The 49,386-nt window shown below is 62.6% G+C and carries 42 protein-coding genes and 2 riboswitches (1 of these 44 cut by a window edge); of the genes, 23 read left to right on the forward strand and 19 right to left on the reverse strand.

All coding sequences use genetic code 11. The features are described from left to right. The 8 genes from VGE08_RS18540 to VGE08_RS18575 all read left to right on the forward strand — a co-directional run. Nucleotides 1-501 carry the final stretch of a hydantoinase B/oxoprolinase family protein gene (locus tag VGE08_RS18540; protein WP_331069395.1) on the forward strand. Its footprint begins 3,132 nt before the window's first position, so the window shows 501 of its 3,633 coding nt (coding positions 3,133-3,633); the start codon falls outside the window, past its left edge; its stop codon occupies nucleotides 499-501. After that, nucleotides 494-1,768: an MFS transporter gene (locus VGE08_RS18545; protein ID WP_331069396.1), complete on the forward strand. Its 1,275-nt coding sequence runs from the start codon at nucleotides 494-496 to the stop codon at nucleotides 1,766-1,768. The genes VGE08_RS18540 and VGE08_RS18545 overlap by 8 nt, the downstream gene beginning before the upstream one ends. A 159-nt stretch (nucleotides 1,769-1,927) precedes the next feature. Further along, nucleotides 1,928-4,819, forward strand: coding sequence for a TonB-dependent receptor (locus VGE08_RS18550; RefSeq protein WP_331069397.1), 2,892 nt, complete (start codon nucleotides 1,928-1,930; stop codon nucleotides 4,817-4,819). A gap of 33 nt (nucleotides 4,820-4,852) precedes the next feature. Then, entirely contained in the window at nucleotides 4,853-6,385 is a 1,533-nt protein-coding gene (locus VGE08_RS18555; protein WP_331069398.1) for a glucoamylase family protein, read from the forward strand. A 7-nt stretch (nucleotides 6,386-6,392) separates the two neighbouring features. Beyond that, nucleotides 6,393-7,700 carry a sugar ABC transporter substrate-binding protein gene (locus tag VGE08_RS18560; RefSeq protein ID WP_331069399.1) on the forward strand — a complete coding sequence of 436 codons (1,308 nt, stop codon included), beginning with the start codon at nucleotides 6,393-6,395 and terminating at the stop codon, nucleotides 7,698-7,700. Nucleotides 7,701-7,708: 8 nt separating this feature from the next. Then, nucleotides 7,709-8,587, forward strand: a complete 879-nt coding sequence (locus tag VGE08_RS18565) for a sugar ABC transporter permease (protein ID WP_349258739.1) — start codon at nucleotides 7,709-7,711, stop codon at nucleotides 8,585-8,587. Further along, complete coding sequence (locus VGE08_RS18570; protein WP_331069401.1) at nucleotides 8,584-9,405, forward strand: carbohydrate ABC transporter permease; 822 nt, start codon at nucleotides 8,584-8,586, stop codon at nucleotides 9,403-9,405. Before VGE08_RS18565 ends, VGE08_RS18570 begins: the two co-directional genes overlap by 4 nt. Beyond that, a complete protein-coding gene (locus tag VGE08_RS18575; protein ID WP_331069402.1) occupies nucleotides 9,402-12,575 on the forward strand; it encodes a discoidin domain-containing protein in 3,174 nt (1,057 codons plus the stop codon). Before VGE08_RS18570 ends, VGE08_RS18575 begins: the two co-directional genes overlap by 4 nt. Before the next feature lie 5 nt (nucleotides 12,576-12,580). Here VGE08_RS18575 and VGE08_RS18580 read toward each other — a convergent pair whose 3' ends face one another. Further along, nucleotides 12,581-13,945 carry a GH1 family beta-glucosidase gene (locus VGE08_RS18580; protein ID WP_331069403.1) on the reverse strand — a complete coding sequence of 455 codons (1,365 nt, stop codon included), beginning with the start codon at nucleotides 13,943-13,945 and terminating at the stop codon, nucleotides 12,581-12,583. A 99-nt stretch (nucleotides 13,946-14,044) separates the two neighbouring features. On the opposite strand from VGE08_RS18580, the gene VGE08_RS18585 reads away from it, so the two are divergent. Continuing rightward, nucleotides 14,045-15,139: a sn-glycerol-3-phosphate ABC transporter ATP-binding protein UgpC gene (locus VGE08_RS18585; protein ID WP_331069404.1), complete on the forward strand. Its 1,095-nt coding sequence runs from the start codon at nucleotides 14,045-14,047 to the stop codon at nucleotides 15,137-15,139. 204 nt (nucleotides 15,140-15,343) lie between these two features. Here VGE08_RS18585 and glyA read toward each other — a convergent pair whose 3' ends face one another. Then, nucleotides 15,344-16,606, reverse strand: coding sequence for a serine hydroxymethyltransferase (gene glyA / locus VGE08_RS18590; protein ID WP_331069405.1), 1,263 nt, complete (start codon nucleotides 16,604-16,606; stop codon nucleotides 15,344-15,346). 24 nt (nucleotides 16,607-16,630) lie between these two features. Next, a riboswitch (ZMP/ZTP riboswitch) is annotated at nucleotides 16,631-16,723 on the reverse strand. A gap of 136 nt (nucleotides 16,724-16,859) precedes the next feature. On the opposite strand from glyA, the gene VGE08_RS18595 reads away from it, so the two are divergent. The 4 genes from VGE08_RS18595 (at nucleotide 16,860) to VGE08_RS18610 (ending at nucleotide 21,702) form a co-directional block, all read left to right on the forward strand. Beyond that, on the forward strand, nucleotides 16,860-17,729 hold the full coding sequence (locus tag VGE08_RS18595) for a MaoC/PaaZ C-terminal domain-containing protein (RefSeq protein WP_331069406.1): 870 nt from the start codon (nucleotides 16,860-16,862) through the stop codon (nucleotides 17,727-17,729). 30 nt (nucleotides 17,730-17,759) lie between these two features. After that, nucleotides 17,760-18,563 carry an SAM-dependent chlorinase/fluorinase gene (locus VGE08_RS18600; protein WP_331069407.1) on the forward strand — a complete coding sequence of 268 codons (804 nt, stop codon included), beginning with the start codon at nucleotides 17,760-17,762 and terminating at the stop codon, nucleotides 18,561-18,563. Nucleotides 18,564-18,715: 152 nt separating this feature from the next. Beyond that, nucleotides 18,716-18,934, forward strand: coding sequence for a hypothetical protein (locus VGE08_RS18605; protein WP_331069408.1), 219 nt, complete (start codon nucleotides 18,716-18,718; stop codon nucleotides 18,932-18,934). Nucleotides 18,935-19,089: 155 nt separating this feature from the next. Next, on the forward strand, nucleotides 19,090-21,702 hold the full coding sequence (locus tag VGE08_RS18610; RefSeq protein ID WP_331069409.1) for a bifunctional aspartate kinase/diaminopimelate decarboxylase: 2,613 nt from the start codon (nucleotides 19,090-19,092) through the stop codon (nucleotides 21,700-21,702). 98 nt (nucleotides 21,703-21,800) lie between these two features. On the opposite strand, the gene VGE08_RS18615 is transcribed toward VGE08_RS18610, so the two are convergent. Further along, nucleotides 21,801-22,340 (reverse strand): hypothetical protein, encoded by a 540-nt coding sequence (locus tag VGE08_RS18615; RefSeq protein ID WP_331069410.1) that lies wholly within the window; start codon nucleotides 22,338-22,340, stop codon nucleotides 21,801-21,803. Nucleotides 22,341-22,642: 302 nt separating this feature from the next. Here VGE08_RS18615 and VGE08_RS26590 point away from each other — a divergent pair, with 302 nt between their 5' ends. The 3 genes from VGE08_RS26590 (at nucleotide 22,643) to VGE08_RS18630 (ending at nucleotide 25,827) form a co-directional block, all read left to right on the forward strand. Beyond that, the gene (locus VGE08_RS26590) at nucleotides 22,643-22,975 is read left to right on the forward strand and encodes a CopL family metal-binding regulatory protein (RefSeq protein ID WP_414717511.1); all 333 of its coding nucleotides are present in this window, start codon (nucleotides 22,643-22,645) and stop codon (nucleotides 22,973-22,975) included. Between the two features lie 78 nt (nucleotides 22,976-23,053). Then, nucleotides 23,054-24,973 carry a copper resistance system multicopper oxidase gene (locus VGE08_RS18625; protein WP_331069412.1) on the forward strand — a complete coding sequence of 640 codons (1,920 nt, stop codon included), beginning with the start codon at nucleotides 23,054-23,056 and terminating at the stop codon, nucleotides 24,971-24,973. Then, nucleotides 24,970-25,827: a copper resistance protein B gene (locus tag VGE08_RS18630; RefSeq protein WP_331069413.1), complete on the forward strand. Its 858-nt coding sequence runs from the start codon at nucleotides 24,970-24,972 to the stop codon at nucleotides 25,825-25,827. The genes VGE08_RS18625 and VGE08_RS18630 overlap by 4 nt, the downstream gene beginning before the upstream one ends. A 99-nt stretch (nucleotides 25,828-25,926) precedes the next feature. On the opposite strand, the gene hisIE is transcribed toward VGE08_RS18630, so the two are convergent. The 9 genes from hisIE to VGE08_RS18675 form a co-directional block, all read right to left on the reverse strand. After that, nucleotides 25,927-26,556 (reverse strand): bifunctional phosphoribosyl-AMP cyclohydrolase/phosphoribosyl-ATP diphosphatase HisIE, encoded by a 630-nt coding sequence (gene hisIE / locus VGE08_RS18635; protein WP_331069414.1) that lies wholly within the window; start codon nucleotides 26,554-26,556, stop codon nucleotides 25,927-25,929. Then, the gene (gene hisF / locus VGE08_RS18640; RefSeq protein ID WP_349258741.1) at nucleotides 26,553-27,320 is read right to left on the reverse strand and encodes an imidazole glycerol phosphate synthase subunit HisF; all 768 of its coding nucleotides are present in this window, start codon (nucleotides 27,318-27,320) and stop codon (nucleotides 26,553-26,555) included. Before hisF ends, hisIE begins: the two co-directional genes overlap by 4 nt. After that, the gene (gene hisA, locus VGE08_RS18645) at nucleotides 27,284-28,042 is read right to left on the reverse strand and encodes a 1-(5-phosphoribosyl)-5-[(5-phosphoribosylamino)methylideneamino]imidazole-4-carboxamide isomerase (RefSeq protein WP_331069416.1); all 759 of its coding nucleotides are present in this window, start codon (nucleotides 28,040-28,042) and stop codon (nucleotides 27,284-27,286) included. The genes hisF and hisA overlap by 37 nt, the downstream gene beginning before the upstream one ends. A gap of 17 nt (nucleotides 28,043-28,059) precedes the next feature. Then, nucleotides 28,060-28,665 (reverse strand): imidazole glycerol phosphate synthase subunit HisH, encoded by a 606-nt coding sequence (gene hisH, locus VGE08_RS18650; RefSeq protein ID WP_331069417.1) that lies wholly within the window; start codon nucleotides 28,663-28,665, stop codon nucleotides 28,060-28,062. Then, nucleotides 28,665-29,741 (reverse strand): bifunctional histidinol-phosphatase/imidazoleglycerol-phosphate dehydratase HisB, encoded by a 1,077-nt coding sequence (gene hisB / locus VGE08_RS18655; RefSeq protein ID WP_331069418.1) that lies wholly within the window; start codon nucleotides 29,739-29,741, stop codon nucleotides 28,665-28,667. The genes hisH and hisB overlap by 1 nt, the downstream gene beginning before the upstream one ends. Beyond that, a complete protein-coding gene (gene hisC / locus VGE08_RS18660) occupies nucleotides 29,738-30,814 on the reverse strand; it encodes a histidinol-phosphate transaminase (RefSeq protein WP_331069419.1) in 1,077 nt (358 codons plus the stop codon). Before hisC ends, hisB begins: the two co-directional genes overlap by 4 nt. Further along, nucleotides 30,811-32,112: a histidinol dehydrogenase gene (gene hisD, locus VGE08_RS18665; RefSeq protein WP_349258742.1), complete on the reverse strand. Its 1,302-nt coding sequence runs from the start codon at nucleotides 32,110-32,112 to the stop codon at nucleotides 30,811-30,813. The genes hisC and hisD overlap by 4 nt, the downstream gene beginning before the upstream one ends. 101 nt (nucleotides 32,113-32,213) lie before the next feature. After that, the gene (gene hisG / locus VGE08_RS18670) at nucleotides 32,214-33,113 is read right to left on the reverse strand and encodes an ATP phosphoribosyltransferase (protein WP_349258743.1); all 900 of its coding nucleotides are present in this window, start codon (nucleotides 33,111-33,113) and stop codon (nucleotides 32,214-32,216) included. Continuing rightward, nucleotides 33,113-33,460 (reverse strand): YerC/YecD family TrpR-related protein, encoded by a 348-nt coding sequence (locus VGE08_RS18675; protein ID WP_331069422.1) that lies wholly within the window; start codon nucleotides 33,458-33,460, stop codon nucleotides 33,113-33,115. Before VGE08_RS18675 ends, hisG begins: the two co-directional genes overlap by 1 nt. 207 nt (nucleotides 33,461-33,667) lie before the next feature. Next, nucleotides 33,668-33,780: riboswitch (SAM riboswitch) on the forward strand. 145 nt (nucleotides 33,781-33,925) lie between these two features. On the opposite strand from VGE08_RS18675, the gene metX reads away from it, so the two are divergent. From metX to VGE08_RS18690, 3 genes are all read left to right on the forward strand, one after another. Further along, on the forward strand, nucleotides 33,926-34,942 hold the full coding sequence (gene metX / locus VGE08_RS18680) for a homoserine O-succinyltransferase MetX (RefSeq protein WP_331069423.1): 1,017 nt from the start codon (nucleotides 33,926-33,928) through the stop codon (nucleotides 34,940-34,942). Further along, nucleotides 34,939-36,105 carry a cystathionine gamma-synthase gene (gene metB / locus VGE08_RS18685; RefSeq protein ID WP_331069424.1) on the forward strand — a complete coding sequence of 389 codons (1,167 nt, stop codon included), beginning with the start codon at nucleotides 34,939-34,941 and terminating at the stop codon, nucleotides 36,103-36,105. The genes metX and metB overlap by 4 nt, the downstream gene beginning before the upstream one ends. A 142-nt stretch (nucleotides 36,106-36,247) precedes the next feature. After that, on the forward strand, nucleotides 36,248-37,216 hold the full coding sequence (locus tag VGE08_RS18690) for an NAD(P)H-dependent flavin oxidoreductase (protein ID WP_331069425.1): 969 nt from the start codon (nucleotides 36,248-36,250) through the stop codon (nucleotides 37,214-37,216). 9 nt (nucleotides 37,217-37,225) lie between these two features. On the opposite strand, the gene VGE08_RS18695 is transcribed toward VGE08_RS18690, so the two are convergent. The 5 genes from VGE08_RS18695 to ilvC form a co-directional block, all read right to left on the reverse strand. Then, a complete protein-coding gene (locus VGE08_RS18695; RefSeq protein WP_331069426.1) occupies nucleotides 37,226-37,408 on the reverse strand; it encodes a hypothetical protein in 183 nt (60 codons plus the stop codon). A 666-nt stretch (nucleotides 37,409-38,074) separates the two neighbouring features. Beyond that, the gene (leuB, locus tag VGE08_RS18700) at nucleotides 38,075-39,136 is read right to left on the reverse strand and encodes a 3-isopropylmalate dehydrogenase (RefSeq protein ID WP_331069427.1); all 1,062 of its coding nucleotides are present in this window, start codon (nucleotides 39,134-39,136) and stop codon (nucleotides 38,075-38,077) included. A gap of 21 nt (nucleotides 39,137-39,157) precedes the next feature. Further along, nucleotides 39,158-39,736 (reverse strand): 3-isopropylmalate dehydratase small subunit, encoded by a 579-nt coding sequence (gene leuD, locus VGE08_RS18705; protein WP_331069428.1) that lies wholly within the window; start codon nucleotides 39,734-39,736, stop codon nucleotides 39,158-39,160. A 9-nt stretch (nucleotides 39,737-39,745) separates the two neighbouring features. Then, entirely contained in the window at nucleotides 39,746-41,152 is a 1,407-nt protein-coding gene (leuC, locus tag VGE08_RS18710) for a 3-isopropylmalate dehydratase large subunit (protein WP_331069429.1), read from the reverse strand. A gap of 222 nt (nucleotides 41,153-41,374) precedes the next feature. Further along, a complete protein-coding gene (gene ilvC, locus VGE08_RS18715) occupies nucleotides 41,375-42,370 on the reverse strand; it encodes a ketol-acid reductoisomerase (RefSeq protein ID WP_349258737.1) in 996 nt (331 codons plus the stop codon). A gap of 419 nt (nucleotides 42,371-42,789) precedes the next feature. Here ilvC and VGE08_RS18720 point away from each other — a divergent pair, with 419 nt between their 5' ends. Both VGE08_RS18720 and VGE08_RS18725 read left to right on the forward strand, forming a co-directional pair. Beyond that, nucleotides 42,790-44,163, forward strand: a complete 1,374-nt coding sequence (locus VGE08_RS18720) for a leucyl aminopeptidase family protein (RefSeq protein WP_331069430.1) — start codon at nucleotides 42,790-42,792, stop codon at nucleotides 44,161-44,163. Nucleotides 44,164-44,166: 3 nt separating this feature from the next. Then, nucleotides 44,167-45,075 (forward strand): DMT family transporter, encoded by a 909-nt coding sequence (locus VGE08_RS18725; RefSeq protein WP_331069431.1) that lies wholly within the window; start codon nucleotides 44,167-44,169, stop codon nucleotides 45,073-45,075. Nucleotides 45,076-45,081: 6 nt separating this feature from the next. Here the strand turns inward: VGE08_RS18725 and VGE08_RS18730 are convergent, their stop codons facing one another. Together VGE08_RS18730 and VGE08_RS18735 are read right to left on the reverse strand one after the other, a co-directional pair. Beyond that, on the reverse strand, nucleotides 45,082-45,663 hold the full coding sequence (locus VGE08_RS18730) for a pseudouridine synthase (RefSeq protein ID WP_331069432.1): 582 nt from the start codon (nucleotides 45,661-45,663) through the stop codon (nucleotides 45,082-45,084). Then, entirely contained in the window at nucleotides 45,664-46,578 is a 915-nt protein-coding gene (locus VGE08_RS18735; RefSeq protein ID WP_331069433.1) for a LysR substrate-binding domain-containing protein, read from the reverse strand. Nucleotides 46,579-46,678: 100 nt separating this feature from the next. Here VGE08_RS18735 and aceB point away from each other — a divergent pair, with 100 nt between their 5' ends. Next, the gene (gene aceB / locus VGE08_RS18740; RefSeq protein WP_331069434.1) at nucleotides 46,679-48,283 is read left to right on the forward strand and encodes a malate synthase A; all 1,605 of its coding nucleotides are present in this window, start codon (nucleotides 46,679-46,681) and stop codon (nucleotides 48,281-48,283) included. Nucleotides 48,284-48,327: 44 nt separating this feature from the next. Continuing rightward, nucleotides 48,328-49,386: isocitrate lyase (aceA, locus tag VGE08_RS18745; protein WP_331069435.1), on the forward strand; the 1,059-nt coding region annotated here is incomplete at its 3' end.

Raw genomic sequence — 49,386 nt, forward strand, 5'->3', positions numbered from 1 at the left:
TGCCTGTACGGCGCGCTCGGCGTGCTGGCCGCGAGCCAGGGCACGATGAACAACTTCACGTTTGGCGATGGCGAGCATCAATACTACGAAACCATCGCTGGCGGCTCGGGTGCAGGTCCGGACTTCGACGGCACCGACGCCGTGCAAACGCACATGACCAACTCGCGTCTCACCGACCCTGAAGTGCTGGAATGGCGCTTTCCCGTGAGACTGGACGCGTTCAGCATCCGGCGTGGCTCGGGCGGCGAGGGCCGTCACAAAGGTGGCAACGGTGTCGAACGCCGCGTGCGTTTTCTCAAACCGATGACTGCCGTGCTGCTTGCAAACCATCGCGAGATCGCTCCCTTCGGTGTCGCAGGTGGCGGCAACGCGGCCGTTGGCAAGAACTGGATCGAGCGGGCCGACGGCACGATCGAACGTTTCGGCGCGACTCACACCGCGCAGCTTTCCAAGGACGACGTATTCGTGATCCAGACTCCGGGAGGCGGCGGCTTTGGCTGAGCGGCCCGCGACGGGCAGACTCGCCACTGCGAGCATCGTCGGTACGACGCTCGAGTACTACGATTTCGCGGTCTACAACATGCTGGCCGCGCTGGTGTTCAACCGGCTGTTCTTTCCATCCTTCGACCCATTGTCGGGCACGCTGCTGGCGTTCTCGACGTTCGCAGTCGGTTATCTGTCCAGGCCGGTGGGCGGAATCATCTTCGGTCACCTCGGCGACCGTTACGGCCGGCGCTTCGTGTTGGTGGCAACGTTGCTGCTGATGGGCGTGACGACAGCGCTGATGGGCATGCTGCCCACGTATGCGAGCGTCGGTGTCGCGAGTCCCGTCATGTTGGTGTTGCTGCGATTCGTGCAGGGCGCGGCATTGGGTGGCGAGTGGGCGGGTGCGGTGCTGTTGAGTGTGGAGCATGGTGATCCGCAGCGCCGTGGACGCAATGCTTCATGGGCGCAGATGGGACCCTCGCTCGGCACGTTGCTGGCCACGGGGTCCATCGCACTGATCACGTTGCTGATGTCACCCGAAGAGTTCATGCAGTGGGGCTGGCGTGTGCCGTTCTTCGCGAGCGTGGCGCTGGTGATCTTCGGATTGTGGATTCGAGCAGGTGTCGATGAGACGCCGCTGTTCAGGCAGATCGAGCAGCAACATTCCAAGGCACAGGCGCCGCTCGAGGAAGTGCTGCGCACGCATTGGCGCAGCCTGCTGGTTGGCGGCGGCGTGCGCATCGGCCCGGACGTGTTGTACTCGTTGGCCGTCGCGTTCTCGTTGAGCTACATGACCACAGTGCTGGGTCTGTCACGCACGTTGGCGCTGACGGCGCTCTCCATTGGCGGTGCGGTGAATGCATTCACCATCCCGCTGTTCGGCGGACTGTCCGATCGGCTGGGGCGACGCGTCGTGTATGGCGCCGGTGCATTGTTCAGTTTGATCTGGATGTTTGCTTTCTTCCCGTTGCTGGAAACGAAACAACCTGGGTTGATCGTGCTGGCCGTGGTGGTCGCGTTGACAGTGCACGCCATGATGTATGGACCGCAGGCTGCATTCATTGCTGAACAGTTTCCCACGCGAGTGCGCTACGCCGGCGCCTCGCTTGCCTATACTTTGGCGGGTATCGTCGGCGGTGGCATCGCGCCGATGGTGTCAACTGCATTGTTGCAACGATACGGGACGACCCTTGCGGTTTCCTGTTACGCAGCGATCGCTGCGCTCGTTACGTGCGGAGTGTTGCTCAGCGTTCGCGAACGATCGCGTGAAAAGCTGAATTGAATTGCTTGCACGCTGCGGATTCGACGCACTCATTTCCATCGCCAGCGTTATCACGGCGCTTGCCGTTGCACTCCGACAACAGGTCGGAACTCTTTTGGTGCACGCTTCGTTTCAGGGCATTCCGGGCAAAAGGACGGGACAGCCATGAAGACGTTGCCCATGAAACGGGTTCGATGGGGGACGCTGCAGGCCCTGGGGTTGTCGGTCATCGCGGTGAGCTCGACGTTCACACCCAGCGTCGTCACGGCGCAAGTGACGAGCGCGGTGGTGCGCGGTCGAGTGTTGGCCAATGGTCAACCGGTACCGCCGGGCGTGCAGGTGACGGCCACCAGACAGGCCAACGGCTTCACCAAGCAAGCGACCACTCAAGAGGGCGGCACCTATGCATTGATCGGCCTGATACCGGGCACGTATCAGTTGCGAATTCACGGCGAGGGTTTTCAGGAAACTGCCAGAGCGGTGCGCGTGCAGATCGGTCAAACCATCGATCTCGATCTGAATGCAGTGCCCGAAGCTCGAGCGGTGGCCGTCACTGATGGAGTCGTAGTCACTGCCGAGCGCCTGGTCGACATGCGAACCTCGGAAGTGGCGACCAACATCAGCGTCGAGCAGATCGAATCCCTACCGCAGGGCAATCGCAACTTCCTCAACTTCGCGGCGCTCGCTCCGGGCGTGCGCATCAACGACCGCGACACGGAGAAGACATTCCAGGCCGGTGCGCTCAGCGCCAACGCCGTGAACGTGTACATCGACGGCGTGAGCTACAAGAACCAGGTGATCAATGGCGGCGTGGTCGGTCAGGACTCCAGCCGCGGCAATCCGTTCCCGCAAAACGCCGTGCAGGAGTTTCGTGTCATCACGCAAAACTTCAAGGCCGAGTACGAGCAGGCATCGAGCGCCATCATCACGGCGCGCACCAAATCGGGCACGAACGAATTTCAGGCCGACGCCTTCATCTACTGGCAGGACAAGGGCCTGGTCGCGCGCGATGACTTCGCGCGGCCGGGTGAGCCAAAGGCGGCGTACGAGCGCAAGCAGTACGGCCTGTCGTTCGGCGGCCCCATCATCCAGGACAAATTGCATTTCTTCGTCGCGTATGAAGGCAACGATCAGGATCGCGCCGAGCGCGTGACGTTGGGCAATCCGTCGGCCGAGCCCCAGTTCGGCCAGTATCAAGGTTCGTTCGTGCAGCCATTCCGCGAGGACCTGGTGTTCGCCAAGCTGGATTTCCAGCCGACCTACAACCAGACCATGGATCTTTCCTTCAGCCTGCGCGATGAGTCGGACATCAAGGACTTCAGCGGCCAGAACAGCTATGAAGCCGCCAATGACATCCAGAACGAGGTGCGCACCATCAAGTTCGGCCACACCTACGATCGGGCGAGCTTCACCAACGAGCTCACGCTGCTGTACATGAAGTACGAGTGGCATCCGACGCCGATCAACTACGATCTGATCGGCCGCGAGTATGTCGGCATCATCCGCATCGGCGGCGGCGCGACCAAGCAGAACATCGGCCAGGAGGTGCTGACGCTCAAGGATGACCTGTCCTTCACCGAGTTCGACTGGTTCGGCGGTCACTCGGTCAAGACCGGCATTCGCATCAGCCAGGTCGACTACGAAGTGCAGAAGTTCCAGAACGCGAATCCGCTGTTCCGTTATCGCCCCGAGGAAGGCTATGCATTCCCGGCCGAAGCGCTGTATGGCGTCGGCAATCCCGATCTGTCGGGCGAGACGACCCAGTATGGTTTCTATATCCAGGACGATTGGGCGGTCACATCCAAGCTGACGCTGAACCTGGGCGTGCGCTGGGACTACGACACCGACCTGCTTGGCAAGGACCATGTGACCCCACCGCAGATTCGTGCGGCCGCCTCACAGTATGTGCCGGACCGCTACTTTACCGACGGCAACGATCGGGACAGCCCGACCGATCTGATCCAGCCGCGCGTCGGCTTCTCGTTCGACCTGTTCGACGACAATCGCACGGTGATCTTCGGCGGCGTGGGGCGCTACTTCGACCGCGTGCTGTACAACGAAATCCTCGACGAGCGCTTCCGTTTGCAGTGGGGCGTGCGGCGCTTTCAGTTCTCGCAGGACGGTCTGCCGCGTGACGGGCAGCCCACCATCGTATGGAGCGATGCTTATCTCAGCGCCGCGGCCCTGGATCAGTTGATTGCCTCGGGCATCGCGCCGAATCCGGAGATCTTCCTGATCGACAGCGAGACACGCATTCCGGAAACCATCCAGGCCAGCCTCGGCGTGCGGCAGCGCTTCGGCGACGATTGGCTGGCGTCTTTGACGTTCGCGCGCAATCGCAGCCGTCACGGCTTCACGTACATCTTCGGCAATCGCAACCCCGATGGCTTGATCGGACCGTTACCGGACACCGGCTGCTGCGCGCCGGTCAGCGGTGGCTTCGGCAACATCCTCGTCTCGAGCGATGCCAAACAGACCTGGTACAACGGCGTCTACGTGACGCTCGAAAAGGCTTACGCCGAAGGCTCCGAATGGGGCATGACCTTCGCATATACCTACAGCGAAGCGGAGGAAACCGGCGGCGATCTCTTCAGCCTGGACTATCCGCTGGTGTCGGACTATCCACGCCATCCCACCAGCGCCGACGAACGGCACCGCATCGTGATGACCGGCATCGTCGGGTTGCCCTGGGACCTGAAGCTGTCCACCACATTGACGCTGGGCTCGGGCACGGGCTACACGATCATCGATCAATCGCAGGGTACCGGTCCCGGACAGATCCAATACCGGTACTATACGGGCCGGCCGGAGAAGCACTCGTTCATCATTCCCGACGCGTTTGCCTATCGCAGCCTGGATTTGCGGCTGGAGAAGAGCTTCCTGTTCGGCGCATCGCAGGCTTTCAGCCTGATCGGCGAGGTGTTCAACGTATTCGACTACGAGAACTACGACCCGCGCTCATACAACGGCAACATCCCGTTCGGCGGTGCGCCGAACGAGGCCTTCGGCAAGCCGACGGACCTGATCGAGCCGGGGCGGCGTTTCCAGGTGGGAGTCACGTATAGTTTCTAGTGTGCAACCCGACACCTATGGCATACATACACGATGAGGTTGAATGACTCCTTCGCCCGGCCCATTGTCTGGCCCAGTGTGTGGCGAGGCTGGTTCTGGCTGATGGCGGCGACGCTGTGGGTGGGCGCCACCGGTGTGGCCAGTGCGGCGGAACGGACCAAGCCCAAGGTGCCTGGAGTCGTGGTGGAGCGCTCACGAGTGTTCGATCCCGAGCGCGATGGCGATCCGGTCATCAATAATCTGCAGCGCCGCACCTTTCGCTTTTTCTGGGACACCACCAACAAGCAGAACGGCATGGCGCCGGATCGTTTTCCGTCGCCGTCGTTCGCCAGCATCGCGGCGGTGGGCTTTGCGCTCACCGCTTACGTCGTCGGCGCCGAGCGCGGCTATGTGTCGCGCTCGCAGGCACGCCTGAGAACGTTGCGCACGTTGCGATTCCTCGAGTCTCTGCCGCAAGGGCCGGACGAGAGCGGTAAGGGCGGCTACATGGGCTTCTATTATCACTTCGTCCACATGCACAACGGCCAGCGCTTCGGCACCTCGGAGCTGTCGACCATCGACACCGCCTTGTTGCTGGGCGGCGTGCTGCTGTCGCAAAGCTACTTCGATCGCGACTCGCGCTCGGAGCGGGAGATTCGCCGTCTCGCCGAGAAGATCTACGGGCGCGTCGATTGGCAATGGGCGCAGAGCCGTCCGCCGCTGCTGTCGCACGGCTGGCGCCCGGAGAGCGGCTTTCTGCGCTTCGACTGGCGTGGTTATAACGAAGCCATGTTGATGTACATCCTCGCGCTGGGCTCGCCGACGCATCCCATCGAGCCGGAGGCCTGGCAGGAGTGGATGAAGACGTATGACCGGACGTACGGCAAGTTCAGTGGCCAGGAGTTCCTGTCGTTCGGCCCGCACTTCGGCCACCAGTACTCGCACGTGTGGATCGATTTTCGCGGCATCATGGACGAGTTCAATCGCGAGAAGGGCTTCGACTATTTCGAGAACAGCCGCCGAGCCTCGTATGCGCAGCGCGAATATGCCCGCCAGAATCCGATGCGCTGGCGCGGCTATGACAGCGAGATCTGGGGTCTCACGGCGTGTGACGGGCCGGCGGACACCGTGCAGATATATAACGACGAGGAGCGCGGTTTCTTCACCTATGCCGCACGCGCTACGGCGTCGATTCACATCGTCGACGACGGCACGATCGCGCCGACCGCGGCCGTGGGCTCGATTGCCTTCGCGCCGGAGATCGCAATTCCGGCGATTCGAGCGTTCCGGGCCCGCTTCGGCGAGCATCTGTATCAGAAGTATGGCTTCCTGGATTCGGTGAATCCCAGCTTCACGTATACTGACGTGCCGCTGCGTCATGGCCGCGTGATTCCGGACATCGGCTGGGTAGCCGACGACTATCTGGGCATCGACCAGGGCACCATCGTGGCCATGATCGAGAACTATCGCAGCGGTTTGATCTGGAACGTGATGCGCAACAATCCGCACATTCGCCGGGGGCTGCAGCGGGCCGGGTTCACCGGCGGCTGGCTCGACCAGCCCGCGCTACAACAACCCAGTTCTTGAGACTGACATGGCTGCGATGCCGCTGGCCGCACGGATCAATCGCCGCGAGGCGATCGTGAGCCTTTCGGGCGCGGCGTTGGCATTGTCAGGCTGCGGCCGCTCGTCGAATCAGACGGAATTGAGGTTCTGGGGCGCGGGTCGCGAAGGCGACATTGCGGCGGAGCTGATTCGCGGCTTCGAACAAGAACATCCGGAGATCCGGGTGAGCGTGCAGAAGATGCCGTTCACGGTGGCGCACGAAAAGTTGCTGACGGCCTTTGCGGGCGAGACGCTGCCAGACCTGTGTCAGCTGGGTAACACCTGGATTCCCGAGTTCGCGGCGCTCGATGCACTCGAACCGCTCGACGGCTACGTCGCCCCGTCGCGCGAGATTCAACTCGATGACTATTTCGAAGGCATCCTGGCTTCGAATCGTATCGACCAGACGTTGTTCGGCATTCCATGGTACGTCGATACGCGTTTGCTCTACTACCGGCGTGATTTGCTGAGCCAGGCCGGCTTCGACGAGCCGCCGCAAACCTGGCAGGAGTGGAGCGACATGATGGCCGCCATCAAGGCCTTGGTGGGGCCGGATCGGTATTCGGTGCTGCTGCCATTGAACGAGTTCGAGCCGTTGCTGGTGCTGGGATTGCAGTTGCCCTCGGAATTGCTGCGAGATGGTGGGCGCTATGGCAATTTCCGAAGCGCGGACTTTCGGCGCGCGTTGACTTTCTACGAAAGCATATTCAGGCGAGGTTGGGCGCCACGCATGACCAACTCGCAGATCTCGAACGTGTGGGACGAGTTCGGTCGCGGCTTCTTCTCTTTCTACATCTCAGGTCCGTGGAACATCGCCGAATTCAAGCGGCGCTTGCCGCCGGCGCTTCAGGATGCCTGGATGACCGCGACTATGCCGGGCCCCGAGGGGCCGGGTGTGTCGATCGCCGGTGGATCGAGCCTGGTCATATTCAAGTCGTCACAGGTCAAGGCTGAAGCATGGTTGCTCGCGGAATATCTCTCGCGACCCGCCGTGCAGCAGCGCTTCTACGATCTGACCGGTGACATGCCGCCGCGACGCAGCTCGTGGCAGATGCCGGCGCTGGTGCAATCTCCCTACGCCAAGGCATTTCTGGCGCAGCTGGACCGAGTTCGCTCGCCGCCGAAAGTCCCCGAGTGGGAACGCATCGCGACCGAAATGCGGCTGACCGGCGAGCGAGTGGTGCAGGGCGTGCAGACCATCGACCAGGCCGTGGTCGCGCTCGATCGCAAGACCGATGCGATCCTGGCCAAGCGGCGCTGGATGCTCGAGCGGAACACGCTGCCGGGGGTGACGTGAAACGCTCGATGAAACGCTCGATGGCGGCATGGTGGTTCGTCGGCCCGGCGCTGATGGTGCTGGGCGTGTTCTTTTTCATTCCCGTCATCGGCGCGCTGCTGATGAGCCTGACGGATTTCGATCTGTACGCGCTCAGCGACTGGCGCAACCTGCGCATCATCGGCTTCGACAACTATGTGACCTTGTTGCAGGACCCGCTGTTCTGGAAGTCGTTGTGGAATACCTTGTACTTCGTCGTGCTGGGAGTGCCGCTGTCCATCGGAGCGTCGCTGGGCGCTGCGCTGCTGGTGAATTCCAAGCTGGGCCGTTTCCGCAGCTTCTTTCGCACGGTGTATTTCGCGCCGGTGGTCACGACCTTGGTGGCGGTCGCGGTGGTGTGGCGCTACATATTTCATACGCGCTATGGATTCTTCAACTATGGCCTCGGCGCGTTGGGCATCGATCCCATCGACTGGATGGGCGATCCGCACTGGGCCATGCCCGCCATCGTCATCCTCGCGGTGTGGAAGAACTTCGGCTACAACATGATCATCCTGCTGGCGGCGCTGCAGAACATTCCCGAAGATTTGTATGAGGCGGCGCGTATCGACGGAGCTTCCGGCTGGCAGGTGTTTCGTCACATCACGATTCCCGGCATCGCCCCGGTGCTGCTACTGGTGAGCATCCTCACCATGACCGGCTATTTCCAGTTGTTCGCCGAGCCGTATGTGATGACCGAGGGCGGGCCGCTGCAAAGCACGTTGAGCGTGCTGTATTTCATGTACGAGGAAGGCTTCAAGTGGTGGAGCCTGGGGCGCGCCTCGGCGGTCGCGTTCCTGCTGTTCGTGTTGATGTTTCTGACGACCGCGATGCAGTTGCGGCTCGGCCGGCAGCGGGAGGGGCGATGAAGCGCACGTGGCGGGCGATCCTGGTCAATCTGCTGCTGATCATCGTCGCGGTGCTCACGGCGTTCCCGTTGCTGTGGATGTTGTCGGTGTCGTTCATGCCGACCGGGGCCGCCAGCACCTATCCGCCGCCCTTGCTCCCTGCGGACCCCACGCTGGACAACTATCGGCAGTTGTTCGCCAATCACAGCGCCGGCCGCTACATGCTCAACAGTGCCATCGTCGCGACCTTGGGGACACTGATCGCGCTGGTGCTCAACACGATGGCGGGCTATGCGTTCGCCAAGCTCAGGTTCAAGGGGCGCGAGCGCATCTTCCAGATCCTGTTGGGGGCTCTGGTCATTCCGGCGCAGGTCACCATGATTCCGCTGTTCGCGCTGGTGAAGGAGATGGGCCTGATCAGCACCTACGGCGGCGTGATCGTGCCGGTCATGGCCAGCGTGTTCGGCATTTTCCTGATCCGTCAGTATGCGTTGTCCATTCCGGACGAGTTGCTGGAGGCCGCGAGGATCGATGGCGCCAGCGAGGCGAAGATCTTCCGGTCGCTGGTGGTGCCGCTGCTGCAACCGATCCTGGTGACGCTCGCCATTCTCACTTTCCTGGCCACGTGGAACGATTTCATGTGGCCGCTCATCGTGCTGACCGACCAGAAGCTCCATACATTGCCGGTGGCGCTCGCCGGTTTGTCGCGTGAGCATGTGCAGGACAACGAGTTGATGATGGCCGGCGCCGTCATCACGGTGGTGCCGGTATTGGTGCTGTTCCTGGCCCTGCAGCGCTACTACATTGCCGGCATTCTCGCGGGGAGTGTCAAGGGATGAGGACCTTGGCATGGTCGCTGCTGATACTGCCATTACTCACAGGGGCGGCCGAACAGGCGCCGCAGCTCGACATGCGTTATCTCGATGAGATGGAGAACGTGGCCGAGTGGAAGTCGCTGGCATCCGACGGCGTGAGTGCGTCCGTGCATAGCGCCAAGGGCGTGGATGGCAATGCGCTCGTGCTCGAATACAACCTCAACAACACGGCCGGCTATGCGGCGGCCACGCGCAAGCTGCCGGTCACCCTGCCGGACGACTACGAAATATCCTTCTGGATGCGCGGCGAGGCGGGGCGCAACCACTTCGAAATGAAGTTCGTCGATGCCTCCGGAGACAACGTCTGGTGGTTCCGCCGGCCCAATTTCCAGGTGAGCGGCGACTGGCAACAGATTCGAGTCAAGCGGCGGCAGGTGGAGTTTGCCTGGGGACCGACCAGCGATCGCACGCTCAAATCGTTCGCGGGCATCGAGTTCGTAGTGGCCGCCGGCGAGGAGGGCGGGCAAGGCAGCTTGTGGTTCGATCGGCTGGCAATCAAGCCCGTGCAACGACCGTCACAAGTTCCTGAACCGACCATCACCGCATCGTCGGAGGACGGGAAGAATGTCGCGGCGCGCGCCATCGACGGCCAAAGCAAAACAGCATGGCGCAGCGACGCGAGCGGCGAGGACCAGACTTTGCAGCTCGATCTGCAGGCGCTGCGGGAGTTCGGCGGCCTGGAGATCGATTGGCTGCCCGAGCTTCATGCGCAGCGCTACACGATCGAGCTGTCGGTGGATGGCAAGAGCTGGGACCAGGTTCGCACCATCGAGGCGGGCAATGGCGGTCGCGACTCTCACCTGCTGCCGGAATCGGAGGCGCGATACATCCGGCTCACGATGCCCAAGCCCGGCCGCGCTGTCGGGATTTCCGAGCTGCACGTGCGGGACCTGGAGTTCGGCGCCTCACCGAATGCATTCATCGAGTCTCTGGCAAAGGACGCGCGCAAAGGATGTTATCCGCGTGCGTATCTCAAGGAGCAGACGTACTGGACCATCATCGGCGTGGATGGCGACAGCGAAGAGAGCATGCTCTCGGAGGATGGCGCCCTCGAAGCTCGCAAGGGCAGCTTCTCTATCGAGCCGTTCATTCGCGTGCGCGACCAGTGGCTGACGTGGGCGGATGTGTCGATCCGGCAGTCGCTAGCGGAAAACTATCTGCCCATTCCGACGGTGGAATGGAAACATTCGGACGTGATGCTGTCGACAACGGCCTACGGCATCGGCGAGCCGGGCGATGCGCACACTGAGGCGGTGTACACCGTGCGCAATCCCACCAAGAGTCGGCGACAGTACACGCTGGCGCTGACCGTGCGTCCCTTTCAAGTCAATCCACCGGCGCAGTTCCTCAACACAGTGGGCGGGGTAAGCCCGATTCGGGAGATCGCCTTTGAGAATGGCGCGGTTCATGTCGACAGAGTCGCGAGCGTGCTGCCGAAAACGCCGCCGGCATCTTTCCGGGCGGTGCCGCTTGCGGCGGACACTCCGTGCGAATGGTTGAGCAAGCCTAGCGGTCCGGCCAGCGTCATCGATGAGAGCGGATTCGCATCGGGCGCGATGCTCTATACGTTGAATCTTGGTCCCGGCGAGAGTCGGGAGATCGTGTTGGATCTGCCGTTGCACGCGGGTCGGGGCGGGAAGCGCAATGAAGGCAAGCAAGCCGAGCAGCAGCGTCGGCTAGCGACGAGCTCGCAGGCGCCGCAGACGTGGGCGGAAGTCGAACGGCAGTGGCGCGACAAGCTCAATCATGTGGAGCTGATTTTGCCGAAGGCCGATCAAGCGCTATTCGACACATTGCGCACGTCGCTCGCGCATGTGCTCATCAATCGCGACGGACCGGCGATTCAACCCGGCTCGCGATCCTATGAACGCTCGTGGATTCGCGATGGCGCGATGACCTCCGAGATGCTTCTGCGCATGGGACATGCAGAGGTCGCGAAGGAGTTTCTGGCTTGGTATGCGCCGTATCAGTTCGCTAATGGCAAGGTGCCATGCTGTGTAGATCGCCGCGGAGCCGATCCCGTGCCCGAGAACGACAGCATGGGCGAGTTCCTGTTCCTGATCGATGAGATCTACCGCTACACCAGGGATGACAAGCTGCTGCGCTCGATGTGGCCGGCGGTGGTCAAGACGGTCGACTACATGGACAAGTTACGCCTGTCCGAGCGCACGCCGCAGAATCAGCAAGGCGACCGGGCGGCATTCTATGGATTGATGCCGGCATCCATCAGTCACGAAGGCTACTCGGCCAAGCCCATGCATTCGTACTGGGACAATTTCTGGGCGTTGGGTGGCTACGAAGCGGCCATCCGCATTGCTCGCGCGCTCGAAGAGAAGACAACGATGGCGCGGTTCATCGAGTCGCGCGATCAGTTCCGCTCGGATCTGTATCGCTCGCTCAATACCGCCATGCGCGCGCACAACATCGACTATCTGCCGGGCGCGGCCGAGTTGGGCGACTTCGACGCGACCTCGACGACGATTGCTCTGACGCCGGTGGGTGAGACACAGATGCTGCCGGCGCACGAGCTGCACGCCACGTTCGAGCGTTATTGGCAACACTTCGTCAAGCGCCGCACCGATACCACTTGGGACGTGTACACGCCCTATGAGTGGCGCAACCTCGGCGCCTTCATCCGCTTGGGCTGGCGCGAGCGTAGCCAGGAGCTGATCGAGTTTTTCATGAATGACCGCCGCCCGGCGGCGTGGAATCAGTGGGCTGAGGTCATTGGGCGGGATCCCCGCGAAAGCCGGTTCATCGGCGACATGCCGCATGGGTGGGCGGCCTCGGACTTTGGGCGCTCGCTGTTGGATATGTTTGCGTTCGAACGCCAGGCGGACGAAACGCTGGTCTTGATGGCGGGTATCCCCGAGGCGTGGACTCAGAAGGAAGGCTTTGAGGTTCGCAATCTACGCACGCCGTTCGGCCCGCTCAGCTATTCATTGAAGATCGATGACGAGCAGGCGACGCTGCACGTCGAAGCTCTGGAGGAAATGCCGCTGGGTGGTGTCGCGGTTGCTTGGCCGCGTGAGGCGCCTCCCAAGCATCATTCCATCGAGCGTGGCTTGGGGCGGTGGATGGGCACCGATCTGCGCATTAGCGAGCTGCCGTTCACCATCGTGTTGCCGCGATGAGCAGGCTACTCGGCCAGCGCCGCGCCTCGGGTGGCAATGACTTTCGAATAGAAATGCGCGCTCGCCTTCAGCGTCCGCTGCAAGGTCTCGTAGTTCATGTGCACGATGCCGAAGCGCTTGGAGAAGCCGAAGGCCCATTCGAAGTTGTCGAACAACGACCAGGCGAAGTAGCCGCGAATGTCGGCGCCGCGTTGCATGGCGTCGTACACCGCGGTGATGTGCTTGCGCAGATAGTCGACGCGCAGGGGATCGTCCAACACGGGCCCTTCGATCTGCGGCGGATCGTAGAAGCAGGCGCCGTTCTCCGTGACGTAGACCGGCGGATTGCCGTAGTTGTCCTTGATCCAAAGCAACGTGTCGGTCAGACCCTGTGGAAAGACTTCCCAGCCCGTTTCCATGTGCGCGTGCTGCTTTTGCTTCACTGGGGTGGCTCGCAACGGCCACGCGCTGGGATCGGTTCGCACGACCGCACGCGTGTAGTAGTTCACGCCGATGTAGTCGAGAGGTTGCCGGATCAGTTTCAGATCCTCGTCCGGCCATTGGGGCCATGCTTCGCCGAAGATTTCTTGCAGTTCCTTTGGGTACGAGCCGAGCAGGGCGGGTTCGAGATACTGCCGGTTCATGTAGGCCTCGGCGCGTCGTGTCGCGGCCTGATCCGCTTCGGATGGCGACGCCGGATATTTGGGCTCGATGTTCACGACCAGCCCGATCTTGTTGCGTCCGCTGGCACGGTAAGCCTGTACCGCCGCGCCATGCGCCATCAGAAGATGATGTGTGGCCCGAGGCGCTTCGAACACGTTGCGATGGCCGGGCGCCAGGACGCCCTGCATGTACCCGCCGTCCGCCACCACCCACGGCTCGTTCAACGTCGTCCAGTATTTGACGCGGTCATCGAGCCGTCGAAACACGATGTCCGCGTACTCGGCAAACCATTGCGCGATGTCGCGATTCAACCAGCCGCCGCGATCGTCCAGCGCCGCCGGCAGGTCCCAGTGAAACAACGTCACCATGGGTTGGATGCCGTGCGACAAGAGTCTGTCCACCAGCCGCTCATAGAAGTCGAGCCCTGCGGGGTTGATGCGACCCGTTCCTTCTGGCAGCACGCGCCCCCAGGCGATGCTGAACCGGTACGAACCCATGCCCAGGGAGTGCATCAGATCGACGTCGCTTTGCCAGCGCCGGTAGTGGTCGCAAGTCACATCGGCGGTGTCGCCGTCCTGCACGCGGCCGGGCGTGTGAGAGAATCGATGCCATACGCTCGGCCCGGCGCCGTCCGCCAGCGGCGAGCCTTCGATCTGATAGGCGGAAGTGGCGCAGCCCCAGAGAAAGTCGCTCGGGAATTGAATGGCGCGCGGGTTGGGTTGGGTCATGCTGGGCGACGAGTCACATATCTATCGAACAACACGGGATGCGGATATGGGCTGTGGCGCACTCCCTTGGAAGAATAGTGTAGAGGAGCCCGGGCGCGCGTGGCAGCAGTAAAACTCAAAGGCGTACGTAAGGTCTACAGCAACGGTCACGTTGCTGTGGACAGCGCCACGTTCGACATCGCCGATGGCGAGTTGCTGGTGCTGGTCGGGCCGTCCGGCTGCGGCAAGAGCACGTTGCTGCGGCTGATTGCCGGGTTGGAGGAGCCGACTGCCGGCCGCATCTATATCGGTGATCGTGACGTCACCAATCTGGAGCCGCGCGATCGTGACATCGCCATGGTGTTCCAGAGCTATGCGCTGTATCCGCACATGACCGTGCGCGAGAACCTTGGTTTCGGGTTGAAGCTCCGAGGTCATTCCCCAGAGGAAGTGGCGGAGCGGGTCAAGGACGCGGCTGATCGCCTGGGGCTCGAGTCCATGCTGGATCGCTTGCCCAAGCAGCTGTCCGGTGGCCAGCGCCAGCGTGTCGCGCTCGGGCGCGCGTTGGTGCGGCATCCGCAGGTGTTCTTGCTCGATGAACCGCTATCGAATCTGGACGCGAAGCTGAGGGCGGCGATGCGCACGGAGATCGCTCGACTGCATCGATCGCTCAAGACGACGATGGTGTACGTGACTCACGACCAGGTCGAAGCGATGACGCTCGGCCAGCGCATCGTAGTGATCGATCGAGGCATCGTGCAGCAGATCGACACGCCGATGAACATTTACGAACGGCCGATCAACCTGTTCGTCGCCGGCTTCCTGGGCACTCCCGTGATGAACTTCTTTCGCGGCACCGTGAGCGCCAGCGGCGCCGACACCGATATCTTGAAGGGCGACGGCATCGAGCTTCCCGTACCCGCCGGCCTGCCCCTCGGCAAACCCATCGTCGTCGGCATCCGCCCCGAAGACCTACAGCGCGTCGACGGCGCCAGCCCTCCGGGAAACCTTCGCCTTCCCGTGCTCGTCGATCTCATCGAAACCGTCGGCAACGAAGCCTTCATTCACGCCAGCGCCGGCTCCTGCCGCGTGATCATCAGGTCGTCTCCCTATCACCTGCCACCGCTGGGCTCGACCATCACCTTGCAGGTCCAGCCCGAGCGGATGCATTTCTTCGATGCCGAGAGCGGGGAGAGGATCGCCATCGACCCATAGCTCAGGCGGCAACGGTAATACCGGGTTTGTGGGCACGCCGCGCCGGCTGCACGACAATTTCGACGTGCTGATCCAGCGCCGCCGGAGCGGTGTTAAGACCGGTCAGGCAACCGTTTTTGGCCTTGATGCGGACTGATGAGGCGCAGCTGATGTAGCGCGTGCGGTATAGGAGAGGACGATTGCGTGGACCGCTGCGCACAGCCGTTATGAATCGAGCCCCGGCACCGGAAAGCGAGCGCAGAGTTCACGCACCTGCGCATGAATGGCGCGAAGCTTCGATTCATCCTCCGGAGCACGCATCGCTTCGACCATCCAGGCCGCGACCTGTTTCATCTCCGGCTCTTTCATTCCGCGAGTCGTCAGGGCGGGAGTGCCCAGCCGAACGCCGCTGGGCTTCAGCGGAGGGCGAGGATCGTCGGGGATCACTTGTTTATTTACGGTGAGGCCGGCGAGGTCGAGCGCGTTTTCCGCGACGCGGCCGTCGATGTTGAAGGAGCGCACCACGTCGATGACGATCAGGTGATTTTCGGTGCCGCCGGTGACCAGCGTGCAGCCGTGCTTCATCAGCTCATCCGCCAAGATGCGAGCGTTGAGAAGAACCTGCGATGCATAGGCTTTGAACGCAGGCTCGGCGGCGAGTTTGAGAGTCACGGCGACGCCCGCGATGGCATTCATGTGGGGGCCGCCCTGCATGCCGGGAAAAACGGCGGCATCGATCTGCTTGGCGAGCGACGACTTGCAAAGAATCATCCCACCGCGTGGGCCGCGAAGGGATTTGTGGGTGGTGGTCGTCATGATGTCGAAGCCGAAATCGAGCGGGTTCTTCAGCGCGCCGCCAGCGATCAGGCCGCCGACGTGTGAAACATCGGCCATGCACAGCGCGCCCACGTCATCGGCAATGGCGCGAAAGCGCGCGTAGTCCACTTCGCGTGGATAAGACGAATGGCCGCAAAGCACGATTTTCGGTCGCACCTGCCGGGCCGTCGCGAGGACGGCGTCGTAATCGATGTGGCCATCGGGCGGGGAGGTCTTATAACGCACGAAGTTGAAGATGCGCCCCATGCACGATACCGGCGCCCCATGGGTGAGGTGTCCGCCATGCGAAAGATCCATCGCAAGCACTGTATCGCCCGGCGCGAGGCACGCCATGTAAACGGCCTGATTCATGGGCGAACCGCTCAGCGGCTGCACGTTCGCATGTTCGGCGCGAAACAAACGTTTGGCGCGCTCGATGGCAAGCGACTCGATGCGGTCAGTGAATTGCTGCCCGCCGTAATAGCGCCGGCCGACGTAGCCTTCGGCGTACTTGTTGGCGAACACCGAGCCGTTGGTGGCATACACCTCGGGGAAGGCGTAATTCTCGGAAGGAATCAGCTCGAGCCCTTCGCGTTGGCGGCGTTCCTCGCCGACCACGGCATCGAACACTTCGGGATCGGATGATTGCAGCAGGTCCAATGAAATCTGCATCGCGGCGCTCCTGTGAGAGGGGGACTTGGATGCCCAGGCGAGCGGCCGCAGCAGGGGAGGACCCTGCACGCATGCTTCCCGATGGTTATTCCATCTACGCCAGTCACATGCGCGGAACCGATGCTACGCCAATGTTTTCGATCTGTGCAAGCTGGCAGCGACGATTACGTCAGGCGCACGGGCCGGAATAGCGCGCCACCAGGGATTCGGTGACAATCGGCGAGTCAGCTGACAGACACGTTATGGAGCGACCATGCCACTCGACTATGCCAAGCTGAAGAGCATGCGGATCGAGCCTGTCCGCCACACCTATACGCGGCGGGACACGATGCTGTACGCGCTGGGCCTGGGCGTGGGAGCGGACGATCCCACCGCGGCGAGCGATCTCAAATACATCTACGAGAAATCGCTGGTGGCGCTGCCGATGCAGGCAGTGACGTTGGCCGCGGCTCCTTTGCTGCTGGCCGAGCCCGAGTTCGGGATCAACTACAAACTGCTGTTGCACGCCGAGCAGAGTCTGCTGGTGCACAAGCCGCTGCCGGTCGAGGGCACGGTGATCGGTGAGTTCAGCGTCGACGAGATCTATGACAAGGGCGCGAGCAAGGGTGCCATCCTCTACATGACACGCAAGCTGGTCGATGCGTCGAATGGCGATCTGCTGGCGACGATGAGCGTGGTCTCGTTCCTGCGTGGCGACGGCGGATTCGGCGGCAAGAGCGAGGGCGCGCCGAAGCCTCGGCCGGTACCCGCCGATCGAGCTGCGGATCATTCCGTTGCTTTGGCGAACCCACGCAACCAGGCGCTGATCTATCGTCTGTCCGGCGACTACAATCCGTTGCACATCGATCCGGAGATCGCGGCAATTGCGGGCTTCAACCGGCCCATCCTGCACGGGTTGTGTCATTACGGCATGGCCGGCCGAGCACTCATCGCCGCCCTGTGCGATGACGATCCATCACGATTGCAGCGCCTGGATACGCGGTTCACCAGTCCGGTCTATCCGGGAGAGCCGCTGCACGTGGAGCTCTGGAACATCGCCGCCGGTGATGCGTCATTTCGAGTGGTCGCGAGCGAACGCAACGTCGTTGTTCAAGACTTCGGTCGCTGCGAATATCGCGCTTAGCGCTCCCACGAGCTTTCTATCGGTTGTCTCATGTTCTCAGCCTGCGGCGTCATCACGCTCACCACTGACTTTGGTCCGCAAGGGCCGTTCGTCGCGACCATGAAAGGCCGCATCCTGGCGCGGCTGCCGGAGGCGCGGATCATCGACGTGACTCACGACGTGCCGGTGTATTGGCCGGCAGAGGCGGGGTTCTGGCTGGCCCGGGCCTACAGCTACTTTCCGGAAGGGTCCGTGCACGTCGCGGTGGTGGACCCGGGCGTCGGCACCAAGCGCGACATCGTCGCGGTGGTCGCGAATGGCCATGCCTTCCTCGCGCCGGACAATGGACTGCTCGCACCCATCGTGACCCAGGTGCCGAGCGCCAAGATCTACCGGTTCGATGCGGCCCGGGCGGCGGGCAAGTTCAAGTTGCCCCCGGCCAGCGCCACCTTCCATGGCCGGGACATTTTCGCCCCGCTGGCGGCCGAGCTGGCCGGCCGGCGCGCCACGCCGGCCGACCTGGGGCCGGAAACCCACGACATCGTGCCTTCCTGGGTGGACGAGCCCTCGGTGGCTGCCGACCAGGTGGCCGGGGTGGTCATTACCACGGACCACTTCGGCAACCTGATCACCAACATCGACGCCAGCCTGATCGAGTCGTTCCGGCGCCCCATGGTCAAGACCGGGGGCCACACTTTTGCCCTCAGGCGCACCTATGGCGACGTAAGCCCGGGGGAATTCCTGGCCCTCGTCAACTCCTTCGGCGTGGTCGAAATCGCCCGGGCGGAGCAGAGCGCGGCCGAGGCGCTGGGTCTGGGCCGGGGGGCGCCGGTCGTGGTCAGCGAGGGTTCCTGAGCCCGCCAGGGCCGGCGGGGGCCTTGCGAACTATTTCCCGCACCCCACCTTCAAGCCATTGAAAAGCGCCGCGCATCGTATATAGTCCGCTTCGCTTCCGGCCCCGCCGGTACCCGATCTGGTTGATTTGGCTGGATTTTTCAGGAAAGCCCATGGAGAGAGACGACGATCATTTCGACATCGATGATGACTTCGTCGCCGAAAGCGACGAAGACCAGAATTACGAGAAGTTCATCGACTCGGGGGCGCGACGCGCCCGTCCCAATGCCAATGCCGCGGCGAAAAAAGGTAAAGCAGCCTGGAGCAAACTCGAGGACGTGCTCGCCGACCGGCGCCTGAAGAAAGAACTGAACGATTTCGAAGAAGAATAGTAAGGTGCCGCGCGGTCCTGAGGTCTCCACCAGAGCAACCGCGCCCCTGACAGCTGACCGCTCCGGCGAAGCTCTCGAGGCCGGAGCCAGGATGGTGCGCCTGGCCGCGCGACCCGATCCTTTTCCACACCATGCTAAAGAGCTGACAAATGACGATGGCTGATTCCACGCCCGCGGCGTCGCCGTGGGTGGTGCTCAAGTTCGGCGGTACCAGCGTTTCCTCCGTCGCTAATTGGAAAAACATCGCGGTGGTGCTGCGCGAGCGTCTGGCCGAGGGGCTGCGCCCGGTCATCGTTCATTCGGCCCTGTCGGGCATTACCGATCGGCTGGAACAGCTGCTCGCCTTGTCCCTCGACTCGCACAAGACGCCGAGCAACGAGGCGCAAGCAGTGATGGATCAGATCGAGCAGCGCCATCGCGACCTGGCGCGCGATCTGGGCGTCACGCCCAGCCAGATGCTCGAGGAACAATTCAAACGTTTGCGACAGATCGCGGCAGGCATCGCGCTGGTCGGTGAAGTGAGCGATCGCCTGCGTGCCCGCGTGATGGCGCAGGGCGAGTTGATGGCCACGCAACTCGGCGCCGCGTTCCTTACGGCGCAAGGCTTGGATACGCAGTGGGTCGATGCACGCACGGTGCTGAAGGCCGAGCAGCGTCGTAACGCCAATATGCGATCGAGCTATCTGTCCGCGACGTGCAACTACGAACCGGATCAGGAACTGCAGCGGCGCTGGTCGACGCCCGGCAGAGTGTTCATCTCGCAAGGCTTCATCGCCAGCGACGAGAACGGCGACACGGTGCTATTGGGACGCGGTGGCTCGGACACCTCGGGCAGTTACTTCGCGGTCAAGCTGCAGGCGCGACGGCTGGAGATCTGGACCGACGTGCCTGGCATGTTCAGCGCCAATCCGCGCCAGGTGCCGACGGCTCGCTTGTTGCGCGCGCTCGAATACGACGAAGCTCAGGAAATTGCGAGCAGCGGTGCGAAGGTGCTGCATCCTCGGTGCATCATGCCGGTGAAGCAGTACGGCATTCCGCTGTATGTCTTCGCCACGCAGACGCCGAAGCTCGAAGGCACGGTCATCACTACGCACGGTGGCAACGTCGCCGCGCAGGTGAAGGCCGTCACGATGAAAAAGAACATCACGCTGATCTCGATGGAGACCGTCGGGATGTGGCACTCGGTGGGCTTTCTCGCCGATGCCTTCCGGGTGTTCAAGGATCACGGCCTGTCGATCGATCTGGTGTCGACCTCGGAAACCAGCGTCACCGTGTCGCTCGACCCGGCCGCCAACACCTTGGACAAGGCGACGCTCGATGCGCTGGTGGGGGACCTCGGCCGGCTGTGCCGCGTCGAAGTCATCGGCCCGTGCGCGGCGGTGAGCCTGGTCGGAAGAAACATTCGCGCCATTCTGCATCGGCTCGGCGACGCGCTGGAGCTGTTCGAAGAGCAGAAGATCTATCTGGTGACGCAGGCGGCCAACGATCTGAACATCACGTTCGTGATCGACGAGGCGCAGGGCGACCGGCTGGTCTCGCGCCTGCACGACATCGCCATTCAGAAGATGACCGCGGATCGCGTGCTCGGCCCGACCTGGGAAGAGCTGTATGGTCCGAAGGACAAGAGTGCCGCCGACCTGAAGCAGTGGTGGCACGAGCGCAGGGCCGATCTGATCGCCTTGGGCCGCGAGCATGGCGCCGCGTTCGTCTATGACCGTGCGACGCTCACCGCCAAGGCCAAGGCATTGCGAGCACTGCCGGGCATCGACAGCGTGTTCTACGCGCTCAAGGCCAACTGGCATCCCCAGATCATCAAGCTCTTTGCCGAGCAGGGCCTCGGCTTCGAGTGCGTGTCTCGCTACGAGGTCGAGCACGTGCTGAAGACCGTGCCGTCGCTCGACAAACAGAAGATCCTGTTCACGCCCAACTTCGCGCCCAGAGCGGAGTACGAGTGGGGCGTGAACCAAGGCATCTGGGTGACGCTCGACAACCTGCATCCGCTGAAAGCCTGGCCGGAGCTGTTCAAGGACCGCGAAGTCTTCATTCGCATCGATACCGGCTATGGCCGCGGCCACCACGACAAGGTGCGGACCGCCGGCGTGCACTCCAAGTTCGGCGTGCCGTTGTTCGAGATGGACGAGTTGGAGCGGCTGGTGAAGGCGGCCGGAGCGCGTGTGGTCGGCCTGCATGCTCACACCGGCAGCGGCGTATTCAGCGTCGACAACTGGAAGTCAGTGGGCGATACGCTCACTGCGCTCACCCAGCGGTTCAAGGATGTACGCATCGTCGACCTGGGAGGCGGTCTGGGCGTGCCGGAGCGTTTGGGGCAGCAGGGCGTGGTGCTTTCCGAGTTTGGCGAGACCCTGGCCGCGCTGAAAGCTGCGCATCCGAACCTGGCGCTGTGGATCGAGCCGGGCCGCTATCTGGTTGCCGAGGCCGGCGTGCTGCTGGCGCAGGTGACGCAGCTGAAGGGCAAGGGCGAGGTGCACTACGTCGGCGTCGCCACCGGCATGAACTCGCTGATTCGTCCGGCGCTGTACGGCGCGCATCACGAGATCGTGAATCTCAGCCGGCTGGACGATCTGCCGACCGAGATCGTCAATGTCGTGGGTCCGATCTGCGAGTCCGGCGATACGCTCGGCACGGATCGCTTGCTGCCGCCGACGCAGGAAGGCGATGTGCTGTTGATCGCGACCGCGGGCGCTTACGGCCGCGCGATGAGCTCGACCTACAACCTGCGCGAGCCGGCGATCGAAGTCTTGATTTGAAGCAACGCCCGGGTTGGACGCGTAAAAGGTTGGACGTGTAAAAAGCGAAGCGGGCCACGCAGGCCCGCTTCGCTCCGTTGCCGATCGTGTGAGCGGCGTCAGTCGGTGTCGCTAGCGGTCACCATGGAGCGCTCGCCGTCGCGTAGCTCTTGAGCCGTCAACACCCCATCACCGTCCGAGTCCATCTTGCTGAACATCTTCTTCGCGCCAGCAGCGTGTTCCTCCTCCGTCAGTTTGCCGTCATTGTCGGTGTCCATGGCGGCGATCTTCTGGGCGGACGACATCTGCTTGGGCATGGCCTTGCCCGTGCCGGAGGGGTCATAAGCTTTCTTGTCGCCCATCCTCTGCTCGCCCGGGCCCTCGCCGCGAGAGGCGGATTGCTGGTTGGAGTGACCCTTGCCCATCCTGGAGGCATGCGCCGCGTCCATTTCGTCTTCGGTCAGCACACCGTCCTGGTTCGTGTCCATCTTGCCGAACAACATGCGGGTGCCTTCGGCATGTTCGGCCGCGGACACCTTGCCATCACCGTCCTTGTCCATCATGGACATCTTGTCGTCCTTGCCGCCGCCGGCCACGGCCACGCCGCACAGAATACTGGCGATCGCGACGGGAATCAGTTTTGAAGCCAACATTTGCATGGCGAAATCCTCAACGCTTCGTGTTTCCACTCAACGTAACGCGCGGTGGCAAGTTCCGCTGCGGTAATCATCGTTGGTGGCTACTGGCGAGGCGACAGGCGATCCCTTCAGAGGCCGCCGACCCGATGTAAGACGATCGCAAGAGAGCGGAAGACGGCCAACAAAGAGCGTCTGACGGCCAAGTCGTTGCGCAGCCGGAGGTCGGCTTGTACTCTTCGCCGGTGCGTAAATTCTGCTGGCAGCGCTGGACCTTGATGTTTCTACTGGTGACCCGCCTGGTCATCGGCGAGCTGGGCCATGCCATGCCGGCGGTTCACGCGGATGGCGCGGGTACGGCTCATTCCTTGCTGGCAGCCGAGATTCTCGCAGATGCCGCGGTTTCCTCCGGGCACGAAGGCCATCAGTCCGAATTTCATCATGTGGGTCATTCGACTGCGGACACTGCTTCCGCTGGGGCGGATTGCTGCCAGTCCGACGAGTGCGAATGCCCCTGCTTGCATGTTCCTTGCGTGGCATTGGATGCCCTGGTCTTGAGTCCTGTCGCCACGGCTTTGCTGCGTACTTCACAGGGGCTGGAGCGCTTCCCGTCGCAGCGTCCGTCCGGCCTGTTCCGACCTCCCGCCCGATTCTCTTGATGCTCGTGGGCTGAGCGCGGCTGTGGCTCGGGTGCCTGGGCCAGCCTCGCATGTCATTGCTTCAATCAAGAGAGTTCCATGTCATCGATGCAATCATCGCGAGCGCGTTTGCCGCAGCTCTCGCGCAGATCTTTTCTACAGGCGGCGGGAGCCGGGCTGTTCGTCCTGGGGGCGCCACGCGGCAGCGGCTGGGCGCAAAGCCAGGCGCAAACGGTACTCACCGGAACTCACTTCGACCTGCAAATCGGCGAGGCGCCGTTCAACTTCACCGGCAAGCGACGTATCGGCACGGTGGTGAATGGGCAGATCCCGGCGCCGCTGTTGCGCTGGCGCGAGGGCGATACGGTCACTTTGCGGGTCTCGAACCGGCTCGACGTGCGCAGCTCCATTCACTGGCACGGCATGATCGTGCCGGCGGACATGGACGGCGTGCCGGGCCTGAGCTTCGAGGGCATCCCCAGCAAGGGCGAGTATCTATATCGCTTCAAAGTGAATCAGTACGGCACGTATTGGTATCACGCGCACTCGCGCTTCCAGGAACAGACCGGACTGTACGGACCGATCGTGATCGAACGTCGCGGCGGCGAGCGCTTTCCGGCCGAGCGTGATTACGTGGTGATGCTGTCCGACTGGACCGATATCGATCCTGAACGGATCTTCTCGGTGCTGAAGAAGCACAGCGACTACTACAACTTCCAACGCCGCACCGTTGGCGATCTCTTCGCCGATGTGCGCAAGAACGGTTGGGGCGAAACCATCGCTGAGCGCCGCATGTGGGGCGAGATGCGGATGAATCCCACCGATATGCTCGATGTTTCGGGGTACGCCTACACGTATCTCATGAACGGGGCGGCGCCAGTAGGCAACTGGACGGGCTCGTTCTCGCGCGGCGAGAAAGTGCGGCTGCGCTTCATCAACGGCTCGGCGATGTCGATCTTCGACGTGCGCATTCCCGGGCTGAAGATGACGGTGGTCGCCTCCGATGGCCAGGATGTCGAACCGGTGTCGGTGGACGAGTTCCGCATCGGCGCGGCCGAAACCTACGATGTCATCGTCGAGCCCAAGGACGATCGTGCCTATACGATCTTCGCGCAGGCCATGGATCGCTCCGGTTATGCGCGTGGCACGTTGTCTCCGAGCCCTGGGCTCGAAGCGGAGATTCCGCCGCTGGATCCCAGGCCGCTATTGTCGATGAGCGACATGGGAATGTCTCATGGTAGTCATGGATCGGGCGGACATGGATCGGGCGGACATGGATCGAGCGGACATGGATCGAGCGGACATGAATCGCACGGCGGCGCGGTCGATCACAGTGCCATGAATCACGGCGCGTCATCCGATCCACACGCCGGCCATGATATGTCGGGGCAGGCTTCCGCGCCTGCCGTCTGGCATCCGGCGAGCGAAGCAACGCCGCTGCAGGACATGCAGGCCGAACGACTCAACGTTGGTCTGGACGATCCGGGCGTCGGCTTGCGAAACAATGGCCGTCGCGTGCTGACCTACGCGGACTTGCGCACCATCGGCGGACCCATCGATCGGCGCCAGCCGGGACGAGAGATCCAGTTGCATCTCACCGGCCACATGGAACGGTTCGTCTGGTCGTTCAATGGCCAGAAGTTCTCCGAAGCCGAGCCGCTGAAGTTCCGGCTCGGCGAGCGCCTGCGCATCACGCTGGTGAACGATACGATGATGACGCATCCGATTCATCTGCACGGCATGTGGAGCGAGCTGGAAGATGCCTCGGGAAACTTTCAGGTGCGCAAGCACACGATCAATGTGAATCCGGCGCAGAAGCTCAGTTACGCCGTAACGGCGGATGCGGTCGGGCGCTGGGCCTACCACTGCCATCTGCTGTATCACATGGAGGCTGGCATGTTCCGAGAGGTGCATGTGGAGCCTGATGGAGGCGGCGGTTCAGGGGGCCAAGGCGGTCACGGCGGTCAGGGCGGTCAGGGCGGTCACGGTGGTCACGGCGGCCATGGAGGTCACTCATGAACGCGCTCATTCGATGGAGCACCGCGGTGGCGCTGCTGGCCTCGACAGGTTTGGCCGCGGCTCAGGAACAACATCAGCATCACCAGCATCAAGAGCACGCTCATCACGCGGGGCATGCCGACCCGCGCACCGAAAGCGAACGTGCCCACATTCCTCCGCCACCGCCGCAGCGTGTGATGGGGGACATGTCGGAGGAGGAAATGGCCGAGATGATGGACATGGACGACACCGAGCCCTACGGCCTGCTGCTGTTCGAGCAATTCGAGTGGCGGGACACCGATGAAGGCGACGCGTTGGCTTGGGAGGGTCGCGCCTTCTATGGCAATGATTACGACAAGGCACTGCTCAAGACCGAAGGCGAACGCCTCGACAGCGAATACGACGGCTCGGTGGAGTTGTTGTGGGATCGCGTGTTCTCACGCTGGTGGAGCGTGCAAGCCGGCGTCGCGCACGACTTTGGCGAGGGACCGTCTCGCACCTGGGCAGCATTCGGCGTGCAAGGACTCGCGCCGTATTGGTTCGAGGTGGAAGCATTGATGTACGTGGGCGAGCAGGGGCGCACCGCCGCCAGCTTCTCGGCCGAGTATGAAATGTTTCTGACGCAGCGGCTGATTCTCCAGCCGAAGTTCGAGGTCGATCTCTATGGCAAGGACGACATTGCCAATGGCATCCGCTCGGGGCTCAGTGATGCCGAGCTGGGGCTGCGCCTGCGATATGAAATCCGCCGAGAGCTCGCGCCGTATGTCGGCGTGATGTGGTCTCGCAAGTTTGGCGAAACCGCCGACCTGGTGCGGGAGCACGGCGGCGATGCTGAAGAGGTTCAGTTTGTCGCGGGAGTGCGTGCGTGGTTCTGAACTCTTGCCAATATATTGAGAACCGTCGTCATCTACGGCGCTCGCTGGGTTCACCAGCGAGTCGCCAGATGACGATGGCGATGGCAACGTGTCGCGCGCTTACTTCTTCGCCGCGTGCCGCCGCTCGAGCTCAGTCAGGACATCCAACAGCGACAGTTGCCTGCTCTTCAACAGCAGCGTGAGATGAAACAGTAAGTCAGCCGCTTCGCCGACAAACTTGTCATCATCCTGCGTCACCGCGGCCAGCGCGACCTCGACGCCTTCTTCGCCCACTTTTTGGGCCATCCGGGTCTTGCCATCGGACCAGAGGCGAGCAGTGTAGCTGCCCTCGGGCCGCTCGCTGACGCGCTTCTCGATCACGGACTCCAGTCGCGCCAGGAAGGCGAGCTGTGTGGCCGTGGTCGAGATGGCATCGCCGAAACAACTATCCGTGCCGTTGTGACACGTCGGTCCGTCGGGATGGGCCGTGATGAGCAACGAATCGTTGTCGCAGTCAACTGCCGCATCGACCAGGTGCAAGAAATTCCCTGAGGTTTCCCCCTTGGTCCACAACCGCTGCTTGCTGCGGCTGTAGAACGTCACGCGCTTCTCGCCAAGCGTTTTACGCAGTGCCTCCCGGTTCATGTAGCCGAGCATGAGCACCTTGCCATTGGTCGCGTCCTGCACGATTGCGGGCAGCAGACCCTCGCCCTTGCTCCAATCGAACGACTCGATCTGATCGAGTTTCATGGCCTGACCTCGACGCCGACCTCACGCAGATAGTTCTTCAGCTCCGGAATCGGCAGCGCTCCAGTGTGGAACACGCTCGCCGCCAGCGCGCCGTCCACTTTCGCCTCGCTGAATACGCTGGCGAAATGTTCTTTCGCGCCAGCGCCGCCGGAGGCAATCAGCGGCACTCGACACTGCGCTCGCACTGCGCTGAGTTGAGGGATGTCATAGCCTTTGCGCACGCCATCGCTCGCCATGCAGTTGAGCACGATCTCACCCGCGCCTCGTTCCTGTACTTCGCGCACCCAATCCAACGTCTTGCGTGCCGTATTGCGGGTCCGCTCCGGATCGCCCGTGAACTGATACACCTGATAGTCTCCGTCGATCGTCTGACTATCGATGCCCACGACTACGCATTGCACACCAAAACGTGCGCTGAGCCGGTTGATCAATTCGGGATCGGCCAGAGCGGGAGAGTTGATCGATACCTTCTCCGCACCTTCGCCCAGGACCTCCTCGGCATCGCTGACGCTGCGAATGCCGCCGGCCACGCAGAACGGAATATCCAGAATGCGCGCGATGCGGCGAATCCAGCTGCGATCCACCGTGCGTCCATCCGGACTTGCGGTGATGTCATAGAACACCAACTCGTCAGCGCCTTCGTCACGATAGCGCGTGGCGAGCTCCAGGATGTCGCCCACGACCACGTGATCGCGGAAGCGCACGCCCTTGACGACCTGCCCGTCTCTTACATCGAGGCAGGGGATGATGCGTTTGGCAAGAATGGCCGCAACTCCTGAGAAGAAATCTTGTTTTCCAGCAGCGCTTTGCCGCTGATCACCGCGGCGACGCCGCAGTCGCGCAGGGCGATCAGGTCGCGGGCGGTCGCAACGCCGCCCGAGGCCTGCCACTGCAATTCCGGAAAGCGCCGTACCGCTTCTGCGTATAGCTCGAAGTTCGGACCGGTGAGCGCACCGTCCCTGGCGACATCTGTGCAGAGCACGTGGGCGATGCCGGAGCGCGCGAAGCGCTCCACCACGTTCCACAGTGTTACGCCGCTGGACTGTTGCCAGCCATGCGTGGTGAGCATCGGTACGCCCGAATCATCGAGCCGCACGTCGAGCGCCAGCACGATTTGTGTGGGGGCGACGTCCGATAGCCACGAGATGACAACCTCGGGCGAGTTGATCGCTACGCTGCCGATGACGGCGCGCTCGACACCAGCATCCAACAGCGCTTTCACGCGATCCAAGGACCGCAGGCCGCCGCCGACTTGCAGTTTCACCGACGGATCGCTGGCGAACTTCACGATGACATCGCGATTGGCCTGCGTGCCGTCCTTCGCGCCGTCGAGGTCGACGACGTGAATGCGTCGTGCCCCAAAGCCGCGGTAGCGGGCGAGGATCTCAGCCGGATCGTTGGAATAAACGGTCTCGGCGGCGAAGTCGCCCTTGAACAGCCGCACGCAGCGGCCGTCCTTCAGATCGATGGCGGGAATCAGCTCCATGGCTCGATAGACGTCGTTCAGTGAGTCGGTTGCAGTTGCAGGAAATTACGCAGCAGCAGCGAGCCGGTGCGCGCCGAGCGTTCCGGATGAAACTGTGCGCCGAACACATTGCCGCTTTGAACCAGCGCCGAGAACTGCTCGCCGTAAGTGGCGCATGCCAGTGTCAAAGGCCCCACGGGTGCGGAATAGCTGTGCACGAAATAAACATGATCGCCCGGACTGATGTCCTTGAGCAGCGGCGAAGGCGAATCGAACTCCAGTTGATTCCAACCCATATGCGGCACGGGCAGGTCGTCACGATCGGCGAAGCGGCGCACGCGGCCGGGCAGCAGGCCGAGGCAGGGCACTTCACCTTCTTCCGACGATTCGAACAGCAACTGCATGCCGACGCAGATGCCCAGCATGGGCTGGCGCAGCTTGCGAATCGTATCCACCAGGCCGGGAATCTTCTGCAGACGCCCCATGCAGTCCGACGCAGCGCCCACGCCGGGCAGAATCACATGCGAGGCGGCGCGAACCTTCGCCGGATCGGTCGTGAGCTCGGACGCCACACCGAGCCGATCGATCGCGTACCGGAGGGAAGCGATGTTGGCACCGCCACTGTCGATGATCACGAGCTGCATTACAAAGTGCCCTTGGTGCTCGGCAGTTCGGTATCCGTGATGCGAATTGCCTGGCGGAGTGTCCGACCGACGCCCTTGAAACAAGCTTCGATCATGTGGTGAGTGTTCTCGCCCTGAACTTTCAGGTTGATGGCCGCACCCAGTGTTTCCGCCAGAGAGCGGAAGAAGTGCGGCACCAGCTCGGTGGGCAACTGCCCGACGCTGTCGCGGCCAAACTGGCCTTCGAACACGAAGTAGGGCCGGCCCGACAGGTCGATCGCGACCTGCGCCAGCGCTTCATCCATGGGCAACAGGAAGCCATAGCGATGAATGCCGCGCTTGTCGCCGAGCGCCTGCTTCAGCGCCGTGCCCAAGGCCAGCGCGCAGTCCTCGACGGTGTGATGCTCATCGATGTGCAGGTCGCCCTTGCAGGTGAGCTGCAGTGAGAAGCCGCCATGCTTGGCGATCTGCTCCAGCATGTGATCGAAGAATCCCAGTCCGGTGGAGATGTGAATCGGCCCTTCCCGGTCCAGGTTCACGTCGATCTTGATGTCCGTTTCCTTGGTCGTGCGAACCACTGTCGCAACGCGGGCCGGTGCCGTGAGGCGTGCGACAATTTCCGGCCAGGTGTCGCCCGGTGTTTCTTCGGTGCGGACGCGAATGCCTTCGATACCGAGGTTGCGCGCCAGTTCCAGATCGGTTTCGCGATCGCCGATGACGTAGCTGTGCTGACGGTCGATGGGATGCGTGCGCAGATAGTCGTCGAGCAGGCCGGTCTTCGGCTTGCGGCAGCGACAATTGTCGGCAGGCTTGTGCGGGCAGATGAACTCTGCGGCGAACACGATGCCTTGCGAGGCCAGCAACTCGCGCAGAAACTCGTGCGGCTCGCGGAATGTCGGCTCGGGGAAGCTTTCGGTGCCGAGACCGTCCTGGTTGCTCACCATGAGCAACGTGTAGCCGGCATCACGCAGGCGCTGTAACGCGGCGATCACATCCGGCACGAGGCGGAACTTCTGCAGGCTGTCGATCTGCTTGTCGGCGGGCTCGATGATGATCGTGCCGTCGCGATCGATGAACAAGACGCGTTGGCCGCTCATGCTGCTGCTCCGGAGGCGCGGGCCACGCCATGAACCAGGCGATCGTTCTGCTCGGGCGTGCCTACTGAAATGCGCAGGCAGGTGCTCAGTCCGGGCTGCGAGCGAGGATCACGAATGATCAAGCCCGCCTCGATCGTAGCTCGCAGCACGGCGTCCGCATCCATGCAGTCCACGAGAATGAAGTTCGAGTTGCTCGGCCACACCTGGCGGATCAGTGGCAGAGTGGCCAGCCGCCCGGCGAGCCGCGCACGTTCGCTGAGGATCAGCTCGATGCGCTGCTTCGACTCGGCGACGTGTGCTTCATCGGTGAAGTTCAGTACGGAGTCGATGGTTTGCGTCGGCAGGGCATAGGGCGTGATCACGCGAGCCAGCAGGCCGACGATGTCCTCGTCAGCGAGCAACGCTCCGCAGCGGGCGCCGGCCAGCGCATAGGCCTTGGACAGCGTGCGCAGAATCACCAGGTTCGGAAAGCGCTCGAGATCCTGCGCCATGCTGGGCACGCCGGCGAATTCGATGTACGCCTCATCTACTACGACGAGTGCCTTGTTGCTGAGTTGCGCGCACAGCAGTTCGATCGAAGCGCGGTCCAACAGGTTGCCCGTGGGATTGTTGGGCGTGCACACGAACACGAGTTTGACATTCTCGCGACAGGCCGCCAGCACGGCTTGCACATCCAATTCGAATCCGCGCTCCTTGACCAATGGCACTTCGATGACGCCGGCGCCCTGAATGCGCGCCGAGACCTTGTACATGCCGAAGGTGGGCGGGCAGATCAGCACATTGTCTATGCCGGCACGGCAGAAAGCGCGCACCAGCAGGTCGATGCCTTCATCACTGCCACGTCCGGCGAGCACGTTCTTCGGCGCGACTCCATACAGCTTGGCGAGATGATGGATCAGAACATCCGGCTGAGGCTCCGGATAGCGATTGAGGCCGGCTTCCGTGCGGTCGCCTTCGGCACGCCAGGGCATTTCATTGGCGTGCATGCGCTCCAGCGTCGGCTCCCAAGCCGCGTGTTGATACGGTTGCAGCGACAGGATGTCGGGCCGCGCGAGATTCAGGATCGGGTTCATATGGGATTGGCGAGTTGGCTCAGGCGCACTTGCACTGCATTGGCATGTGCGTCGAGGCCCTCGAGTCCGGCAATGGTGACAGCGGTCGGGCCGAGATCGCGCAGACCGTCGGCAGTAAGCTCCTGCACGGTCATGCGCTTCTGAAAGTCGACCAACGACAGGCCGCTGTAGGCGCGGGCAAAGCCATAGGTTGGCAGCACATGGTTCGTGCCGCTGCAGTAATCGCCCATGGTTTCCGGTGTCCACTGGCCGAGGAATACCGAGCCGGCGCTGCGAATGCTTGGCAACCAGTCGCGCGCGTTGCCAACTTGCACGATCAGATGCTCCGGTGCGTATGCGTTGCTCAATTCGAAGGCCGCTTGCAGCGAGTCGACCAGGAACAGGCGTGCGTGATTGATGGACTCTCGCAGCGTGCTTTCCCGGCCCAGCCGTTTCATTTGAGCTTCCACCTGTCCGAGTGTCGCTTCGGCCAGCGCCCGCGACGTGGTCACGAGAATGGCTTGCGCGTCCGCACTGTGCTCGGCTTGGGCGAGCAAATCGGCCGCGACGAATTCGGCATTGGCGCGCTCATCCGCGATGACCAGCACTTCCGAAGGACCGGCCGGCAGATCGAGCGCGGCGCCATCGGGATCGTTGGCGACGAGAAGCTTGGCAGCCGTCACCCAGGAATTGCCGGGGCCGAACACTTTGTCGACTTTGGGAATGCTCGCCGTGCCGTAGGCCATCGCGGCGATGGCTTGTGCGCCACCGACCTTGAATACGCGAGTGACGCCGCACAGCTTGGCTGTGACCAGCACGGCTGGATCGGCCGTGCCGTCTTTGCGAGGCGGTGTGCAGATGATGCGGGTCGGGCAGCCCGCGGTGCTTGCAGGCACCGCCAACATGATGGCCGTGGAGGGCAGGGGAGCTACACCCGCCGGAACATACAAGCCCACAGCGTCGATCGCACGAAAGTGGCGCTCACAGACGACGCCGGGCGATGTTTCCACTCGCAGCGGGCTGCTCACCTGCGCTTCATGGAAGCGTCGCACGTTGCCAATGGCGCGTTCGAGCGCAGCACGTTGCTCGCTGGTCAGAGCAGTTTCGGCGGCGGCGAATTCGGCGGCGCTCACTTCCAGAGTCTGAAGCTTCACGCCATCGAAGCGCGCGGTGTAATCGAGCAGCGCTTCATCGCCGCGCGAACGGACGTTCGCGATGATCTCGCTGACGCGTCGATGCAAGCCGTCGGTATCCGCTTGCGCGGGCCGCCGTAAGGCAGCACGCCGCTCATCCGCGGAAAGACTCGACCACTCCAGCAACGCAAGATTCACGATCAACCTCTCTTGTCGGTCAGTCGGCGCGCCAATGCACGCCTTTCTGACCAGTCATCGTTCACCAGTCATCAGTCACTTTCTTCTGGTCATGCCAGCATCTTTTCGACCGGCAGCACCAGAATCGCGCTGGCACCGGCGCCCTTCAAGCTTTCCAGCGTTTCCCAGAACACGTTCTCGCGACACACCGCATGCACCGCGACTTTGTCGTCGTTGCCGTCGAGCGGCATGATGGTCGGCGACTCGCTGCCGGGCAGCAGCTTGCGAATGTCCGCAAGCTTCGAGCGCGGGGCGTGCAGCATGATGTATTTGCTTTCCTTCACCTGCTGAACGCCGTCGATGCGCAGCCGGATGCGACGAATCCATTCCTGCTTCTCGGCGGATACAGGGACAGGCGTCGAAATGATCGCGGCCTGGCTCTCCAGGATGGTTTCCGCCTCCCACAAGTGATTGGCCAGCAGCGTCGAGCCCGACGACACCAGATCGCAAATGAAATCCGCGCGGCCCAGGCGAGGCGCGATTTCTACTGCGCCGGACAACGTGACGATCTCTGCTTGCACATCACGCTGACGCAGAAAGCGGCCGAGAATGTTCGGATACGTGGTCGCGATGCGTTTGCCGTTCAACGAACGGGCATCTTTGTACTCGACGCCGTCGGGCACGGCGATCGACAGGCGGCACTTGCCGTAGTCGAGCGTCATCAGCTGTTCGAACAGCGGCGTGGTGCCCTTGGCCTGAAAGGCGAGGCGCTTCTCTTCGATCACGTTCATGCCGACGATGCCCAGGTCGCAAACGTCCTGCTGCACCAGGTCGGGAATGTCGTCATCGCGCACGAACAGCAGGTCGAGCGGCATGTTCTCGCCGTAGCACATCAGCTGGTCCTTGCCGCGGCTGTACTTCAAGCCGCAGCGGACCATCAGGTCCAGCGAGTTTTCGGTGAGGCGCCCGGACTTTTGCAGGGCCACTTTGAGGCGGGAAGCTTTGTCCATCATGGTCGGGCGCGCCCTGAATCTGGTGAACGGGAGTCGGAGGAGTCTTTCATGCGTTCGGCGGCCAGGGTGTAGCCGCCGTTGCCATTGAGCAGATAGCGGGCGACGCGGCCGATCGTAGTCACGCTGACGCCGGTCTGTTTGTGAATTTCACGGTAGGGCACGCCTTGCTGGAGCAGGGCGACCACGGCCCATCGATCGGCCAACGCCTGCAATTCCGCGGGCGTACACAGGTCGCGAAAGAACGCGCGGCATTCTTCGATGCTGCGCAAGGTCAGGATGGCGCTGAACAGCGCCCGTTCCGCCAGCGCCTCCTGGCGCGGCGTCAAGGCCCGATGCTCTTTCATGGTGGATGGGTGAGGACGCGGCTGCGCCGGCTGTAACAATGTACTAGCACGTTAATACATTGGTGCATGGCGCTGCAAGCTCTTTCATGAGCGGCACCGGCAAGGTGCAGAAATGCCTGGGTTTATTTCGTGACGGGGTCGACGCTGGCAGCGCCCGGCCGCGGGCTTTTCTTGACCGGGCATGGCCCGAGCCCCTAGACTTGCCGATGCTCATCGAGACCGGCTGAGGGTCAGGCCCTTTGAAGCCGGGGCAACCGTCGAGGCTAACCACCTCGAAAAGGTGCCAACTCCTGCGGGAATGTTTACCCGACAGATGAGTTGCTGTGTAGCTGCCAGGCTTGCTGCCCGGCGGTGGGTCACGGCGACCTGCCTCTACGGACCTCCGTGGGGTTTCTGCGATGTGCGAAACCTGTCCAGCACCGGCATTCCGCCGCGCCGCTGGGGTCGATACGGAGTGTTCGATTCATGAATGCCGTGCCCGAGCCCGCTCCCGCGGCTGTCCGCGAGGGCGTGCTGGAGCTTGAACAACCCTTGCCGCTGCATTTTGGCGGACGGCTGAGCCACGTCCGGATCGCCTGGCGACTGGTCGGTGACCCGGCTGCTCCAGTCATTGCCGTGCTCGGCGGTATTTCCGCGGGCCGATGTGTCGTGGACAACGGTACCGAGAAGGGCTGGTGGGGCGAAATCATCGGACCGGGGCGTGCGCTCGATAGCAGTCGCTATCGCATCCTGGGCATCGACTTTCTCGGTGGTAGCGGCGGCAGCACCGGGCCGAGCACCGGCCAGGTGGACTTCCCTTCGATCGCTTCTCAAGACCAGGCCGAGGTTCTGCGGCGAGTCGCCGAACATTTGAAACTCGGCTCGCTGGCCGCCATCGTCGGCGCTTCGTACGGTGGCATGGTGGCGTTGGCTTTTGCGGAGCGCTGGCCTGATCGGGTCCAGCGCATCGTCGTTATCAGTGCCGCGCATCGAGCCCATCCCATGGCGACGGCGTGGCGCAGCGTGCAACGCGCGGTGGTTCGCTTCGGCGCTCAGAATGGACAAGGCACCGAGGGCTTGCGTCTCGCGCGGGCGCTCGCGATGGCGACGTATCGCAGCCCCACTGAATTCGAACAACGTTTTTCCGGTCCGGCGACGCGCGTCGACGGTCGTTTCCAATTCCCGGTCGAATCCTATTTGCTAGCGCGTGGCGATGCCTACGCCGCAACCTATATTCCCGAAGCGTTCGTGTGCCTGTCCGAGTCCATCGATCTGCATCAGGTCGAGCCATCGAACATTCAGGTGCCCACCTGGCTGGTGGCGATCATCGAAGATCAACTCGTGCCGGTCTCGGACATGCGGCAATTGAAACAAGCGCTCGGCGGTCCCGTGCACTTGACCGAGCTCTCATCGTTGTATGGCCACGATGCCTTCCTGAAAGAGACACAGGCCCTGCGTGAAGTATTCACCCACGCACTGTCGATCCCTGGAGATGTGAAATGACCTGGCGCCCCTCGGCAGCGACTCGTGCAGTCCGTGCTGCTTTGGATACGGATCCGCAGCACGGTGCGGTGGTGCCGCCACTGCATCTCACCTCGACTTTTTCGTTCAAGTGCTTCGGCGAGAAGCGCACCTATGACTATTCTCGCTCGGGCAATCCGACGCGCGACGCTCTGGGCGACGCCATTGCGTCACTCGAAGGCGGTGCCGGCGGGGTGGTTACCGCATCAGGCATGGCAGCCGTTCATCTCGCCTGTCAGTTGCTTTCGAGCGATGATCTATTGATTGCTCCCCACGATTGTTATGGCGGCAGCTATCGGTTGTTCGGCAATCTGGCGCGACGCGGGCAGTTGCGCGTCGAGTTTGTCGATCAGAACGATGAAGCAGCAGTGTCTGCCGCGTTGGCACGCAAACCCAAGCTGGTGTGGGTGGAGACCCCGAGCAATCCTCTGCTGCGTGTCGTGGACATTCGCAAGCTTGCGGAAAAGGCGCATGCCGTGGGTGCCTGGCTGCTTGTGGACAACACTTTCTTGTCGCCTGTCTGGCAGCAACCGCTGTCGCTGGGCGCGGATTTCGTTCTGCACTCGACTACGAAATATTTGAATGGGCATAGCGACGTCGTGGGCGGCGCCATCGTTTCTGCGACGCCTGAACTACACGAGCGCATGGTGTGGTGGGCGAATTGTATCGGCGTCACTGGCGCACCGTTCGACAGCTACCTGACACTGCGAGGCATTCGCACGCTGCATGCCCGTCTGAAGGTGCATGGCGAGAATGCACTGCAGATCGCCAAAGCCCTGCAAGAGCATCCCGCGGTGAAGAAGGTTCATTACCCGGGCCTGCCGTCGCATCCTCAGCACGAGCTGGCTCGCCAGCAGCAAACCGGTTTCGGCGCCATGGTGAGTTTCGAGCTGCGGGGCGGAAGTCCGAATGTTTGCGCGTTCCTCGAAGGGTTGCAGGCGTTCTCTCTAGCCGAGTCTTTGGGCGGCGTGGAAAGTCTGGTCGCTCATCCCGCGTCGATGACGCACGCGGCGATGGATGCCGAAGCTCAGCGCGCAGCGGGCATCGGCGAGACGTTGTTGCGGCTTTCGGTCGGCATCGAGGCGATCGAAGATCTGCTCCAGGATCTGCAGGCTGGACTGGATCGCGCCGCCGCCGTACGCTAAGCGATAGCTACGGTCCAACTGTCCGACAATAACCACGATCGCGCGGTTTCGTGCGATTCGTGGTGTCGCGTGCTTGGCATTGATGCCACAGGTGCGTGTACTCTTGCCGTCGTTGTTACCACGTTGGCAGGGCTCACACCGAATGAAGACCAGAGTCACCGAGCTGCTCGGCACGCGTTATCCCATCATTCAAGGCGGCATGCAGTGGGTAGGAACAGCCGAGATGGCATCGGCCGTTTCCAATGCCGGCGGGCTTGGCATTCTCACCGCGCTCACGCAGCCCACACCGGAAGATCTGCGCAAGGAGATCGAGCGCTGCCGGACGATGACGGATCAGCCGTTCGGCGTGAACATCACCATCCTGCCGGCGATCACGCCGCCGCCATACGCCGAGTATCTGCAAGTGATCATGGAAAGCGGCGTGAAGATTCTCGAGACCGCCGGCAACAATCCCAAGGACTACATCGGCAAGGTGAAGGAGTGCGGCATCAAGGTCGTGCACAAGTGCACGTCGGTGCGTCATGCGCTATCGGCGGAGCGCGCGGGCGTGGATGCGGTGAGCATCGACGGTTTCGAATGCGCCGGCCACCCTGGCGAAGATGACATTCCCAATTTGATTCTGATTCCGGCAGCGGTGCGCGCGTTGAAGGTTCCCGTCATTGCCTCCGGCGGCATCGCAGATGGCCGCGGCATGGCGGCGGCGTTTGCTCTGGGCGCGCACGGCATCAACATGGGCACGCGCTTCATGACGACCAAGGAAGCGCCGATTCACGACAACATCAAGCAGGCGCTGATCAAGGCCAGCGAGCGTGATACCCATCTGATGTTCCGGACCATGCACAACACCGCGCGCGTGTTCAAGAACGCCATCTCCAACGAAGTGGTCGCGATGGAGCGCAAGGGCGCCAGGTTCGAGGATGTGCGGCCGCTGGTCGCGGGCGCACGTGGCAGACAGGCGCTGAAGGAAGGAAACATTGACGGCGGCGTGATCAGCGCCGGCATGGTGATCGGATTGATCGACGATATTCCGAGCTGTGCGGAGTTGCTCGAGCGGATCGTTGCCGAGTGCCGGGCGCACTTGCGTGCCGCGGCGGATCTCGTCGGGGCGTGAAGGCTGCGTCTAGAGAATAGTCAGCAAGGCCAGGCTCAACCCGGCGTAGATCACGATGACGCTCCAGAAATACCCGGGTGATTCGGCTTTCAGCACCTTGCGCCAACGGATGCCCGACTTGGCGTGCACCTGGCCGTCCGCGGCGGCGAAGGTGGTGTAGACGGCCAGCAGGGCACCTAGCAGCTTGAACATCGCGCTTCCTGGAGTGTGGGCGCGATTCTAAGCTGTTGATTGCTTGCTATTTCGTGCGGCAGTTAACGTTGGCGACGGCCGTTTGCTTCCTCGCCGGTCCCAACGCGGGCGATAACTGGGGCCGTCCTGGGGCAGTCATCCTAGGGCAGTCTGGCGGCTTCCGGCCTGAGCGCCAGCGAGCCTGGCAACGGCGACCCGGCGCAGCTGGGTCCGCCGACCGCGCCGGGCGCGCACCCGTACCTGAATTTCCCTACGAAGACGTGGGCTGCTGAGCGGCCAGCCGGCACTCGTACTCCTTATATAAGCAAAGTATGGCCCCGTGCAGCGGGCCATCCACGCTCGGAAGTGGCGGCAATAAAAGCTGTGGATAAAAACAGGCCGGCGCAAGGCCGGCCTGGGATGTGGCAACTTAAGACCGCTGTCGTGGCGGCATCGGCTGGGCCGATACCGACCTTGGGGACTAACCCGACACGAGTCCCGTTTCCACCAAAGACACCTCGACCGTAGTGGCCGAGACATGGAGATTTGCCCGAAGGCGGAAGCGGCGGAAGAGATCGAATCCGTCGCTTGGGATAGATCATAACCGGTTCGACCGGATTGTGGTCAAGATTATTCTGCGACCGGATAAAATCTTTTTGTCTCCATAAAAATCAATAACTTACGAAGCTACTGCAGGATTCTGGCCCGCACCGCCTCGCCGGCCTGGGCGGTGCTGGCGGCGGGGCCGCCGGCGGCGATATCGGCCGTCCGAACGCCCTCGGCGATGGCCTTCCCGACGGCTTTTTCGACCGCCTCGGCTTCCTTCGGCAGATCGAGAGAGTGTCGCAGCAGCATGGCCACGCTGAGAATGGTGCCGTAGGGATTCGCAATACCTTTGCCCGCGATGTCGGGTGCCGAGCCATGAATCGGCTCATACAAACCGAGCTTGCCGGCACCGAGTGAAGCGGACGGCAACAAGCCCAGCGAGCCGGCGAGCATGGAGGCCTCGTCGGTGAGAATGTCACCAAACATATTTTCAGTGAGGATGACGTCGAAGCTCGCCGGTTTGCGGATCAGGTGCATGGCGGCCGCGTCGACCAGCATGTGCTCGAGCTTCACGTCCGGAAATTCGTCGCGCAACACTTTCTCGACGGTGCTGCGCCACAGGCGCGATGTTTCCAATACGTTGGCTTTGTCCACCGACGTGATGGATTTGCGACGGCTGCGAGCGAGCGCGCCTGCAACGCGAGTGACGCGAGTGATCTCTTCGACGGTATAGCTGCACAAGTCGCTGGCGGAATTTTCAGTGCGCGTCTTCTCGCCGAAGTAGATGCCACCTGTGAGCTCACGCACTACGATGATGTCGGTGCCCTTCAAGATCTCGGGCTTCAACGGTGACGCGTCATACAGATCGGCGTGCAGCGACACGGGCCGCAGGTTTGCGAACAGGCCAAGCGCCCTGCGCAATGCGAGCAAGCCTTGCTCCGGACGAACCTTGGCATTCGGATCCGACCACTTCGGGCCACCCACCGCACCGAGCAGCACGGCATCTGCCGTGCCGCACGCCGACGTCGTCTGGGCGGGCAGGGCGCTCTGCGTTGCATCGATGGCCGCGCCGCCGATCAGATGTGATTCGAATTGGAACTCGTGTCCGAAACGGCTGGCAATCGCCTCCAGCACGCGTACGCCTTGTTCAGTGACTTCCGGGCCGATGCCGTCGCCGCCCAGGACCACGATGCTTGCTTTCATAGGTGTTCAGTAACCGAAGGCTTAGAACGTGCGGGATGCTTCGTAACGCTCGATCGCGGGCGCTTGTTGCAACAGAAAGCCGAGCTCGTCGACGCCGTTCATGAGGCACACGCGAGCGAAGCCCTCGAGCGGGAACTTCGCGGTTGCGCCGGTGGGCAAGGTCAGCGTGGTGGTTTCCAGGTCGATCTTCACCCGGGCGCCTGGATTGTTCATCAACCACTCGTGGGTGCGCTCGTCGATGACGATGGGCAGCAGTCCGTTCTTCAGCGAGTTGTTGCGGAAGATGTCCGCGATCTCCGTGCTGATGATGGCGCGGAAACCGTAATCGAGCAGGGCCCAGGGCGCGTGCTCGCGCGAGGAGCCGCAACCGAAGTTGCGGCCTGCGACGAGGATTTCGCAGCCGGCCGCTTCAGGTTTGTTCAAGATGAAATCGGGCTTCACCGCGCCGGACGCATCGTAGCGCCAGTCGGAGAACGCCTGCTTTCCCAGGCCCTCGCGCGTGGTCGTCGTGAGGAAACGCGCGGGAATGATCTGGTCCGTGTCGATGTTCGAGACCGGAATGACGACAGTGCGAGATTCGATCGTGCGGATGGGTTGCATGGCCGGTGCTCAGTGAGGAAGGTAGGCGCGAGGATCGGCGATCTTGCCTGCGACCGCAGCGGCGGCCGCAGTTGCGGGGCTCGCGAGCAGCGTGCGTGCGCCGGCGCCCTGGCGGCCTTCAAAGTTGCGATTGCTGGTGCTGACGGTGTATTGGCCGCGACCGGCGGTATCGCCGTTCATGCCGATGCACATCGAGCAGCCGGACTCGCGCCACTCGGCGCCCGCTTGGGTGAAGATCTTGTCGAGCCCCAGGCGTTCGGCCTCACGCTTCACTTGTTGCGAGCCGGGCACGACGAGCATTCGCACGCCCTCGGCAACCTTGCGGCCCTCGAGCACGCCAGCCGCCAGCTCCAGATCGGAGAGCCGGCCGTTGGTGCAACTGCCGATGAACACGACCTGGATGGGTTTGCCGATCATTGGCTCGCCACCGTGCAGGCCCATGTAGTTGAGCGCTTTCGCGTGCACCGGATCGTTTGCGACCTCGGGCACTTTGCCAGTGATGGGTATCACCATGCCGGGATGCGTGCCGTAGCTGATCATGGGCTCGAGCTTGTCGGCGTCGATGGTGACGACGCGATCGAACTTCGCGCCCGGATCGCTCTTCAGCTCGCGCCAGCGTGCGACGGCCTTGTCCCACTCCGCACCTTGCGGGGCGAAGCGACGGCCCTTCAGATACTCGAATGTCTTCTCATCCGGCGCGATCATGCCTGCGCGTGCGCCGGCTTCGATGGACATGTTGCAGACGGTCATGCGCTCTTCCATCGACAAGGCTTCGATGGCCGAACCGCGATATTCGATGACGTAGCCGGTGCCGCCGGAGACGCCGATCTCACCGATGATGGCGAGGATCAGATCCTTCGCGGTGACGCCGGGGCGCAGCTTGCCGGTGACTTCGATGGCAAGCGTTTTCGGTCGACGCTGTAACAGACATTGGGTCGCGAGCACGTGGCCCACTTCGGTGGTGCCGATCCCAAAGGCCAAGGCACCGAACGCGCCGTGCGTGGCTGTGTGACTGTCGCCGCACACGATGGTCTTGCCGGGCTGCGTGGCGCCCAGTTCCGGGCCAATGACGTGCACGATGCCGCGCTGATCGCTGTCCAGGCCGAGCAGCTCGATGCCAAACTCGCGGCAGTTCTTTTCGAACTCCTTCACCTGCCGTGCGGCAGACTCGACCTTGATCGGCACGCGGCCGAACACTTCGTCCGGGTCGGTCGGGGTGGAGTGATCCATGGTGGCCAGCACACGATCCGGCCGCCGCACCTTCAGCTTCTGCTCGCGCAGCACGGAGAACGCCTGCGGCGAGGTGACCTCGTGTACCAGGTGCAGGTCGATGTACAGCACCGCCGGGGTATCGGCGCTTTCGGGCACGACCTGGTGCTGTTCCCAGACTTTTTCGAACAGGGTCTTGGCGGGCATGGAGCTGGACCGGCTGAGTCAGTGACGAAGCGCCAAGGATGCCAGGGATGAGGGGACGCGGGGGTGACGATTGCCGAAAGTGGCATCGCGGGCGGCGATGGATTGGCGCGAGAGCGCGGGTTTATTCGGGGCTGCGCTCGATCTGGCGGGCTGGGTCGAGGGGCTGTGTCGAGGGTCCGGGGCGCGCGTGGCGCGCCCCGGAACAGAACAGGGAAGCCGCGATTACGCGCGCTCTTCCTGCAACCAAGGCATGCGCTCGCGCAGCTTCACGCCGACCTTCTCGATCTTGTGCTTCAGATCCTGCTTCATGAGCTTGTTGTACTTCTTGCGGCCGCTCTTGTTCTCGGCAATCCACTGACGGGCGAACTTGCCGTCCTGGATTTCCTTGAGCACCTTCTTCATCTCCTTCTTGGTGCTCTTGTTCACGATGCGCGGGCCGCGGGTGAGGTCGCCGTACTTGGCGGTCTCGCTGATGAACTGATGCATCTTGGTCAGGCCGCCTTCATGCAGCAGGTCGACGATCAGCTTCAGCTCGTGCAGGCACTCGTAGTAAGCCACTTCGGGCTGATAGCCGGCTTCCACCAGCGTCTCGAAACCCTTCACCACCAGCTCGGTGGCGCCGCCGCACAGCACCGCCTGTTCGCCGAACAGATCGGTCTCGGTCTCTTCGGCGAAGGTGGTGGTCAACACGCCGCCGCGAGTGCTGCCGATGCCGTCGGCGTAGGCGAGGGCGATGTCTTTGGCCTTCTTGCCGCCCTGGAACACGGCCAGCAGCGCCGGCACGCCGCGACCCTGCTGATACTGACGACGCACCAGGTCGCCGGGACCCTTGGGCGCAATCAGCACCACGTCCAGATCCTTGCGCGGCTTGATCTGCTTGAAGTGGATGTTGAAGCCGTGCGCGAACAGGATGGTCGCGCCCTGCTTGATGTTGCCGATGACTTCGGCGTACAGCTCTTTCTGCGTCAGGTCCGGGGTGAGGAACGCGATCAGGTCGGCATTCTTCACGGCCTCGGCGGGCTCGGCGACCTCCAGGCCGTCCTTCTTCGCCTTGGCGAAGCTGGCGCCGGACTTGCGCACGCCGACCACGACGTCATAACCGCTGTCCTTCAGGTTCAGCGCGTGGGCGCGACCCTGACTGCCGTAGCCGAGGATGGCGATGCGGGCCTTTTGCAGGGCCTTCTTGTTGACGTCCTTTTGCGAGTAGATCTGCACCATTGCGCGGTCTCCGAATTGGCTCTTGTAAGCGTGTGTTGAAAAAGTGGTGTCTGAAAAACGAACGAACCCCGCCTCGGTCTGGCCGGTGCGGGGTTCGTGTGGCGAATCTCTATCCTGTAATGATCAGACGCCGATCCCGCACCCGGCCCGCCGCAGCAGGCCGCAGGTGACTACACGCTCTACTACAATGATCGCGTCGATCATTGCGAGGCCGAACGGATCGGCGGCGGCGTGCGTGGCTGCGGGCATGGCCTTGCTGATGAAGAGCTGAAAGGTTGCGTACGGCGAAATTAATGCAAAAAGCCGGTGAATGGCACCATACGCATGCGTAACTTGTCAAGCTGCGCTACTCTTGTGGAAGCCGCGTCACGAAGTAGAGCGGCGCTGAAATCCTCTTCCGGCCAACCATTGCCAGCCACGTGACTACCCCTTCCATCCCTCTGCACCTGCTCCATGAAGATGACTTCGAGCAGTGGCGAACGGCGCAGGACGAAGCGACCCGCAACTGGGCGGCGACCCACGGTTTCAAGGCCGAACGAAACAAACTGTTGCTGCTGCCGGGCCCGCTGGGCCGGCCGGCGGCCGTGATCGTGGGCCTGGGCAAGAACAATCCACGCGAGGAAGTGAGTTTTTGGATCGGCGCGGCCCTGGCGGATCGGCTGCCGGATGGTCAGTACCATCTTGCCAATACATTGCCGGCGCGAGCGGCGACGCAATTCGCCGCCGGGTGGGGGCATGGCCAATATCGTTTCGAGCGCTACAAGCGTGGTGGTCCGCAGCGTTCGGTGCAGCTGAAATTGCCCGAAGGCGCGGATTCGTCCGAGGTGGAAAGATTGCGTTCCGCCAATGCACTGGCGCGCGACCTGATCAACACTCCAGCAAACGACATGTCGCCCGAGGCGCTGGCGCACGCCGCCATCGAAGTCGCGCGGCGCTATGGGGCTCGGCATCGCGTCATCATTGGCGATGACCTGCTGAAGGAACGTTTGCCCGCGGTACATGCCGTCGGCCGGGCCGCGGCCGTGGCGCCCAGGCTGGTCGACATCGAATGGGGTGACGCCTCCAAGCCAAAAGTGACATTGGTGGGCAAGGGCGTGTGTTTCGACTCGGGCGGGCTGGACATCAAGCCTGGCGCGTCCATGCTGCTCATGAAAAAAGACATGGGTGGGGCCGCGGTGGCGCTGGCCCTGGCGCAGACCATCATGGATGCGAAGCTGCCCGTCAGGCTGCGCGTGCTTCTGCCCATGGTGGAGAACGCGATCTCCGGCAACGCATTTCGGCCCGGCGACGTGCTTGGCACGCGCAAGGGGCTGACGGTTGAAGTCGGCAACACGGATGCAGAGGGGCGGCTCGTTCTCTGCGATGCGTTGGCGCTGGCCGACGAAGAACAACCAGACCTGTTGATCGATACCGCGACGCTGACCGGAGCCGCGCGCGTCGCGCTCGGACCGGAGTTGCCCGCGCTCTTCGGCAACGATGATGAAATCGTGGAGGAGGTGCTGCGCGCCGGCGCCGCCGAGTCCGATCCGTTGTGGCGACTGCCTCTTTGGTCAGGTTACGACGACGAGCTGTCCAGCAAGATCGCCGATGTGAACAACGTAGCGGCGTCCGGGTTCTCCGGCTCCATCATCGCCGCGTTGTTCCTGCGCAGATTTGTGAGCAATGCGCGCGCCTGGCTGCATCTCGATCTGTATGCTTGGAATGGCAAAGAGCGGCCTGGCCGGCCGGTCGGCGCGGAACCACAGGCGGTCCGTGCTCTATACGCTTTCCTCAAGCAGCGATATTGCCATTGATCGATGGTTGCCAACTCCTCTACCGGCATCGCTGACAGCTCGATCGCCGGAAAGCATCTCGTTCTGCTGGTGTTGATGAACCTGGTCTGGGGCCTGAACCTGATCGCCTCCAAGGTCGGCGTCGCCCAGCTGCCGCCGATCCTGTTCACGGGGTTGCGCTTCGGCTCGCTGGCTTTGTTCCTGCTGCCGTTGCTGAGGATCCATCGCGGCCAGATGGGCAATCTGTTGCTGGCCGCGATGCTCACCGGGCCAGCGGCCTTCTCGTTGTTGTTCCTCGGTATGTACTACGCGGAGGACGCGGCGACGGTCGCGATCGCGAGCCAGATGGGCGTGCCGATCTCGACGCTGCTGTCCATCTGGCTGCTGGGCGAAACCATCCGCTGGCGGCGAACACTAGGGATCGCGCTGGCCTTCGGCGGCATGATCATCATCAGCTTCGAGCCTCGTGTGTTTGCTTACTGGGAAGGCCTGGCGCTGGTGGTCGCTTCGACGTTTTTCGGGTCGCTGGGCCTGATCTTCGTGAAGCGCTTGTACAACATCAGAGCGCTGGAGTTACAAGCGTGGATCGCGGTGGCTGGCGGCGGGATGCTGATGCTGCTGAGCCTGATGTTCGAGCAAGGTCAGTGGGAAGCCATTCAGACGGCGGACTGGAGAGCCTGGTCGGCGCTGGCATTCACGACACTGATGTCCAGCTTGCTGGCGCACACGGCGTGGTACTACCTGGTCAGCAAATATCCGGTGACGAGCTTGTCGCCGATCACGTTGCTGTCGCCGCTGTTCGGCATCTTCTTCGGCGTCACGCTGCTGGACGATCAGCTGACGGGCCGCATGTTGCTTGGTGGCGCAGTGACGCTGATCGGCGTGTTCATCGTCGTGATGCGCGAGAAGCGGCTGGTCGATACGGGCACGTAGGTGGCGTCAGCGAGCGCTTCGCATGAAGCTGGCTATCTCGGTCGCACCGACCTTGCGCCATTCGCCCGGTGCCAGTCCTTGCAAGCTCCAGGGTCCTACGGACCAGCGGATCAGGCGCAGTGTCGGCAAGCTCACCGCCGCGGTCATGCGTCGGACCTGACGATTGCGGCCTTCGCGAATGGTGAGCTTCAGCCACTGAGTCGGAATGGCTTTGCGAAAGCGGATCGGCGGATCTCGTGGCCACAGCCATGACGGTTCATCGACGCCTTCGGCTTGGGCGGGAAGCGTCATGCCGTCGTTCAATTTCACACCCCGGCGTAATATTGCCAGCGCCTGTTCGGTGACTTCGCCCTCGACTTGCACGAAGTACGTCTTGTCCTGCTTCCAGCGTGGGTCCGCCAGTTTCGTTTGCAGCGGACCGGAGTTTGTCAGCAACACCAAGCCCTCGCTGTCGTAGTCCAAGCGACCGGCCGGCCGCATGCCCGGTGCGTGAACGAAATCACGCAGCGTCGCCTTGCCATCGTCACTCGTGAATTGGGTGAGCACGCGGTAAGGTTTGTTGAGCAACAGCAGGGCAGGCGAGTCCATTCAGATCTGTTCGGCGGTACTGCGCACGAGATCGATGAAGCGTTGCACGGCCGCGGCGTTCTCGCCACGACGGCACGCGAGAATCAGCGGCGCGGTGAGTTGGGGCATGTCCTCGAGCTTGCGATACACGATGCCGTCCATCTGCAGGCGTTGCAGTGACGCAGGGACGATCGACACTCCGATACCCGCGGCCACCAGGTTCAATGTCGAGATGATACGCGGCGCTTCCTGCCCGACGCGCGGACTGAAGCCAGCGGTCTTACACGCCGCAATGATGGTGTCGTACAGGCCGGGACCGCCAGGCCGCTTGTAGAGCACAAACGTTTCTTTCGCGAGCTCCGACAGCGGCAACAGCACGCTGCGACTGAAGCTGCTGCGCCGGGCGAAGATGTGGCCAGTGGGCAAGGCGACCAGCATTTTCTCTTCCAATATGGGCTGCACGGTCAGGCCCACCACGTCGGCGACCGGCGAGCGAATGAACGCGGCATCGATGTCCTCGTTGTACAGCCCTTGCACCAACTCGCTGCTGCCACTTTCTTCCAGCACCACCGACACCAGTGGGGCTGCCTCACGAAACGCACGCAGCACGCGGGGCACGAACGGGTGGAATGGGGCGGAGCTGGTGAAGCCGACGACCACCCGGCCTTCCTCGCCACGCGCCGTTCGACGCGTGGTCGCGACTGCCCGATCGACCTGGTCCAGGATGGCCCGGGCCCGATCCAGGAATGCCGCGCCAGCCTCGGTCAGCTCGACCCCGCGCGGCTGGCGACGGAATAACTGGGCATCGAGCTCCTGTTCCAGGGCCCGGATCTGCATGCTGAGCGGCGGCTGCTGAATGCCCAGGCGCTCGGCCGCCCGAGTCATGTGCTTTTCTTCAGCTACAGCAATGAAGTAGCGCAAATGTCTCAGTTCCATGATGAGATATTTACCAGATATCGGTTTCTAACTCACCATATATTTTACCCACAGGTGCGAAATGGTTAAGGTGGCTGTCCGGAAAAAAATGGGGACATCCATGGCGACCAATCCAGCGACGACGACAGCGACGGGTATTGAGATCCGAGGCTCGATGCAGCCCGGCTACGAGACAATTCTGACTGCCGCCGCGCTCGAGTTCGTCGCCGACCTGAGTCGTCGTTTCGGGGATCGAGTGACCGCCTTGCTGGATGCGAGGACCGCGCGTCAGAAACAGCTCGATGCGGGCGCGCTGCCGGACTTTCTGCCCGAGACTCGTCACATCCGTGAAGGCGATTGGCGCGTTACCACGATTCCCGCGGACTTGCAGGATCGCCGGGTCGAGATCACCGGTCCCACCGATCGCAAGATGGTCATCAATGCCCTCAACTCGGGCGCCAGGGTGTTCATGGCCGATTGCGAAGATTCGCTGACGCCCACTTGGAACAACGTCGTGCAGGGCCAGATCAACCTGCGTGACGCCGTCAATCGCACCATCTCCTTCAGCAATCCCGACGGCAAGCAGTACCGCCTCAATCCGCAGATCGCCACCTTGATCGTGCGACCGCGCGGCTGGCACTTGTTCGAGAAGCATATTCTCGTCGATGGCCAACAGGTGCCCGGCGCGTTCGTCGACTTCGGTCTGTATCTGTTCCACAACCATGCGGCGCTCAAGGCGCACGGCACCGGTCCTTATTTCTATCTGCCCAAGCTCGAAGGGCATCTGGAAGCGCGGCTGTGGGCCGACGTGTTCCGTTACTCCGAGCAGCAGCTGGGCCTGGCGCCGCAGACCATCAAGGCCACGGTGTTGATCGAAACCATCCTGGCCTCGTTCGAGATGGACGAGATCCTGTTCGAGCTCAAGGACTACATCGTCGGGCTCAACTGCGGACGCTGGGACTACATCTTCAGCTTCATCAAGAAGTTCGCGCGCCGGCCGGATTTCGTGCTGCCGGACCGGCAGCAGGTGACGATGACCACGCACTTCCTGCGCTCGTATTCGAAGCTGGTGATCCGTACCTGTCACCGCCGCGGTGCGTTCGCGATGGGCGGCATGGCGCCGCAGATCCCGATCAAGAACGATGCGAAGGCCAACGAAGAGGCGCTTGCCAAGGTGCGGGCCGACAAGGAGCGCGAAGCGGGCGATGGCCACGACGGCACCTGGGTCGCGCATCCGGGCCTGGTGCCGGTGGCGATGGAGGTGTTCGATCGCCTGATGCCGACGCCGAACCAGTTGCACGTGGTGCCGGACGTGGAGGTGAAGGCCCCGGATTTGTTGCAGATTCCACAGGGCACGATCACCGAAGCCGGTTTGCGCAGCAACGTGAGCGTGTCGATTCAGTACCTGGCCGCATGGCTGGGCGGGCTGGGCTGCGTGCCCATCAACAATCTGATGGAAGACGCGGCGACCGCCGAAATCTCTCGTGCGCAGATCTGGCAGTGGATCAGGCATCCCGCCGGTGTGCTCGAGGACGGCCGCAAGGTCACTGCCGACTTGTTTCGCGCCATTACCCGCGAAGAGCTGGGCAAGTTGCGCAGCGCAGTTGGCGTGCACGCTTTCGAGAAAGGCAACTTTGAGCAAGCTGCCGCGTTGATCGATGAGATCACGACGGCGCCAGAGTTCGAGACTTTTATCACTTTGCCGGCGTATCGGGTCATCCACTAACTCTATGGGTGTAATTCATTAGACATTTTCCTGTCGAGGTTCCCATGACGCTCCCTTCCGCTGAACAACTCCGTGAGGACTGGCAGACCAACCCGCGCTGGAAGGGCGTCGAGCGCCCCTACAAGGCCGAGGATGTGGTGCGCCTGCGTGGCTCCGTGCACATCGAGCATTCGCTCGCACGCCTGGGCGCGGAAAAGCTCTGGAAGTACGTGAACGAAAAGCCGTTCGTCAATGCGCTCGGCGCGCTGACCGGCAACCAGGCGATGCAGCAGGTGAAGGCTGGCCTGGATGCGATCTATCTGTCGGGCTGGCAGGTGGCGGGCGACGCCAACCTCGCCGGTGAAATGTATCCCGACCAGTCGCTGTATCCCGCGAACTCGGTGCCTCAGGTCGTCAAGCGCATCAACAACACGTTGCTGCGCGCCGATCAGATTACGACCGCCGAAGGCGACAGCTCGGTGGATTGGTTGAAGCCCATCGTCGCCGACGCGGAAGCCGGCTTTGGCGGCGTGCTCAACGCGTTCGAGCTGATGAAGGCCATGATCGAGGCCGGCGCGGCCGGCGTGCACTTCGAGGATCAGCTGTCCTCGGCGAAGAAGTGCGGTCACATGGGGGGCAAGGTGCTGGTGCCGACGGCCGAAGCCATCAGCAAGCTGGTCTCGGCGCGGCTGGCCGCCGATACCTCGGGCGTGCCGACCGTACTGGTTGCCCGCACCGATGCCGAGTCCGCCAATCTGCTGACCTCGGATGTGGACGAGCGCGATCGTCCGTTCATCAAGGGCGCGCAGCGCACCAGCGAAGGCTTCTTCTATGTGAACGCGGGCCTCGATCAAGCCATCGCTCGCGGCCTGGCGTATGCGCCGTACTGCGACATGATCTGGTGCGAGACCGGCAAGCCGGACCTGCACGAAGCCAAGCGCTTCGCCGAAGCCATTCACAAGCAGTTCCCGGGCAAGCTGCTGGCGTACAACTGCTCGCCGTCGTTCAACTGGAAGAAGAACCTCGACGAATCGACGATCGCGAAGTTCCAGCGCGAACTGGGCGCGATGGGCTACAAGTTCCAGTTCATCACGCTGGCGGGCTTCCACTCGCTGAACTACTCG

This window comes from Steroidobacter sp., from assembly GCF_036406195.1.
Taxonomy (GTDB): domain Bacteria; phylum Pseudomonadota; class Gammaproteobacteria; order Steroidobacterales; family Steroidobacteraceae; genus Steroidobacter.

Bases quoted from the DNA above. Each gene is read 5' to 3' on its own strand.
- VGE08_RS18580 (WP_331069403.1), bottom strand. From the start codon at position 13,945: ATGACCCAACCCAACCCGCGCGCCATTCAATTCCCGAGCGACTTTCTC.
- metB (WP_331069424.1), top strand. From the start codon at position 34,939: ATGACCTGGCGCCCCTCGGCAGCGACTCGTGCAGTCCGTGCTGCTTTG.
- VGE08_RS18615 (WP_331069410.1), bottom strand. From the start codon at position 22,340: ATGCAAATGTTGGCTTCAAAACTGATTCCCGTCGCGATCGCCAGTATT.
- leuB (WP_331069427.1), bottom strand. From the start codon at position 39,136: ATGAAAGCAAGCATCGTGGTCCTGGGCGGCGACGGCATCGGCCCGGAA.
- VGE08_RS18725 (WP_331069431.1), top strand. From the start codon at position 44,167: ATGGTTGCCAACTCCTCTACCGGCATCGCTGACAGCTCGATCGCCGGA.
- VGE08_RS18575 (WP_331069402.1), top strand. From the start codon at position 9,402: ATGAGGACCTTGGCATGGTCGCTGCTGATACTGCCATTACTCACAGGG.
- hisA (WP_331069416.1), bottom strand. From the start codon at position 28,042: ATGGAGCTGATTCCCGCCATCGATCTGAAGGACGGCCGCTGCGTGCGG.
- hisB (WP_331069418.1), bottom strand. From the start codon at position 29,741: ATGAGCGGCCAACGCGTCTTGTTCATCGATCGCGACGGCACGATCATC.
- glyA (WP_331069405.1), bottom strand. From the start codon at position 16,606: ATGCAGATTTCATTGGACCTGCTGCAATCATCCGATCCCGAAGTGTTC.
- VGE08_RS18570 (WP_331069401.1), top strand. From the start codon at position 8,584: ATGAAGCGCACGTGGCGGGCGATCCTGGTCAATCTGCTGCTGATCATC.
- VGE08_RS18560 (WP_331069399.1), top strand. From the start codon at position 6,393: ATGGCTGCGATGCCGCTGGCCGCACGGATCAATCGCCGCGAGGCGATC.
- VGE08_RS26590 (WP_414717511.1), top strand. From the start codon at position 22,643: ATGCCGGCGGTTCACGCGGATGGCGCGGGTACGGCTCATTCCTTGCTG.
- VGE08_RS18610 (WP_331069409.1), top strand. From the start codon at position 19,090: ATGGCTGATTCCACGCCCGCGGCGTCGCCGTGGGTGGTGCTCAAGTTC.
- VGE08_RS18675 (WP_331069422.1), bottom strand. From the start codon at position 33,460: ATGAAAGAGCATCGGGCCTTGACGCCGCGCCAGGAGGCGCTGGCGGAA.
- hisG (WP_349258743.1), bottom strand. From the start codon at position 33,113: ATGGACAAAGCTTCCCGCCTCAAAGTGGCCCTGCAAAAGTCCGGGCGC.
- VGE08_RS18735 (WP_331069433.1), bottom strand. From the start codon at position 46,578: ATGGAACTGAGACATTTGCGCTACTTCATTGCTGTAGCTGAAGAAAAG.
- ilvC (WP_349258737.1), bottom strand. From the start codon at position 42,370: ATGGTGCAGATCTACTCGCAAAAGGACGTCAACAAGAAGGCCCTGCAA.
- aceB (WP_331069434.1), top strand. From the start codon at position 46,679: ATGGCGACCAATCCAGCGACGACGACAGCGACGGGTATTGAGATCCGA.
- metX (WP_331069423.1), top strand. From the start codon at position 33,926: ATGAATGCCGTGCCCGAGCCCGCTCCCGCGGCTGTCCGCGAGGGCGTG.
- VGE08_RS18550 (WP_331069397.1), top strand. From the start codon at position 1,928: ATGAAACGGGTTCGATGGGGGACGCTGCAGGCCCTGGGGTTGTCGGTC.
- VGE08_RS18605 (WP_331069408.1), top strand. From the start codon at position 18,716: ATGGAGAGAGACGACGATCATTTCGACATCGATGATGACTTCGTCGCC.
- VGE08_RS18695 (WP_331069426.1), bottom strand. From the start codon at position 37,408: ATGTTCAAGCTGCTAGGTGCCCTGCTGGCCGTCTACACCACCTTCGCC.
- hisIE (WP_331069414.1), bottom strand. From the start codon at position 26,556: ATGAAACTCGATCAGATCGAGTCGTTCGATTGGAGCAAGGGCGAGGGT.
- VGE08_RS18630 (WP_331069413.1), top strand. From the start codon at position 24,970: ATGAACGCGCTCATTCGATGGAGCACCGCGGTGGCGCTGCTGGCCTCG.
- leuD (WP_331069428.1), bottom strand. From the start codon at position 39,736: ATGCAACCCATCCGCACGATCGAATCTCGCACTGTCGTCATTCCGGTC.
- VGE08_RS18595 (WP_331069406.1), top strand. From the start codon at position 16,860: ATGCCACTCGACTATGCCAAGCTGAAGAGCATGCGGATCGAGCCTGTC.
- hisC (WP_331069419.1), bottom strand. From the start codon at position 30,814: ATGAACCCGATCCTGAATCTCGCGCGGCCCGACATCCTGTCGCTGCAA.
- VGE08_RS18565 (WP_349258739.1), top strand. From the start codon at position 7,709: ATGAAACGCTCGATGGCGGCATGGTGGTTCGTCGGCCCGGCGCTGATG.
- VGE08_RS18555 (WP_331069398.1), top strand. From the start codon at position 4,853: ATGAGGTTGAATGACTCCTTCGCCCGGCCCATTGTCTGGCCCAGTGTG.
- VGE08_RS18730 (WP_331069432.1), bottom strand. From the start codon at position 45,663: ATGGACTCGCCTGCCCTGCTGTTGCTCAACAAACCTTACCGCGTGCTC.
- leuC (WP_331069429.1), bottom strand. From the start codon at position 41,152: ATGCCCGCCAAGACCCTGTTCGAAAAAGTCTGGGAACAGCACCAGGTC.
- hisH (WP_331069417.1), bottom strand. From the start codon at position 28,665: ATGCAGCTCGTGATCATCGACAGTGGCGGTGCCAACATCGCTTCCCTC.
- VGE08_RS18625 (WP_331069412.1), top strand. From the start codon at position 23,054: ATGTCATCGATGCAATCATCGCGAGCGCGTTTGCCGCAGCTCTCGCGC.
- VGE08_RS18690 (WP_331069425.1), top strand. From the start codon at position 36,248: ATGAAGACCAGAGTCACCGAGCTGCTCGGCACGCGTTATCCCATCATT.
- VGE08_RS18600 (WP_331069407.1), top strand. From the start codon at position 17,760: ATGTTCTCAGCCTGCGGCGTCATCACGCTCACCACTGACTTTGGTCCG.